The organism is Streptomyces sp. NPDC101234, assembly GCF_044767525.1.
Taxonomy (GTDB): domain Bacteria; phylum Actinomycetota; class Actinomycetes; order Streptomycetales; family Streptomycetaceae; genus Streptomyces; species Streptomyces sasae.
The window spans coordinates 1-55,895 of sequence record NZ_JBIWOA010000013.1; the positions used below are offsets into that span (position 1 = coordinate 1).

A 55,895-nucleotide genomic window follows, 5' to 3' on the forward strand; every position below is an offset into this window, starting at 1 on the left:
AAACGCCCGGTTACATTCCGAACCCGGAAGCTAAGCCTCACAGCGCCGATGGTACTGCAGGGGGGACCCTGTGGGAGAGTAGGACGCCGCCGAACAAATATTGGGAAAACCCCCGCATCGAAAGATGCGGGGGTTTTCTGCGTTCAGGGGTTATTGCCTCTTCAGAAGGCCACGTCCGCCGTGTCGGTCGTGCCGGCCTTTCGGCCCGGGGCCTCCTGCCAGCTCCAGTACATGTTGGTGTGCGAGATGACCAGCTCGGGGGCTGGCGCTCCGTACTCCGTGAGGTTCTCCGTCGTGTGGGCGTCCCCGACCAGTGTCGCGTCGTAGCCGCGGGCCACCGCGCCGTGCAGGGTGGAGCGGATACAGGCGTCGGTCTGGGCCCCCGTCACCACCACATGGCCCACACCGCGTTCGGCGAGGACGGACTCTAGCTCGGTGTCCTCGAAGGAGTCTCCGTAGCGCTTGTGGACGAGTGGCTCGGCGGTCTCGCGGATCAGCTCCGGGACCCACTGCCAGGGTGCGGAGTCCGGCTTCAGTTCGTCGCTGGAGTGCTGGATCCAGACCACCGGGACTGCCTCTGAACGGGCTTTGGCGAGCAGGGTGTTGATGTTGGCGATCACCTCGTCGCGGTTGTGGGAGCTGTCCACCACACCGTTCTGCACATCCACGATCAGCAAGGCGGTGTTCGGGCGGTTCTGAAGAGTCGTCATGACGTCCACCGTAGACGGGGGTACTGACAACGGGGCTCGGTGCGAGCGTCGTAAACGAGGTGAGAGGGGTGCTTGGCGAGGGCTACCGTGACCGCATGAGTGCTACGACCAGCGGTGATTACGTCATTCGTGCCATACGGGCCGACGAGTGGGAGGTCGTCAAGCGGCTGCGGCTCGTCGCCCTGCGGGACCCGCTGGCGGGCATCGCGTTCCTGGAGACCTACGAGGACGCCTTGACCCGGCCGGACTCGTTCTATCAGGAGCGGGCCGCCAGGTCGGCGGACGAGCCCAGTGATGCACGGCAGTTCATCGCCGAGGCGACGGACGGGGAGTGGGTCGGGACGGTGACCGTGCTGATCGAGGAGGCCGGGACGACGGACTGGGCCGGGCTCCCGGTCGAGCGGCGGCAGGGGCATGTCGTGGGGGTGTTCGTACGGCCTGAGCACCGCGGGAGCGGGCTGATCAAGGCGTTGTTCGACGCCGGTGTGGCATGGGCGCGGGAACAGTGTGCGGAGCGGGTGCGGTTGCTGGTGCACGAGGAGAATCCGCGGGCCCAGGGCGCGTACCGCAAGGCGGGGTTCGTGCCGAGCGGCGTACTCGTGCCGTTCATCAATGACGAGGCGGAGAACGAGGTGGAGTTCGTGCTGGAGTGGCCGTCCTAGACCGGCAGTTCCCGGTGCGGCCAGCGGGAGCGGGCCTGTTCGCGGGAGCGGAGCAGGGCGAGTGTGGGCAGGCCCTGGTCGGTGCCCGCGGTGAGCAGGTCGGGCAGCTGGGGGAGCGGGGCCACGGCCGCCACGTCGTCCAGGACCAGGGTCAGTGGTGGGTCGAGCCGACCGGAGGATGACCGTTCGGCCATGCGCCGGCCGCGCTCGACCACGCTGGAGACGAGGGCCGTCAGGAGGGGCATCGCGCCGGGGTTGGTCCTGGGGTCCTCGATGGATTCACCGACCACATAAAGCGTGCCCCCTTCGTCCACGAAGGAATCCAGGGCGAGGGCATCGGATCGGTTGGGTGTGCAGGCCTCGCGGATGTTGACCGTGAACAGGGCGGCGAGCGCTCGGGCCGTCAACTCCTGCGCGATGTCCCGGCGTTCGGGGTGGGAGGTGAGGGCGGCTTCGAGTTCGCCGGCCGCGCCGGGGGCCGCCTTCGGGTGGGTGCGGAGGGTGCGTACGGCGTCCTGGACGCCCGTGCCCTGGGCCCAGCGGTGGACATGGCGGATCGTGCGGTTCTCCAGCGCGGCGGCGTGCAGGTAGCTGCGGAGGAGCGTCTCGGCCGTGTCGGTGACCGCCTGGTCGATCTTCGCGGTGGGTTTGACGGGGGCGAGCAGGGCCCGGGCGCGGTGGACCGCCGTCTGCTTGTCCTCGCAGCCGGCGGTGGGTGACCAGTGGAAGCGGGCCGGGGTGTCGCAGAGGTGGTTCGGGTCGTAGAGGAGGACCGGGCCGAGTTTGGCTCTGGCATCCTTGGTCTCCGACCAGAGCGCCGGGTTCGAGGTGACGACGAGGGCGGGGCCGGGCGCGTCGCGGATGGTCTGGACGGCGGTTGTCCGGCGGCTTTCCGCGGGTGCGATGTGGATTCTCGCCCACCCGCCCACCGGTTCCCCGTCAGGGGAGTAGCGGGTGTAGAAGCCGGTGGGGTGGGCGGAGTGCTCGATGGCCGGCCCGGTCGGTTCGCCGTCGGGGGTGGAGGACAGGAGGCCGTCCGGCTGGTTCGGCTGGGTCGGTTCGTTCGGCTGGGTGTGGCCGGTGTCCGGGACGGCCGTGCGGGGCTCCGGTACCCCGGTGGCCGTGGCCGTGCTGCCCTTCCCGGCCGCCCGCCGTCTCCTTCGCCCCGCCCGCCACCGCGCCACCGTCCCCAGCACGAACACGCTGAGGACGACCAGAATCATCAACTGCCCGATGAACAGGCCCCAGAACAGCCCCCACCCCGACAACTGCGCCGCCGGCGTGTCCGGCCAGGCGCCCGCGATGTCGTGCGGTTCGCCGATGAGATGGCGCATCGCCGGCGGGGTGTGGGAGAGGCTGACGGTCGACGGCCAGCTGCCGTGGGCGAACCAGGCCGCCAGTCCCGTCGCCGTCCACACCAGGGCGGTGATGCCGAGCAGGAACCCGAGTATGCCGATGAGCAGGCCGTCGGGAATCCCGCCGCCGCCCTGATGCTCGCGTTCCTGCCGAGGGTCCGGTCTCACGAACGGTCCTCCCTACGCCACCGTCGATTCGGAGTCGCCGAGATGCTGCTCCACGAAGGCCGCCGCCCGCTGTTCCGCCTCCAGCTCGGCGGCGCGCAGGGCGTCGTCGGCGTCGGACACGTCCCTGGACGACTCGGTCATCGCGCGGTCCGTGAAGACGAGGGGGCGTTCCGTCTCGGTGACCAGGTGTTTGACCACCTGGACATTGCCGTTGACGTCCCAGACCGCGATACCCGGGGTGAGGGTGGGGATGATCTCCACGGCCCACCTGGGCAGGCCCAGCACCCGGCCGGTCGCCCTCGCCTCGTCCGCCTTCTGGGCGTAGATCGTCCTGGTCGACGCCATCTTCAGGATCGCCGCCGCCTCCTTCGCGGCCGCGCCGTCCACGACGTCGGACAGATGGTGGACGACCGCCACGAACGACAGACCGAGCCGGCGGCCGAACTTCAGCAGACGCTGGAACAGCTGGGCCACGAAGGGGCTGGCGATGATGTGCCAGGCCTCCTCCACCAGGAAGATGCGCTTCTTGCGGTCCGGGCGGATCCAGGTGTGCTCCAGCCACACGCCGACGATCGCCATCAGGATGGGCATGGCGATGGAGTTGCGGTCGATGTGGGACAGGTCGAAGACGATGAGGGGGGCGTCCAGGTCGATGCCGACCGTCGTCGGGCCGTCGAACATGCCGCGCAGGTCACCGTCGACCAGGCGGTCGATGACCAGGGCCACGTCCAGGCCCCACGCCCGTACGTCGTCTATGGCGACGTTCATCGCCTCGGCCGACTCCGGCTCGGGGTGCCGTAGCTGCTCGACGATGTCCGTCAGAACGGGTTGCCGGTCGAGGATCGTCTCATTGACGTACGAGTGCGCGACCTTGAGGGCGAAGCCGGAGCGTTCGTCGAGGCCGTGGCCCATCGCCACTTCGATGATGGTGCGGAGCAGCGCCAGCTGGCCGGTGGTGGTGATCGCGGGGTCCAGCGGGTTCAGCCGGATCCCGTGGTCCAGGGCCGCCATCGGGTCCAGGCGGATCGGCGTTATCCCCAGCTCTTCCGCGATGAGGTTCCACTCGCCGACGCCGTCCTCGCCCTGCGCGTCCAGGACGACGACCTGGCGGTCGCGGAAGCGGAGCTGGCGCAGGACGTAGGTCTTCTCCAGGGCCGACTTGCCGTTTCCGGACTCGCCGAGGACCAGCCAGTGCGGGGCCGGGAGCTGCTGGCCGTAGAGCTGGAACGGGTCGTAGATGTAGCCCTTGCCGGAGTACACCTCGCGGCCGATGATCACGCCGGAGTCGCCCAGGCCGGGGGCGGCCGTGGGGAGGTAGACCGCCTGGGCCTGGCCGGTGGAGGTGCGGACGGGTGAGCGGGTCGTCTCGACCTTCCCGAAGAGGAAGGACGTGAAGGCTTCGGTGAGGACGGACAGCGGGTCCCTCATCAGCGCATCAGCCTCTACCTTCGGATTCCGGTGGCGAAGGGCAGGGTGTTCACGAAGGCGCGGTGGTGCTCGCGGTCGCACCACTCCAGTTTCAGATACGACTTTCCGGCGGACGCCCTTATCGTGCGCTTGTCGCGGTTGAGGGCCTCGGGGGAGCGGGAGGAGACGGTGATGTAGCCGACCAGGTTGACGCCGGCGGCGCCGCTGGCCAGGTCCTCGCCGCGCTGGTCGAGGCGGTTGTGGGCGGCGATGTCGCGGGGGTCGACGGTCCGGTTCATCTTGGCGGCACGGGAGGCTTCGGCCTCGTCGTTCGTCTTCTCCGTGAGCATGCGCTCGATGGCGACCTCGGTGGGTTCGAGGTCCATCGTCACGGCGACCGTGCGGATGACGTCCGGGGTGTGGACCAGGAGCGGGGCCAGGAAGTTGACGCCCACCGGGGTCATCGGCCACTCCTTCACCCAGGCCGTGGCGTGGCACCAGGGCTCGCGGGTGGCGGACTCGCGGGTCTTCGCCTGGAGGAACGTCGGCTCCATGGCGTCGAGTTCGGCCGGCCAGGCGTTGCGCTGGGTCATCGCCTGGATGTGGTCGATGGGGTGGTCCGGGTCGTACATGGAGTGGATCAGGGAAGCGAGACGGCCCTGGCCGAGCGGCTGCCGTACCCGGATGTCCGCCTCCTGGAGGCGGGAGCAGATGTCGGTGAGCTCGCGGGCCATGACGACCGCGATACCGGCGTCGCGGTCCAGCTTGCGGCCGGACTGCGGGCGGGCCGCGCGGGCCATTGCCTGCGCCTCGGCGGCCAGTTCGCGGGAGTAGTGCATGCAGGCGACGAGGTACGCGCGGTGCTGCTCGCTGCTGGTGGAGACCATGGACTGCAGCTGGTCGTACGACTGCGCCAGCCAGCCCGGGGCCTTCTCGTCGCCGCGCTGGGAGACGTCCTTGGCGTGGGCGTCCGGGTCGGCGGGGAGGGTGCGGGCGAGCATCTGGAGGCGGGTGACGAAGCCGTCGCCGTTCGCCACGTGCTTGAGGAGGGTGCCGAAGCGGTCGACGAGGGCTTCCTGGTCCTCGGAGTCGCGCAGGCCGACGCCGGGTCCCTCGATCTCGATGGCCGCGGTCACCGTCTTGCGGTCGGCGTGCAGGAGCACGGCGATCTCGTCGGGGCCGAAGGGCGCGGCGAGCCAGCTGATCCGGCCGATGCCGGGCGGCGGGCCGATCTCGACCTCACGGCCGTCGATACGGGTGCCCGCCTCGGCGGCGGTGGAGCGGTAGACCGTGCCCACGCGCAGGGTGCGCTTGTAACTGCGGTTGATCTCGAACCACTTGTAGAACGTACGGCGCTTGTACGGCACGTAGACCGCGGCCAGCGCGAGCAGCGGGAAGCCCATCAGCAGCACGATGCGCAGGGAGAGGACGGGGACGAGGAGCCCGCACATCATGCCGAGGAACGCGCCGACGATGATCAGCCCGATCTCGCCGGACTCACGGTTCCTGCCGACGATCGCGTTCGGCCGGGCGCGGCCGATGAGATACGTACGGCGGGGCGTGATCGGATGGGACAGGTGGGACTCGGTCGTCAACGCCCTTCACCTCCCGAGCTGTTGTTGCGGGTGTTGCTGGCGTGCGGGGTGTTCGCCGGGCTGGGGGCCCGGGGTGCGGGTGCGGCGGAGGGGACAGATCCGCCGCCACCACCGTTCTGGGTGCGCGTGCTGTGCGCGGCGACGCCGCCCGAGACGGGGTTGGACGGGCGGGCACCGGAGGCGCCGGAACCGCCGCCCCCGCCGCCGTTGTTGTCGGCGCGGGCGCTGTGTGTCCTGATGCCCTGGGCGACGAGGTTGGCGGGGCTGCTGATGACGGCGGCGGCCTTGCCCTCGGCGCCCTGCATGATGCGGTTGTTGCGGCCGGCCGCGATCTCGTCGCCGAAGCCGGGCACGAAGCGGTAGATCATCGCGCTGGCGAAGATGGCGAGCAGGATGATGGCGAGGCCGGAGACGACGGCGGAGAAGGAGTCCGGGCCGCCGCCGGAGGACAGCGCGCCGGCGAGGCCGAGGACGATCACGATGACCGGTTTCACGAGGATGACGGCGATCATGATGCCGGCCCAGCGCCGCACGTGCCCCCACAGGTTCTTGTCGACGAGGCCGGCGTAGACGACGGTGCCGAGGAGGGCGCCGACGTAGAGCAGGGCGGCCCGGATGACGAGCTCCAGCCAGAGGACTCCGGCGGCGAGGATGCTCACCAGGGAGACGACGATCAGCATGATCGGGCCGCCGCCGATGTCGGTGCCCTTGCTGAGGGCGCCGGAGAAGGTGCCGAAGAACACGTTCGTCTGGTCGCCGGTGGTTTTGGCGAGGACCTCGCTGACGCCGTCCGTAGCCGAGACGACCGTGTAGAGGATCAAGGGGGTGAAGGCTGAGGCCATCACGGTCAGCCACAGGAACCCGATGGCTTCCGAGATGGCGGTGCCGAGGGGGACACCTCGCACCGCACGCTTGGCCACGGCCAGCAGCCACAGCAGCAGGGTCAGGATCGTCGACGCGGCGAAGACGACGGCGTACTGCTGGAGGAACTTCTCGTTGGTGAAGTCGACGTTGGCGGTCTCCTTGACGGCCCCACTGAGCTTGTCGATCGTCCAGGACGCGGCCTTGGCGCAGCCCTGAGCGAGGGAGGAGAGCGGGTCGAGGGTGGAGGTGAGCGGGTCGGTGGTGGTCCCGCCGGAGCTGCCGCTGCCTTTTTCGCAGTACTGCTTGGCGGGGCCGATGAGCAGGCTGCAGGAGTCGCTGCTGGGCGATGCACTGGGAGAAGGCGAGGACGAGGGGGCGGCGGACGGCGTCGGAGCCGCCACGGCGTGGGTGGCCAGCAGTACGACGGCTGTCTGCACGGCGGTCACCATGCCGGTGACCTTGAGTAGGCGGCGCGGGCTACCGGGCATAAGTGAACCCTCCGTACTGCTCGACGGCCTTGCTGATCTCGTCGGAGGTGGCGGCCTGGTCGTCACCGGGAACCGGCGCCGGTCCGTCCTTCTGCGTGTCCGCGCTGATCTTCCAGTCGCCGTCGGCCCACTGCAGGTCGAAGGTCCAGGTCTTCCAGGTGGTGGTGACGGGGTTGGTCGAGGACGTGCCGGACATACCGATGAGCCCCACGTACCAGACGGAGACCTTGGCGGTGCTGTCGCCGTACTGATCGGCCGTGGTGCCCGCCGGGACGGTGCGGGACACGAAGGTGCCGCCCTTCGGGGCGTTGCCGTTGGCGTCGAGACCCAGCTTGCTGAGGAAGGCTGCCGAGTAGGCCGCGTCCATGGCGTTCTGGAGCTTGTCGGCCGCGGCCGACGTGTAGAGGCCGTCGACGATTCTGTGCCGGCTGTCCTTGTTGAACATCCCTGTCGAGCCCAGCGTCACCGCGTAGTTCGCCGCCGCGCTCTGCGCCCCCTGGGTACTGTGTGCGAAGCCCGTGGGGATTCCTGCGCTCTTTGTCTCCACCGGCTTCGTTCCGGTTGCCGCTGTTGACGAAGTCTTCGGCTGGCTGCCGTTGGCGCTGCCGCCGTTGGCCGTCGTGGACGACGTCGACGAGTCGTTGCCGTCGCCTCTGTTCGCGAACGCGATCGCCGCGATGAGGAGGACGACCACGCCGACGACCGTGACCAGGCTCCGGGACGAGGAGCGGCCGCCGCGGCGGGACGCACCGCCGTACGGATCGTCGGGCAGGCGCGTGCGGGTGTGGCCCGTCTCCGGGTAACCGGGCTCGTCTCCGAGGCTCATGCCGCGTACTCCCCCTCCACGTCGTACCGGAACGCGTAGGAGTACGACGGTAGCCGTGCTGGTTCCCGCGCGGGCGCGGTGTTATGACTCGACATCAGGGAAACGCAACCTCGGAGCGGGGAGGGAAGAGGTCCAGGCGGCTAGACGGCCATGCCGTACACGATGGTGAACAGGGTGCCGAGTGAGCCGATGATGAAGACTCCGGTCAGTCCGGCGATGATGAGGCCCTTGCCCTGTTCGGCGCTGAAGGTGTCGCGGAGGGCCGTGGCGCCGATGCGCTGTTTGGCGGCACCCCATACGGCGATACCGAGGCAGATCAGGATGGCTACGGCCATGACCACCTGGATCATCGTCTTCGCCTCGTTGCCCAGGCTGCCGAAAGGCCCCCAGTCCGGAGCGATTCCGCCGATGATGGTGTTGATGTCTCCCTTGTCGGCCGCATAGAACACGTAAGTCACCGCCCCTGGTGGGTAGTTCTGTCCGCCTCTGCCGGGTGCAGAGGTCACGCATCATTGTCCCCGACAACGCTGCCGGAGTATGTCGACTTGACGTCATTGATTGGCGGGTTTCGTACGAAAGGCTCGTACGGTCACTCTGTGTATCACGGCAGGTCACGCCGGGCAATGAGGCCGGAGCGGAACCTGTCGTGTGGTTCCGTCGTTGACCCCTTCTATGACCTGGGCCGTTTCTGACGGTCGGTCGGGGGACCGGTGGGATGAGCGGTCGTGCCGATGTTCTGCAGGTGACGGAAGTTCTCCCGAGGGAAGAGTATCCCGGTACGGTGAAACGGCCGCAGCCGCTCACCGCGGCCCGCTCGGTGGCGGGGGGTCAGCCCGCCACAGCACGTTCGCCGCGTCGGCCTTTCGGTGTCCCGGCCGGCGACGCTCGCGGACTCAGCGGTTGACGGACTGGATCTCCTGTACGACAACGTTCTGCGGGGCCCCGAACGTGCCGTCCGGAAGCGACTGGTCGTCGGCCACGCCGGTGCCGGTCCAGGTGATCTTCCAGGTGACCGTGGCCTCCAGCTGGAACGAGCCGCTGCCGGAGGACCGCAGGTACTTCACTCCGCAGGGCGGAGTCTCGTCCGACTTGCCCTTCGCGTACGGTTCGCCGATCTGGTCGCCGTCGAGCCCGCACACGCCGGAGGCCGGGTACGTCACGGCATCCGAGGTTCCCGGGTCGATCTTCACGGAGACCGGCGTCGCTGTCGTCGTCGCGTAGATGCCCAGCATGGGCACCCGCGCCGTCACCGACACCGGCTTGAACTCCGTGGCGTCCAGCCATGCCCACGTCGGCAGGTTCACCTTCGTCGTACCCGCCGGGGCGAGCGTCACTTCTGTGCCCGGTACGCGGACCTGGGCATAGGCGAGTTGGGCGAGCTTCTCGGGCGTGACGGACTGGGGTTTGTCGGCCGGTGGCGGGTCGCCCTTGTCGACCCAGAACTCGTGCTCCTCGTTGCAGTCATCGGCCGCCGGGTCCGACTCCCGCCCCGGCGTGACGAACGAACTCCACCAATAGCCCTTGCCGGTCTTGTCCTTGTTGAAGTCCGTGTAGGGGTGGCCGTTCTTGTAGTAGTTCTGGGAGGACAGGATCCATTCAGCGCTGGGAGCAGTGCTTCCCCAGGCCTCCTCCATGTCCTTTTCCAGATCGTTCGGCGTCTGGAACGGCGCGTAGTAGCAGGCAGGAGGGGTCCAGGTCGTGGTCGACGTGACGGGACCGGCGGACGCGCCCTTGCCGTTCTTCGAGGTGTCGTAGACGACGCCGGCCTCGGCGGAGATTGTCTGGCCGTCGGTTCCGGCGGAGGTGGTGGGTTTTGGGTCGCCCCCGCCGCCGATCGACCCCAGACCACCGCCCGGTGTGGACGCGGCCATGGCAATGGGCGCTGACGAGAGGAGGACGACTCCTGCCGCCATGGCAACCGCCGCGCGTCTCACGGCTGGCATGCTGCGGCTCCACGCGTCGACGAGATCTTGACGAGCTGCCAGACACCGTCCTTGTTCAGAGTGAGCCCTGCGACATAGGCAACGTAGTTGTCCTTGGAAGCCACACTGCCTCCCTTGATCTCACCCGTCTTGATCACCTTGCTGAACCCCTTGGTCTCATCGCTGCAGTAGCCAATCGCCGCGGAGGTCTTGGATTTGACCTTTACGTTCCGGTCGAAATAGCGGAAGGTTCCGGTTGTGGTCCGACCGGCGTCCACGAACGCTTTGACCCACTGGTACGCGGCAACGGCACCTTCGCCTTCGGTGTAGAACTCAAGGGCCGGAAGCTTCGGATTCCCAGCAGCGATGGCGGCGTCCAGGGCGTTGATGAACGCGGCGTTGTCGCGCAGCACCGCGTCCTTCACCGGGTCGCCGGTCTCCTCAGGCGTAAAGGTGTTCTTCACATCCGACGGCAGCGTGATCTTCGGTCGTCCGGCCGAGCCCGGCGCGCTGGAACTCGTGCTCGGCGATGCTGTGGACCCCTTGCCCGCATCGGCGCCCTTGATCTTGGCGTTGTCGGTGGATCCGTCACCGCCGCCTCCGCAGGCGGACAGCAGCAGCGCTGCGGACAAGGTGAGCGCGGCTGCCGTGAGCCGGGCGGGGCGGTTCACTCTGGACTCCCGTTGAGGTGGAGGACAACTCAAGTGCATGGCAACGCTATCCGCGGGGCCAGGGGCGACACCAGTTTCGATTACGTCAAGAACGGCTCTGCAAAGAGGCGAACCCTGACAGAAGGCGGCACGGGCGCAGTGTTTGGCGGTCACGGTTCTGTACCGCAACGCAGACTGTGAACAGCGAAGGGGCTCCGGCGCATCGGCGCCGGAGCCCCTTCCCCCTGTCGGGTGATCAGTTGGCGAAGGCCGCGGTGCCTTCCGGTGTGCCCCAGCCGGTCGGACCGTCGTAGCCGGTCTCGGCGGTGCAGAAGTACGCGGTGGAGCAGGAGCCGTTGTAGCCGCTCGTCACGTCGTTGAGGGACGAGGTGCCCGCGTAGTCGTAGGGGTACTGCGCCGGGTAGGTGCCGCTCGCCGGGGTGCCCGCGAGGGCGTAGACGCCGGCGATGATCGGGGCGGAGACGCTGGTGCCGCCGAAGGTGTACCAGCCGGCGGTGACGCCGTAGGAGTCGTAGACGGAGACGCCGGTGGCCGGGTCGGCGACCGCGGAGACGTCGGACTCCATGCGCTTGGTGCAGCCCGTGTCGGTCTGCCAGCTCGGCTTGGCGTCGTAGGAGGAGCAGCCGGAGCCGGTGCCCTCGGAGCTGGAGGTGCGCCAGACGGACTCGGTCCAGCCGCGGGTGCTGGTGGCGGTGGAGAGCTTGGTGCCGCCGACGGCGGTCACGTACTGCGAGGTCGCCGGGTACTCGGCGCCGTAGCCGCTGTCACCGGCGGAGACGGTGATGGCCACGCCCGCGTGCTTGTAGTACGAGGTGTCGTACGACGTCTGGGAGGAGGACTCGGAGCCGCCGTAGCTGTTGGAGACGAACTTGGCGCCGAGGGCGACGGCCTCGTTCTCGGCGGTGCCGAGGTTGGCGTAGCTGGCGCTGGTGGCCTCGACGAGGGTGATGTTGCACAGCGGGCAGATCGCGGAGGCCATGTCGAGGTCGAGGGAGATCTCCTCGGACCAGCCGGCGTCGGAGGAGGGCAGCGAGGTGGTGGAGCCGGTCTGGCTGACCTTCTTGAAGCAGCCGTTGGCCGTGGTGCAGGCGGACAGGCCGTAGTACGAGCGGTAGGTCGCGAGGTCGGACTCGGCGTTCGGGTCGTTGTACGCGTCGACGATCGCGATCGTCTCGCCGGAGCCGTTGGAGGCGGCGGCGGAGGTCAGGCCGTAGGCGGACCGCAGGTTGGTCGGGCTGTAGCCGGACGGGGTGGAGGCGTCGGCGGCCTTGGGGGTGATGCCCGTCTTCGCGGCCTGCTGCTTCTGGAAGGCGGTGAGGCCTCCGGTGACGCGGTAGGACTTGCAGGTGAGGTCGCCCGTGTGCTTGGGGGTGGCACAGGGGGTGGCGACGTAGGTCACCTTGCCGGATGCGGTGGTGGCCGCGTCGGCCTGGACGGCGGTTCCGAAGCCGGCGAACACCAGCGCGGCGGTGGTGGCCACGGCGGCGCCCAGACGGCGCCAACCGCTGTGCCTGGACGATCTGTTGGGGGGAGTGGAACGCATGCGTGCAGCCTCCTGATGTTCCTGAATGGGGTGGAACAGTTCGAACAGGGGCGGTGCGGGTGCGATCTCTTGCGCTGTCGGTTGTCGCCCGGGGCATTGTCGCCTGGTGCGTTGCCGCCGGTCCGGGTTCCCCGGCGGCGTGGCGGCGACCCGCGAAGAGAATCCTTTGTTGAGTACGCGACAACAAGAGGTCCAGGGAATCCTGACTTCCGCATTGCCGAACGCGGCGTTCACGTGACCTGGCGATGGCCGCCCGTTGGCCGGCAGGTGACGGGTGCTTGACTCAACTCACAGGTAATTCAAGGGAGTTGCCAAGACATGAAAAACGGGCCACGGCCGGCTGCCGTGGCCCGTTCCTCTTTCCCTGCCGCCGAGGGGACCCCACGTCCCCCTCACGGTGGCGGCTCCCCGTGACCCGACGGGGAGGTCAATCTCCGAGGGACGGTCAGCCGGTGAAGGCGCTGGTTCCCTCGGGGGTGCCCCAGCCGGTCGGGCCGTCGTAGCCGGTCTCGGCGGTGCAGAAGTACGCGGTGGAGCAGGAGCCGTTGTTGCCGCTCGTCACGTCGTTGAGGGCCGAGGTGCCGGCCGCCGCGTACGGGTACTCGGCCGGGTAGTCGCTGCTGCCCGGGGTGCCGGCCAGGGCGTAGACCGAGGCGATCAGCGGCGAGGAGGCGCTGGTGCCGCCGTAGGTGTTCCAGCCGGTGCCGTCGGAACCGTAGGAGTCGTAGACGGAGACACCGGTGGCCGGGTCGGCGACCGCGGAGACGTCCGAGATCATGCGCTTCGAGCAGCCCGTGTCGGTCTGCCAGCTGGGCTTGGCGTCGTAGGAGGAGCAGCCGGAGCCGGTGCCCTCGGTGCTCGACGTCTTCCACACCGACTCCGTCCAGCCGCGGCTGTTGGAGGAGGCGGACAGCTTGGTGCCGCCGACGGCGGTCACGTACCGGGAGGCGGCCGGGTACTCGGCGCCGTAGGCCTCGTCACCGGCGCTGGCCGTGATGGCCACGCCCGCGTGCTTGTAGTACGAGGAGTCGTACGTGGTGTCGGAGGAGGACTCCGAGCCGCCGTAGCTGTTGGAGACGAACTTGGCGCCCAGCTTGACGGCCTCGTTCACCGCGGTGCCCAGGTTGGCGTCGGAGGCCGACTTCGCCTCGACCAGCAGGATGTTGCAGTTCGGGCAGGTCGCGCTGACCATGTCGAGGTCGAGGGACTCCTCACCGGCCCAGCCGCTGTCGGCGGACGGGAGCGAGGTGGTGGAGCCGGTCTGCGAGACCTTGGTGAAGCAGCCGTTGTCGGTGGTGCAGTCCGACAGCCCGTAGTACGACCGGTAGGTCGCGAGGTCCGCCTCGGCGTTCGGGTCGTCGTACGCGTCGACGATGGCGACGGTCTCGCCCGAGCCGTTGGAGGAGGCGGCGTCCGTCAGGCCGTAGGCCGACTGGATGTCCGAGGGGCCGTATCCGGTGGGGGAGTCGGATGCGGCGTTCGGCTTGATGGTCTTCGCCGCCACGCCCTTGAGCGCGGCCTGCTTCTCCATGAAGGCGGTGGTGCCACCGGTGACCCGCAGCGCGTTGCACGCGGCGAAGCCCTTCTTCGGGGTGGCGCCGCAGCCGGCCTTCTCGTACTGGACGTGGGCCTTGGCGACCTGGGTGGCGATGGCCTTGGTGCTGACCTTGTGGGTCGCGGTGGCCGCGCTCGCGTGGGCGGCGGTGCCCAGGCCGGCGACGGCGAGCGCCGCGGTGGCCGCGAAGGCGGTCCCGATCTGGCGCCATCTACCGCGTATGTGGGGGGTGTTGGGGGTGGTCGTACGCAACGTACAGCCTCCTGGAAGAGGGGACAGAGGCCTGCGGGTGGGGGGCCACCGGTGTGGTTGCCGGTGGGGGCGGCGGCCCGCGACGACCATCGCCTTGTTGGGTACGCGACAACAAGGTGGGTTTCGGAATCCTGACTTCCGCGTTACTGAAGCGCGGCAAGGGCTTACTGATCATTGGGGGCTGGATGGCCGGAAGTTGGGGTTCGATTGACCTGAGGGGCCGACGGCCGCACCTGCAATACGCGTTGATCGGGGCGTACCGAGGCGTTGCGTGGGCCGAACTCGGCTGGTTTCAGCGGGGCTTGAGGCCGTGCAGCAGAAGGTGGACGTAGCCGTCCAGGCCGGACAGGGCCTCGTCCGCGGAGAGCGCGCAGGCGGCGATCAGGGTGGCGAGGCCGTGGATACCGGCCGCGGCGGCGAGGGTGAGGTGCTCCGGGTCGCCCTCGACGATCTCGCCGCGCCGCTGCGCCTCGGCGGTCAGCCGGACGAACGAGCCCATGGACAGGTCGACGGCTTCGGCCAGCTGTGCGTCGATGTCCGGGTCGTGCTTGCGCGCGAACATCAGCTCCAGCAGCTCGGGGTTCTCGATGGCGAAGGTGAGATAGGCCCGGGCGAGCGAGGTGAGGCGCGGTTCGAGGGGGGCGTCGGGCAGGTCCGCGGCGGCCAGGGCCCGGTTCAGGCGGTCGTAGCCGCTGAGTGCGAGCGCGTCCAGCAGGGCCTGCTTGTCCTTGAAGTGCCGGCCGGGGGCGGCGTGGCTGACGCCGATGTCGCGGGCCAGTTCCCGCAGGGACAGGGCGGCGGAGCCCTTCTCCCGCAGGGTGCGCTCGGCGCTGGCGAGCAGGGCGGCGCGCAGGTCTCCGTGGTGGTAGGGGCGGCTTTGCGACATGGGGGGCATCGTATCCCGATGTAGCCGTTGCCAGCTTTGTAGGCACTGTCAGCTTTGTTGTCATCGTCATCTTTGTTGTCGTTGACATCATTGTTGTCGACGCCTACATTGGCGGCCATGGCTGAGAAGAACGACAAATGGAACGTGACCGAACTCCCCGACCTCTCCGGCCGTACGGCCGTGGTCACCGGGGCCAACAGCGGCCTGGGCCTGGCGGCCACGGACGCGCTGGCGCGGGCGGGCGCCCATGTGGTGCTCGCGGTACGGGACCCGGAGCGCGGCCGCGCCGCCGCCGCGAAGGTGCCCGGTAGCACGGAGGTCCGCCGCCTGGACCTGGCGGACCTGTCCTCGGTACGGGAGTTCGCCCGCGGCTGGGACCGCCCGCTGGACCTGCTGATCAACAACGCGGGCGTGATGATGCTGCCGGAGCAGCGCACCGCCGACGGCTTCGAGATGCAGTTCGGCACCAACCACCTGGGCCACTTCGCGCTGACGAACCTGCTGCTGCCGTATGTCACCGACCGCGTGGTCACCGTCTCCTCCGGTCTGCACCGCGGCGGCGACGGCGTGATCCACTTCGACAACCTCAATCTGCGCGGCACCTACAACCCCACCCGCGCCTACGCCCAGTCCAAGCTGGCGAACCTGCTCTTCACACTGGAGCTCCAGCGCCGCCTCACGGAGGCCGGCTCACCCGTCCGCGCTCTGGCGGCCCACCCCGGCTACGCGGCGACCAACCTGCAGAGCCACCACGCGAACCCGCTCGCCCGCCTGGGCATGGCCCTCGGCAACCGGCTCCTCGCCCAGGACGACCGCGCGGGCACCCTGCCCACGCTGTACGCGGCGACCCAGGATCTGCCGGGCGCGAGCTATGTCGGCCCCGACGGCTTGGGGGAGATGCGGGGCGGGCCGACGCTGGTCGGCCGCAGCCGGGCGGCGAGCGACCCGGCGGCCGCGCGTCGGCTGTGGACGCTGTCGGAGGAGATGACGGGGGTGGCGTGGGCGCTCGGGGTCGAAGCCGTGTGAACGCCGGGGCGTGAGCGCGACCGGCGGAGACGTCTGCACGTCAGGAGCCATGTGACCGCCCAGTTGCTGGACGTCCGGCGGGCCCGCCGCCGGGCCCGGATACGGTGACCCGACACGACGGACACGACGGCCTTCCGGGAGGTTGCCGCATGAGCGCCTGCGCCGTGGACTTCGCCCTCAGCGGGCGTACGGCCCTGGTGACCGGGTCCGTGCGGGGGCTGGGCCTGGAGATGGCACGGGGCCTGGCGGCAGCCGGTGCGAGGGTGATCCTCAACGGCCGGGACACGGAGGCGCTGGCGGCGGTGGCCGGGCGGTTGCGTGAGGGCGACGGGCTGGACGTGGTCGGCGCGGCCTTCGACGTCACGGACCGCGAGGCCGCCGAGGAGACGGTGACCGCCCTCGGCGCGATCGACATCCTCGTCAACAACGTGGGCCACCGCGACCGCAGAGGCGTCGACGAGATGACCCCTGACGAGCTGTCCGCGATGCTCGACACCCACCTGACCTCGGCATACGCGCTGAGCCAGACGGTCGCCCGCGGCCTGGCCGCCCGCTGCACCCCGGGCCGGATCATCAACGTCTCGTCGGTGGTCGGCCAGTTGGGCCGCACCGGGGACGTCGCCTACGCCACGGCGAAGGCGGGCCTCGACGGTCTGACCCGGGCGCTGGCAGCGGACCTGGGCCCCAGCGGTACGACGGTGAACTCGGTGGCCCCTGGCACGTTCGCGACGGAGGTCAACGCTGAGCTGTCGGAGGACCCGGAGTGGGGGCGGTGGCTACGGACCCGGACGGCACTGGGCCGGTGGGGTCGCCCGGCGGAGATCGCGGGGATCGTCGTCTTCCTGGCGAGCGACGCGGCGTCCTTCATCACGGGGCAGACGATCGCGGTGGACGGCGGAATGACGACGACGTTCTGAGCATGCATGGCCGACGTTCCGGGCGGGCGATGCAGGGGGACAGAGCGGGAGATCAACCGTTCGTCAGTTCCGCCGCGCTGCGTTCCACACAGAATTCGTTGCCCTCGGGGTCGTACAGCGTCACCCACCCGGTTCCGTCGGGCCGTCGGTGGTCTTCCTGAAGCGTGGCACCGAGCGAGAGCAGCCGTTCGACCTCCTCGTCCCGGGTGCGGTCCTGGGGCTGAAGATCCAGGTGTACGCGGTTCTTCACGGCCTTGCGGTCATCGACCCTGACGAACAGCAAGGTGGCAGCAGCCGTCGTGACCAAGGCCTGCGGGTCCCCGGGAAAGTCGTCATCGGCCAGCGAGCCGTCCAGGGCCTGGGCCCAGAAGCCCCCAAGGGCGTACGGGTCCGCAGCATCGATGGTGACATGACGTATCAGAGAACTCATGCCCCAAGCCGATCATGAATGCTTTCCACCGTCCGGAGGCGGCCGGCCTCGACGCCGACCGCCTCACGAGTCTCCAGGCATGATCGAAGGGACGCGCCCTGGTCGATTCTGTACGTGGTGCGGTCGTAGTCCTGTGAAATCAGTGCGAGACGGTGTGCCGTCCACAGTTCGGTGTCGTTGCTGAGGCTGGTCCGTCCCGCACGACGGACCAGCTTCGCGGTCTCGTATCCGAGGTGCAGCACGGCATCTCCCGGTACCTGTTCGAGCAGCCGGGATGTAAGCAGCACGACGTCGTCGTCCTGTTCCTCCGGGAAGACGTTCTTCTTGTGTCTGAAGATCACGATCGTCGATGCGGCGATGCCCGGACTCTTGACGAGTGGATCGTCGGGATCCGGTTCCTCGTCCTCCTCGATGACCCGAAGCCAGGTGCCGTGCAGGGTGACGATGCCCTCGCCGAGCAGCTCCGCCGGGGGAACGGCGGATCCCAGCAGATGTGTATCGAACGCCACGGCGGCGAGTCTCTCGGCCACGACCGAAGTCGGCGTCGATGTCGCGATGCCCAGGGTGTAGGAGAAGGCCATGGGGATCACTTGGCCTTATGCGTGAAGTGGTCGAACTCGCCTGCCTGCACGCCGAGTACGAAGGCGTTCCATTTGCGGCGGTCGGTGGTGACGACGGTGTCCGCGGAGCGGAGCCGGACAGGGGTGTTCGTTTCGCTGTCTTCGGGGACCGGCTGCTGCTTGAGGGCGGTCAGAAGGGTGGCGAACGCGGCGGGGGTGGTGGTGAGTACGGCACCGGTCGGGTCGGCGGATTCGGTGAGGTGGATGGCGGTGGGGGTGGCGGATATGTGGATGCAGGAATCGCCTTCACCGCAGTACGACGACTTCTGCCAGGTGGGCTGGCGCATCTGGGGCTCCCTCAGAGGTCTCGGGCGATGGCGTGGATGACGTCCCGCGTCTTCTCGGGGGCGAGCGTCCTGGCTTCCATTCGCTCCAGGAGGACGCGGTACTTGTGCAGCTGGGCCTCGGCATCGAGGAAGACGGGACCGTGTGACTGGTCCAGGTGCACCGTGTCGAGTTGAGGAACGGGACCACGCGAGTAGTAGATCGACTGCCCGGATCCCGGAAAGGCTCCGGCGTCGAAAGGAAGCGCCCTGATCGTGATGTGGTCTCGCTCGCTCATGTCCAGCAGATGCCGCAACTGGGCTCGTGCGATGGCGGGCCCGCCGAACTGCATGCGAAGGGCGGCCTCGTGGATGAAGACGACGTATGGCGTGGGCTGGTCCTGGTAGAGCACGGTCTGGCGTTTGATTCGGAACGAGATCCGGTGCTCGACGGCGGGTGGGGCGAGGTCGGGCACGACTTGGCGGAACGTCTCCCGGGCGTGGTCGACGGTTTGGAGCAGGCCCGGGATGTGCACGGTGATCGCAGTGTGGAGATGCGTTGCATGATGCTCGACCTCGGCCAGATCGAGCAGCGCGCTGGACATGATCTCGCGGTACTCCTCCCACCAGCCGCGCTTCCGCTCGCCGGTCATCCCGGCGAGCGCTTCGATGAGGGCGTTGTCGTCGCAGTCGTACTGGCAGGCGAGTGTGCGCACCCGTTCGGGGCTGACCCCGGCACGGCCGGCTTCGATGTTGCTGATCAGCGTCTGCTTGGACCCCAGTAGTTGACCGGCCTCGGTGGCTGTCAGCCCTGCGCGCTCCCGGAGTTTGCGCAGCTCGGTACCCAGTCGGAGTTGACGACCCGTTGGTTTCGTCCTCACGGGCTTGTCCTCCTCGCCGATCCGGCTGTCACTCACACGGATGGATGTGAAATGGATTCGCAGCAATCCGTGTAATGCATTACTCGATGGCCGCTACCTTACAACTGGGCCCCCTCCCAGAAGCGCACCGTCCGACGGGTCGGCAAGCCACTGGGGCGCTGACCAACTCCTCTCGGTGATCGGAGACTTCCATGCCCACCGTAGCCCCGCCCTGGTCCTACACCCTCCAGCTCCCGCACGATGCACGCGCACCGGGGATCGCCCGGGCCACCCTCCGTTCCGTACTGGCCGCGCACGACCTCACCGGCCTCACTCCGACCGCCGAACTCGTCGCCGCCGAGCTGCTCGCCAACGCCCACCTCCACACCGCCGGCCCCTATGCCCTCCGTCTCCTCGGCAGCGAGCCGGGGCGGTTGCGGGTTGCCGTATGGGACACGGATCCGCGGGTGCCGCCCGGCTTCGCCGCAGGGGGCGCCGCCCCTGTCGGCAGCGACGCCGAGAGTGGGCGTGGCCTGCACCTCGTGCAGGCCTGTGCCGCTGCGTGGGGCGTTTCGGTGCTGCGGGAGCTGGGCGCGTCGAAGGGCGGGAAGCTGCTGTGGGCCGAGTGTCAGACGGGTGACCTAGCGTAGTCATACGAGGTGTCCTCGATCGCCCTCCCCGACGACCGGGACGACTATGTGACGCCGGATCTGATCGTGCTCCCCACGGACTGGGAGGACGACGACTGGCTCGCCGCTCCCGAGGACGCCGCGCTCGCCGTCGAGGTCATCTCGCAGTCCGAGAAGTCACGAGAGATCCGCGACAAGGCCGACTGGTACGCGGTCGCCCGGGTTCCCGTTCTCCTCGTCGTCGATCCACGGAACGGGACCTGGGCGCTGCACACCCGTCCCGACAACGGCTCCTACCGGGACGTACTGCCCGGGAAGTACGGCGAGACCGTGCCCCTGCCCGAGCCGTTGGGGATCGATGTCGCCACCGATCGCCTCCCTGTCTACGACGAGAGCCGTCGGCCGCAAGGGCGGTTCACAGAAAAAACTCAGTGAAGTCGGGAACCGTTTCTCACCTTCGTGGGACACAGTGGGGGCTGATGAAGCGCACCTCACGCATCTACGTCACCTCGCGCCGCGTCGCGCTCTGTGCTGTGGTCGTCCTGGCCGCCACCTCGGCCTCCGTCGCGGCCGCCGATGAAGCGGCGGGGCCGTTCGGGGTGACCGCGGTGGTCGGGGACACCGCCGACAGCGCCCGAGTCGGGGCGCTGTTCAGCGCCGACAAGGCCGGCAGCCTGTCAGGCAACCACTACTGCACCGCCTCCGTCGTGCACAGCCCGAAGCGGGACCTGATCATCACCGCCGCGCACTGCATCGACGGCGATGACGGCGACGGCACCGGACTGGTGTTCGTGCCCGGGTACCGGGACGGCGCGGCGCCGTACGGGGTGTGGAAGGTGGGGAAGCGTTACCTGCCCGACGGGTGGGCCCATGGGCAGAGCGAGAACAGCGATGTCGCCTTCGCCGTCGTCGACACCCGCAACGGCAAGCGGGTCGAGAGCGTGACCGGAGCCAACCGGTTCGTCAGCGGTGCCGCCACCGGGTCCACCGCCGTGACCGTCACCGGATACCCGGACTCCCGTGAGGTGCCCATCAACTGCACCAACAAGCCCGTCGCCCGCGGCTCCACCCAACAGCGCATCGACTGCCCCGAGTTCACCGGCGGCACCAGCGGCAGCCCCTGGGTCAACGGGGACCACGAGGTGGTGGGGGTGCTGGGCGGGCACGAGCAGGGCGGGGCGACTCCCGACACGTCGTACAGCGTCGTACTCGGGCACGAGGCCGCGGAACTGTACAAGGACGCCACGGGACACTGAGCCGGCGGGCCGAAACCGCGTCATGTCCGCCGTCCTGCTGTGAAATAGCGCCACTCTCGGCCGAAATGGCGTTGAACAGCCCTGACATGGGGGAGGGTTGGGGCGTGCGGAAAGTATGGGTGGTCGGCGGCGCGGCGGTCGGGCTCGGGATGGGCTTCGTCATGCTCCTCGTCGTCGGTGTGTACGTCGTCGCCGGGAACCTCGTCAACGGGTTCGGCGGCGTCGGCAAGACCCTGGCCAAGGGAGCCGTACCGGCCGCCTACTCCACGCTCGTGCAGAAGTGGGGCAACCTGTGCTCCGCCATCAACCCCGCCCTGCTCGCCGCCCAGCTGTACCAGGAGAGCGGGTTCAACCCGCGGGCGCAGAGCGCGGCGGCCGCGCAGGGGATAGCTCAGTTCATCCCGGGGACCTGGGCCACCCACGGCATCGACGGGAACGGCGACGGGGTCCGTGACGTCTGGGACCCGAATGACGCGATTCCGTCGGCCGCCTCCTACGACTGCGAGCTCGCCTCGTACGTCAAGGACGTCCCCGGCAACGTCTCCGACAACATGCTCGCCGCCTACAACGCGGGCGCGTACGCGGTCATCAAGTACAAGGGTGTGCCGCCGTACAAGGAGACCCAGAACTACGTCAAGACGATCACCACCCTTGAGGACAGCTTCGCCGCGCCGGTCAGCCGGCTCTCCCCGACCAAGCAGGCCGCCGGTGCCATCACCTTCGCCCAGAACAAGCTCGGTACCCCGTATCTCTGGGGCGGCGAGGGCACAGCTCAGGATGGGGGACGGTTCGACTGCTCGGGGCTGACGGGGGCGGCCTACGCGAGCGTCGGGATCACGTTGCCGCGGGTCGCCAACGACCAGTACAACGCCGGACCGCATCCCTCGCGGAACGAACTGCTCCCGGGCGACCTCGTCTTCTTCTCCACCGACCTCACCAACTCCCGTGCCATCCACCACGTCGGGATCTACGTCGGCGGCGGGTACATGATCGACGCGCCGCACACCGGGGCCGTCATCCGCTTCGACCCCATCGATTCCGCCGACTACTTCGGCGCCACCCGTGTCACCGAGGATGGCGCGAAAGCGCTCCCCACGTCGGTGTGAACGGAGCGTATAACCCACCCCCTGAGCTGGGGCTTTGTGTCTCTCTTCGATAACGTCTGCGTGATCATTCGGTGGAACCTGGAACGTAGTGACGGAGGTCGTGCGTTCCTGTTGACGTAGCCGACCACGGGGGTGGCAGCGAGCGACGCACACGAGGTGCGTCCCGGAACGACGACGAAGGGGCCGCAGCACGATGGCTGTACTCGCCGAATCCGGATCCAATCCCGACGTCGAGCTGCTCTACGACATCAACGGCCTGGCCAAGGACGCTCCGCACTGGTTCGACCGGTGCATGGAGTTCGTCGGGGAGTACGGGCTGCTGGTCGCGATGGTGCTGTTGGTGGTCTGGTGCTGGTGGTCCGTGCGGCGCCGGGGCGACGAGGACGCGCCGGCCACGATCGCCGCGCTCGTGTGGGCGCCGCTCGCCGCCGCGATCGCAGTCCTGGTGAACGTCCCCATCCGCGGCTTCGTCGAACGCCCCCGGCCCTTCCTCACCCACCAGGGACTCGACGTCCTGATCTCCGGCAAGACCGACTACTCCTTCGTGAGCGACCACGCGACGATCACCATGGCCCTCGGGGTCGGGTTGTTCGTCGCGAACCGCCGCTTCGGGGCGGCGGGCATCGGCCTGGCGCTGCTTGAGGGCTTCTGCCGCGTCTACATGGGCGTGCACTACCCGACGGACGTGATCGGCGGCTTCGCCCTCGGCACGGCCGTCGTACTCCTCCTCTCCCCGCTGGCCACGGCCCTGCTGACCCCGGTGATGAAGGCGGTCGAGGGTTCGCCGAGGGCGGGGTGGATCGTACGGAGGCGGTCGGCGTCGGTGGGTCTGGTCCCGGGAAGCCGTACGACGCTGGAAGCGGAGGAGCGTGACCTCGCGGCGTAGCGGTTGTGGAGCGCCCCGTCAGGGGCGCTGGGGTACCCCCAGCCGAAGGCTGGGGGAGGAACTGCGCGACCAGCCCCCACCGCCCCGCAGCCGAACTACGACCCCCTACGCTCCCTACAACCCCTGCGGGGAAGAGAAGAAGCGGTTCGGGTCGTACTGCTTCTTCACCTTGTCCAGTTTCGTCACCGCGTCCCCGTAGTACGCCTTCTTCCAGCCGGTCAGCGTCGGGTCCGTGTAGTTCTGGTAGGCCGCGCCGGAGGCGTACGGCTTCATCGCGGTGTGCGCCCCGTTCAGCCAGGCCTGGCCCGTGCTGCCGGAGGCCCCCGCCCCCCACGACACTATGTACTGCGCCAGCATCCGCGACCGCCGGTGCACGAACGCCGTCGCCGTCGGCGAGACCCGGTTCACCGCTCCGCCGAGCGCCGTGAAGGCGATGCTGCCCGCGCCGCCCCGGACCGAGCTGATCTGGTTCAGGGCCGTCTGGATGCCGGCCGCCGAGAGCGAGCGGTCGAAGAAGTCGGAGCGGGCCGTGTACGTCTCGCGGCCCAGCTTGCCCTGCGGCGAGCGGCCGGGCGTGGAGCCGGGCAGGTGGCACTGGGGCTCGGTGGCGAAGGAGGAGCAGCCGGCGTAGATCTCCATCACCTCCTCGTAGGCGTGGCGCCGCAGGGAGACGGAGGTGGCGTTGGCGCCGGCCTTGTGGGCGAGGGCGTCCACCGCGTTCTGCAGCTCGCCGTACGTGCCCATCGAGAAGCAGGCGACCGAGACGCGCGGGCCGCTGCCCGAGTTCTCCAGGTGGAGGGAGGACCAGATCTCGTCCGGCTGGGACGGGCCCCACTCCTGCCAGGCCTTCAGGACCTGCGCCGCCTTCGACCACGGCCAGGTCATGTAGGCCGTCACCCCCTGCGGGGTCGGGTGGGTCTTGAACTGCAGCTCCGTCACGACGCCGAAGTTGCCGTTGCCCGCGCCGCGCAGTGCCCAGAAGAGGTCCTTGTTGGTGTTCGCGTTGGCGACCACCTGCGTGCCGTCCGCCGTGATCAGCGTCGCCTGCGTGAGGCTGTCGCAGGTCAGGCCGTACCCGCGGGACGCGACCCCGTGGCCGCCGCCGAGGACCAGGCCGGAGACGCCGACGGTGGGGCAGGAGCCCGCCGGGATGGTCACGCCCTTCGCCGCCAGGCCGCGGTAGACGTCGATCAGTTTGGAGCCGGCGCCGACGACGGCCGTACCGCCGCTGACGCGGATGCGGTTGAGCTTGGAGACGTCGAGGATCAGTCGGCCGTCGCCGGAGGAGTAGCCGGCGTAGGAGTGGCCGCCGTTGCGGATCGCGATCTTCAGGTTGTGGGCCTGGGCGTAGGAGAGGGTGGTGCGGATGTCGTCCGCGTGCGCCACGTACGCGACGGCCGACGGCTTCAGACCGTCGAAGCGGGTGTTGTAGAGCTGGTGGGCCGTCGTCCAGTTCGCGTCGCCGGGGCGGACCAGGGTGCCGTCCAGGGCGTGCGCCAGCGCGGTCCAGTTGGCCGCGGCCGCTTCACTGGTGGTCTTCAGCGCCGTACGAGAGGATGTGGACGCGAGTGGCGCGCCGGTCGTCCGCGAGGTGGCTGCGCCCCCTGAGCTGCACCCCGTCAGTGCGGTCGCCGCGACGGCGGCTGCCCCGCCCGATATGAAGGTACGCCGTTCCATTGCCCGTGCCTTTCGTCGGCTGTCCTGGGACGAGACGACGTCCGTCGCACAGAGGTTCCCCCACCCGGCGTAACGAACGCTGTGACGTCGTAACGGCTGTGATGGCGAACGGCGAAGAAATGTTCGCGTAACCCGTTGGTCGGAACCTGCGTGTGCCCTCACCGTGAGCGTTCCGTGACCTAACCAGGCCGATGGCAGGGGTTCACCCTCCGTTCACCTATGGCCATCGGCCACTTCACCTGATCTGCCTACTTTCGGCCTTACCGGATGCGGTGGGCGGTCTTGAATGCCCAGCCAGGAAGGGCTCTCGCCGCGTCTCTACTACCTCGCACGCCGCCGAAGGTGGCGCCTCTGGAAGGAACTCCCGAAAGTGAAGCTTCAGCGCAAGAACCGGCTGCGCGTTCTGTCTCTCGGTGCTGTCGCCGTCACCGGTGCCCTGACCCTTACGGCGTGCGGCTCGGACGACAACGGCAGCAGCAGCGGTTCGAGCAGCAACCCCTCGACCTCTGCCAACGCCAGCTCCATCAAGTGCGACAACGCCAAGGGTCAGCTGCTCGCCGACGGCTCCTCCGCGCAGAAGAACGCGATCGACGCCTGGGTCAAGAACTTCTCCCAGGCCTGTGGCGTCCAGATCAACTACAAGGGCTCCGGCTCCGGCGCCGGTGTGACCGCCTTCACGCAGGGTCAGGTCGCCTTCGCCGGTTCCGACTCCGCGCTCAAGCCGGAAGAGGTCACCGCCTCCAAGAAGGTCTGCTCCAGCGGCCAGGGCATCGACCTCCCGATGGTCGGCGGCGCGATCGCGATCGGTTACAACGTCCCGGGTGTCGACAACCTGGTTCTGGACGCGCCGACCCTCGCGAAGATCTTCGACAGCAAGATCACCAACTGGAACGACGCGGCGATCAAGAAGCTGAACCCGACCGCCAAGCTCCCGAACCTGAAGATCCAGGCGTTCCACCGCTCGGACGAGTCGGGTACGACGGACAACCTGACCAAGTACCTGATCGCCACCACCCCGGACAACTGGAAGTACTCCGGCGGCAAGGCCTGGCAGGCCAAGGGCGGTCAGTCCGCTCCGCAGTCCGCGGGTGTCGCCCAGCAGGTCAAGCAGACCTCCGGCGCCATCGGCTACTTCGAGCTCTCCTACGTCTCGGACGGCATCAAGGCCGCCTCCATCGACACGGGCGCCAGCAAGCCGGTCGCCCCGTCGACCGCGTCCGCCACCGCCGACATCGCGGCCGCCCAGGTCGTCGGCACCGGCTCGGACCTGTCGCTGAAGCTCGACTACAAGACCAAGGCCGAGGGTGCGTACCCGATCAGCCTGGTCACCTACGAGATCGCCTGCGACAAGGGCAACAAGGCCGACACCCTCCCGGCGACCAAGGCGTTCCTGACCTACATCGCCAGCGAGGACGGCCAGAAGCTGCTCTCCACGATCAACTACGCCCCGATCCCCGACGAGATCATCGCCAAGGTCCGCACCACCGTCGCGAGCCTCGGCTAAAGATCCCAGTGTGCGGCCGAGTTCCGGAAGGGGCCCGGCCGCACCGTCCGGTGCACCGCCGCCCGGAGCCGTACACCCCACAAAACCGGGGTGTACGGCTTCTCCGAGCCGCCCCTTCGGGGGCGACTCCGCAGACCGGAGAACCCGATGGACATATCGACACAGACAACAGACGCATCTCCCCCCACCCCCCAGCCTTCCGCGGCCCAGCACAAGCGCAACGCCCGCGGCGCCACCCGCGCCGGCGACCGGATCTTCCTCGGCCTCTCCCGGGGTTCCGGCATCCTGCTGCTGGTGGTCATGGCCGCCATCGCGGTCTTCCTCACCTACCGCGCGTCCCTCGCGATCAGCAAGGACCACGGCAACTTCCTGACCACCTTCGAGTGGAACACCAACCTCATCCCGCCGAGCTTCGGCATCGCGGTCCTGGCCTTCGGCACGGTCGTCTCCTCGGTCATCGCCATGGCCATCGCGGTCCCGATCGCGGTCGCGATCGCGCTGTTCATCACGCACTACGCGCCGCACCGGATCGGCGGCCTGGTCGCCTACGTGATCGACCTGCTCGCCGCCGTGCCGTCCATCGTGTACGGCCTCTGGGGCGGTCTGATCCTCGTACCGCACATGGTCGGCCTGTTCAGCTGGCTGAACGAATTCTTCGGCTGGACCGGGATCTTCTCCTGGGACCAGGGCGCGCCGCGCTCGATGCTCACCGTCGGCATCCTGCTCGCGATCATGATCCTGCCGGTCATCACCAACGTGAGCCGCGAGGTCTTCCGCCAGGTCCCGCAGATGCACGAGGAGGCCGCACTGGCCCTCGGCGCCACGCGCTGGGAGGTCATCCGCATGGCGGTGCTGCCCTTCGGGCGCTCCGGTGTGATCTCCGCCTCGATGCTCGGTCTCGGCCGCGCGCTCGGCGAGACGATGGCCGTCGCCACCGTGCTCTCCCCGGACTTCGACATCCACGCCAGCCTGCTCAATCCGGGCGGCGGCACCTTCGCCCAGAACATCGCCAGCAAGTTCAGCGAGGCGACCGCGGACGGCCGTGACGCGCTGATCGCGTCCGGTCTGGTCCTGTTCGTCATCACGCTGCTGGTCAACGGCGCGGCCCGGATCATCATCCAGCGCCGTGCGGAGTACTCGGGGGCCAACGCATGAGCACCGCAGCAGTCGCCGACCGGCGCCCCAGCAGCCTGCAGGGCGCGACCCTCCCCAAGTGGTCCCCCTACGCCATCATCGGCGGGGCCATCGTCCTCGGCGTGGTCATCGGTCTCGTCGGCGGCCTGGACAGCAAGATCCAGTGGGGTCTGATCGCCGGCCTCCTCTACGTCTTCGGCACCTACGGCATCGCCGCCAAGGTCGAGGGCCGTCGCCAGGCCAAGGACCGCATCGCGACCTCCCTGGTCTGGGTCGCCTTCGTCGTCGCCGTGATCCCGCTGGTCTCCCTCATCTGGGTGACCATCTCGCGCGGTGTGAAGGTCCTGGACGTCTACTTCCTCACCCACTCCATGGGTGTCGTCGCCGACTCCGAGCCGGGCGGTGGCGCCTACGCCGCCATCATCGGCTCCCTGGAGCAGGTCGGCCTCGCCACCCTGATCGGTGCCCCGATCGGCATCCTCACCGCCGTCTACCTCGTCGAGTACGGGCGTGGCCGCCTCGCCAAGGCCGTCACCTTCTTCGTCGACGTCATGACCGGTATCCCGTCGATCGTCGCGGGTCTGTTCATCCTCAGCCTCATGCTGATCTTCGACATGCAGCCCTTCGGCTTCGCCGGATCGCTGGCCCTGGCCATCCTGATGATGCCGGTGGTCGTGCGCTCCACCGAGGAGATGCTCAAGCTCGTCCCGAACGAGCTGCGTGAGGCGTCCCTGGCGCTCGGCGTGCCCAAGTGGCGCACGATCCTGAAGGTGGTCCTGCCGACCTCGATCGGCGGCATCACCACCGGTGTCATGCTGGCCATCGCCCGTATCGCGGGTGAGACCGCCCCGGTCCTGCTGCTGGTGTTCGGCAACCCGTTCATCAACAACAACCCCTTCGAGGGTGCGCAGTCGTCGCTGCCGCTGTTCATCTACCAGCAGTACGCGAACAGCGCCGGTGCCAACGCGGCGTACGACCGTGCCTGGGCGGCCTCGCTCACGCTGATCGCCTTCGTGATGATCCTGAACCTGGTGGCCCGCGGCATCGCCCGCTGGAAGGCCCCCAAGACCGGTCGCTGACGCGGCCCTCTCAGCGACCGACTGTCTGGAAGTGAAGAAGTAATGTCCAAGCGAATCGACGTAAGCGGGCTCTCCGCCTACTACGGCTCCCACAAGGCCATCGACGACATCTCGATGAACATCGAGCCGCGCACGGTCACGGCGTTCATCGGCCCCTCCGGCTGCGGCAAGTCGACGTTCCTGCGCACGCTCAACCGTATGCACGAGGTCACGCCCGGCGGCCGTGTCGAGGGCAAGGTCCTCCTCGACGACGAGAACCTGTACGCCGCCAACATCGACCCGGTGGCCGTGCGCCGCGAGGTCGGCATGGTGTTCCAGCGTCCGAACCCCTTCCCCACGATGTCGATCTTCGACAACGTGGCCGCGGGTCTGAAGCTGAACGGCAGCTACAAGAAGAGCGAGCTCACCGACGTCGTCGAGAAGTCGCTCAAGGGCGCGAACCTCTGGAACGAGGTCAAGGACCGCCTGAACAAGCCGGGCTCCGGTCTCTCCGGTGGCCAGCAGCAGCGGCTCTGCATCGCCCGTGCGATCGCGGTCGAGCCGAAGGTGCTGCTCATGGACGAGCCCTGCTCCGCCCTCGACCCGATCTCCACCCTCGCCATCGAGGACCTGATCGGTGAGCTGAAGGAGCGCTTCACGATCGTCATCGTGACGCACAACATGCAGCAGGCGGCGCGTGTCTCCGACCGTACGGCGTTCTTCAACCTCGCGGCCGTGGGCCAGCCCGGCAAACTGATCGAGATCGACGATACGGAGCGGATCTTCTCCAACCCGTCGGTCCAGGCCACGGAGGACTACATCTCCGGTCGCTTCGGCTGAGCCGAGGTTTCCACAAACCCCTCGCGGTGCTGCATGGCGGTGCCACCGCGAGGATGCAAAAGGGCCCGCCCCTGGCTCCCGGGGGCGGGCCCGTCCTTTTCCCTCCACCTTGCCCACCCACCCACCCGACTCGGTCCGTGGAGAGGCGAGGCCGAGGACGATGGGCGGCTGCCCGAAGCCGGCCGCGGGTGGGCCGCGCCGCGGCTGCAGAGGACGGGGAGCTGTCGTGTGGCGGCTGCGGGCGGGTTGTGGCTGGTCGCGCAGTTCCCCGTGCCCCCAGGGGGTTGTCGGGCCGTTGGGTGAGGCGCTTCGTGCTTGGGGATGTCGGGCGGCTGCGGGCGGGTTGTGGCTGGTCGCGCAGTTCCCCGTGCCCCCAGGGGGTTGTCCAGACGCTTGTCCGGGCGGTTCCGTGTTCCTGGGGTGCGCAGTGCCGTTGTGCCCGTTCTGCCCTTGACCTCGGCTCTCTGCTGACCGAGTCGGGTGGGTGGCTGGGCAGACGGGGCTAGAGGAGCGTTACGTCGATGATTCCGAAGGCCGCTGCTGCGACCAGTGCTGCTGCCGGCATCGTGATGAACCAGCCCAGGACGATGTTCTTGGCCACGCCCCAGCGGACCGCGTTCACGCGCTTCGTCGCGCCGACGCCCATGATGGCCGAGGTGATGACGTGGGTCGTGGAGATCGGCGCCTTGAAGAGGTACGCCGTGGTGAACATGATCGACGCGCCGGTGGCCTCCGCGGCGAAGCCCTGCGGCGGGTCGAGTTCGATGATCTTGCGGCCGAGCGTGCGCATGATGCGCCAGCCGCCGGCGTAGGTGCCGAGGGAGAGCATCAGGGCACAGACGATCTTGACCCAGGCGGGGATCGGATCGCCGTACGTCTCATGGCCGGAAATCACCAGTGCCATGACGACGACGCCCATCGTCTTCTGTGCGTCCTGGAGGCCGTGCCCGAGCGCCATGCCGGCCGCGGAGACGGTCTGGGCCATACGGAAGCCGCGCTTCGCCTTGTGCGGGTTGGAGCGGCGGAAGATCCACATGATGGCCGTCATGACCAGGTAGCCGAGGAGCAGACCGACGACCGGCGACAGGAACATCGGGATGATGATCTTGTCGACGACGCCGTTCCAGAGGACCTCCGTGCCGCCGGCCAGGGCCGCGCCCACCAGGCCGCCGAACAGTGCGTGGGAGGAGGACGAGGGCAGGCCGAAGTACCAGGTGACCAGGTTCCAGACGATCGCGCCGACCAGCGCCGCGAAGAGGATGCCCATGCCCTTGGAGCCCTGGGGCGTCTGGATCAGGCCCTCGCTGACGGTCTTGGCGACCCCGGTTCCGAAGAACGCGCCGGCCAGGTTCATCACCGCGGCCATGGCGAGAGCCGCCCGCGGGGTCAGCGCCCGCGTCGACACCGACGTCGCGATCGCGTTCGCCGAGTCGTGGAAACCGTTCGTATATGTGAAAAGGAGCGCGACCAGGATGGTCAGAATGAGCGCGAAGGTGTCCATCGACGGCTCAGGACTCCTTGACGGCGATGGTCTCCACCGTGTTCGCCACGTGCTCGAACGCGTCCGCCGCCTCTTCCAGGACGTCCACGATCTGCTTGAGCTTCAGCACCTCGATCGCGTCGTACTTGCCGTTGAAGAGGTGGGCGAGAAGCTTGCGGTGGATCTGGTCGGCCTGGTTCTCCAGCCGGTTGACCTCGATCCAGTACTCGGTGAGGTTGTCCATCGTGCGCAGGTTGGGCATCGCCTCGGCCGTCAGGTCGGCGGCACGGGCCAGCACCTCGATCTGCTGCTCGACGCCCTTCGGCAGTTCCTCGACGTTGTAGAGGACGACCAGGTCGACGGCCTCCTCCATGAAGTCCATGATGTCGTCGAGGGAGGACGCGAGGGAGTAGATGTCCTCGCGGTCGAAGGGCGTGATGAACGAGGAGTTCAGCTGGTGGAAGATCGCGTGCGTGGCGTCGTCACCTGCGTGTTCCGCTGCCCGCATACGCTCTGCGATCTCGGCCCGGGCAGACGCGTCCGCCCCGAGCAGTTCCATCAGGAGTTTCGAGCCCGTGACGATGTTGTCCGCGGACGCGGCGAACATGTCGTAGAAGCTCGTCTCCCTGGGGGTCAGACGAAAGCGCACTTGGGGTCCTCGGTATGCATGGGTTTCGGTCAGGCTGATGCTAAGCGCATCATCCGGCCACGGCTAATGGGCGGGCTTCCAGTTTCGCCCATCGTGCAAGTTGATCAGCACTGGGGCGTCCCGAGGGCCCTATACCCAGCAAAGTTCGTTACCATATACCCACTAGGGGTATATGTCTCGACGATGCGGAGGACGCGATGACGACCACCGAGGCCGGCGCCACGACGCCCTCCGGAAGCGGCGCTCCGGCGGCCACGCACGGCTATCACAAACAGAAGGACGAGCACCTCAAGCGGCTGCGCCGGATCGAGGGGCAGATCCGGGGCCTGCAGCGCATGGTCGACGAGGACACCTACTGCATCGACATACTCACCCAGGTCTCCGCCTCCACCAAGGCCCTGCAGTCCTTCGCTCTGCAGTTGCTGGAGGAGCACCTGCGGCACTGCGTCGCCGACGCGGCCGTCAAGGGCGGCGACGAGATCGACGCGAAGGTGGAAGAGGCCACCGCGGCCATCGCCCGTATGCTGCGGACCTGACCGGGGCCGCCGCCGTCAGAGGGCCTCGCGCTCCTCGGCCACTCTCAGCACCTCGTCGATGCTCTCCAGGCTCAGCCGGTCCTCGGCGGCCGACGCCGCGATGATCAGCTCACCGCACAGCTCGATCTCGGCGAGGGCCACGTGGTCCTGGACTGCCGTACCGCCGACCGGAGCCACGTGCATCACCTCTTCTCTGCCGTCACCGACTTCCTAGAGTAGGCAGCGGTCTACACAACGCGCATGGCACGGACGGGCTAGTTCACAGGTTGTACAGAGCCGATTCCGGACTAGTGCGCTGGCTGGTTTTCGGCGATCCGACCCGCGTAGATGTCCCGGGAACGCGGCAGCTTCACGTCCACGGGAGTCCCGAAGTCGTACAGCAGCGTCGTCGAGGCGACCGCCACGGTGTCCTTGCTGCTGTCGTTGACGAAGCTGAACCGCTCCCGCAGTTTGCGGATACGGCCCTGGTCGTCGAGGTACGCGTCGAACGGGACCTCGGCCGTGGCGAACCCTTTCGCCGCGGCGGCCAGCGAGGCCCTGTTGCCGGGAGAGGCCACGCGGGCCGCGGTGGCCAGGTCGGCGGTGCCCCGGTAGTGCCGCACCTCGGTCCCGGCGAGCTCGGTCTTCCCCAGGTACGTCGCGGTGCGGGTGCCGCGCAGCAGCTCGGCCGCGGCGAACGGGTCGGTCGCGCCGCCGGTGACCAGGTTGCCGTCGGAGAGGGTCGCGGTCTCCACGCGGACCCATTTGTCGGCGGGCACCCCGGCGCCCCGGTTCTTCATGAACAGCGCGCCCGGAGCGAGGAGTTCGGTGATCGGACGGTGTTCGGAGGCGCCGGCGGGGTCCTGCGGGAGCAAGACCGTGAGCCTGCCGAGCTGCCGGTCGTAGTCGTAGACGCCCCTGCCGCGGATGGTGACCCGGGTGCCGCCGGTCGCCATCTCCATCGACGTCGTCGCCCTGGACGTGCCGGTGCTCCGCAAGGTCTCCGCCGCGCGGACGAGGAAGGTGACCGTGTTGTCGCCGGTCGCGCCGCCGGCGCCTTCCGCCGTGGCGCCGCCGCAGCCGGTGGCGCAGGCGCCGAGGCCGACCACGAGTCCCACGGTGACGGCCGTCTTCCCGGTGCGCCTGTGCTGCCGCCGATCCATCGCCTGCCTACCCCCAGCCGGTACGTCCGTCACGGGCCCCCTGTCGTTCCGGTTAACGAGGGGTGGGAGGGGCCGTCACGCATACCGGCGCTTTACCGAGGGTGGGTAACGTTGTCAGCGTGGCGCAGGAGGATGGTTCCGGGCGGGCCCTGCAGGGGGCGGAACATGACGCGGGCACGGTGGAGCAGGGGCGGTTCTGTTTCGCCCGGTGCACATGTGGGTGGCGGGGGCCGGCCCGGCGGGCGCGAAGTCTCGCGCGTGCGGATGCGGAGGGGCACTTGGCCGGAGGGTGAGTTGAGGTCGTGTGTTCGGCTGTGGCGCCGTCGTGGTTGCTCGCGCCCACGCGGCGGTAGCCGCACATCAATACAGTCCCGCGCCCCGGAAGGGGCGCGTTTCCCTACGGCGTGTTGTGAAGTGAGGCCAGCAGTTCGTCCACCAACTCCGCGTCCCTCGGCTGCGTAAGGCGTTGCCGTGCCTCCGCCGGGCGCAGCCACAGGATGCGGTCCACCTCGTGGTTCGGGGTGAAGTGGCCCTCTTCCGCCTCCGCCGACCAGTAACGGACCTCCTTGGGGCGGCCGTTGGCGAAGTAGTGGGTCGTGGAGAGTTCGCCGCCGAGGCCGGCCGGGTAGCCGGTCTCCTCCGCCACCTCGCGCAACGCGGCCGTGACCGCGTCCTCGCCGCGCTTGAGCTTGCCCTTGGGGTGGGACCAGTCGTCGTACTTGGGGCGGTGGACCAGGCAGATCTCCAGGTCCCCGGTGACCGGCGAGCGGCGCCACAGGACGCAGCCCGCCGCCCGGACCGGGGTGTCGTTCACACCGCCTCCAGGGGCTGCTTCTGCCACGCCTGCTGGAAGGCGAAGCGGGCCGCCTCGACCTCGTGCCGCTGGTCGGCGTGGAGGACGCCGAGGGCGTAGGCCGTCGCCGGGGCGATACGCGGGGTGCGGGCCGCGGCGGCCGCCGCGGCGGCGGCTTCCGAGGCGTCGCGGTGCCGGTTCAGGGCCTGGCCGGCCGCGAGCAGCCGTACGTCCACGGGCGCGCCCTCGCCGCACAGCACCTCGCGGGCGTAGCGGTGCAGCCGCAGCAGGAGGCGGACCTGGTGCCAGGGGCCGTCCTGGGGGTGCGGGGACGGGTCCGGGGACAGGCCGTGGACGAGGGCCTCCGCGTTGTACGGGTGGCCCGCGGTGACCAGGGGGAGGGCCGCGATCGCGTCGGTGAGGCGCTCCTCGGCGGCCGCCGCCGGCGGGCGCAGGTCGGTGGTGGGCGCCGCGGCCGTGAGCGGGACCTCGCTGGCCAGGACCGCGACCTTGTCGGCGACCGCGTGGAAGCGGGAGGAGCCGAGCGCCTGGAGGGCCGTCGAGTGGGCCCGGGTGCGGGCCAGGGTGAGCTGGCGGTCCAGGAGGGCGCCCGCCTTGGCCGCACCCACGGTGAGGCTGCCGCGGTCGGCGGCCCCCTCCGAAGTGGCCTGGCCGGGAAGGCTGGTGGAGCCGGAGAGCCGGTGGAGCGCCAGCAACAGGCGCTCCAACCGGGCCTCGTACGCGTGCTCAAGCCCCAAGGTGCCCGACAGCCAGGCCAGTTCGGGGCGGATCTCCTCCGACCAGTCGGCGTCGAGGAGCGGTCGGAAGGTGTGCAGGCTGCCGCTGATGCGCCGGGCCGAGCGGCGCAGGGCGCGGGCCGCGTCGACGGACTCCACCGCCGCGCCGGCAACTGTCCCGGTCTCCCGGTGCTGGCGCAGCGCGCGGAGGAACTCCGTGGCCTGGGCGCGCAGGTAGCCCGCCAGGGCGTCCCCGGTGACGGCCCGGGCCGTGGGGTCCGTCGGTTCAAGGTGTTGCTGTGCCACGCCGGCGCCTCCGGGCGTCTATGAGCGTCTCCTGGATGTTGCGCAGCGGCTGTCCGTCGGCGTCGGTCGCGTGCCGGGTCCATTCGCCGTCCGGGCCCAGGTGCCAGGAGGAGGTGGAGTCGGACATGCCGGTTTCGAACAGCCGGGTCAGGGCTGCCCGGTGGGCCGGGTCGATGACCCGGACCAGGGCCTCTATCCGGCGGTCGAGGTTGCGGTGCATCATGTCGGCGCTGCCGATCCACACCTCGGGCTCGCCGCCGTTGCCGAAGGCGAAGACCCGGGAGTGTTCGAGGAAGCGGCCGAGGATCGAGCGGACCCGGATGTTCTCCGACAGGCCCGTGACACCGGGGCGGATCGCGCAGATGCCGCGTACCCAGATGTCGACCGGCACGCCGGCCATGGACGCTCGGTAGAGCGCGTCGATGAGCGCTTCGTCGACCATCGAGTTGGCCTTGATGCGGACGAAGGCAGGACGGCCCGCACGGTGGTGCTGGACCTCCTTGTCGATCCGCGCGATCAGTCCGTCGCGCAGTGACTTGGGTGCCACCAGCAGGCGGCGGTACGTCTCCCGGCGGGAGTAGCCGGAGAGGCGGTTGAACAGGTCGGACAGGTCGGCGCCCACCTGGGGGTCGGCGGTGAGCAGCCCGAGGTCCTCGTACAGGCGGGCGGTCTTCGGGTGGTAGTTGCCGGTGCCGACGTGGCTGTAGCGCCGCAGCGTGTCGCCTTCCTGGCGGACCACCAGGGACAGCTTGCAGTGCGTCTTCAGACCGACCAGGCCGTACACGACGTGGCAGCCGGCCTCTTCCAGGCGCTTGGCCCACTTGATGTTGGCGTGCTCGTCGAAGCGGGCCTTGATCTCGACCAGGACGAGGACCTGCTTGCCGGCCTCGGCGGCGTCGATGAGCGCGTTGACGATCGGGGAGTCGCCGGAGGTCCGGTACAGGGTCTGCTTGATCGCCAGGACGTCCGGGTCGTCGGCGGCCTGCTCGACGAAGGCCTGCACGGAGGTGGAGAAGCTGTCGTACGGGTGGTGCAGCAGCACGTCCCGCTCGCGCAGCGCCGCGAAGATGTCGGGCGCGGACGAGGACTCGACCTCGGCGAGGTCGCGGTGGGTGCCGGCGATGAACTTGCGGTACTTCAGCTCCGGCCGGTCCAGGCCGGCGATGCGGAACAGACCGGTCAGGTCGAGCGGGCCGGGCAGCGGGTAGACCTCCGCCTCGCCGATCTTCAGCTCGCGCACCAGCAGGTCGAGGACCTCGCGGTCGATGGACTCCTCGACCTCCAGGCGCACCGGCGGCCCGAAGCGGCGCCGCATGAGCTCCTTCTCCAGGGCCTTGAGGAGGTTCTCGGCGTCGTCCTCCTCGACCTCCAGGTCCTCGTTCCGGGTGAGCCGGAAGGCGTGGTGCTCCACGACCTCCATACCCGGGAACAGCTCCTCCAGGTGGGCGGCGATGACGTCCTCGATGGGGACGTAGCGGCCCGGGGAGCTCTCCAGGAAGCGGGACAGCGACGGCGGCACCTTGACCCGGGCGAAGTGCTTGTGGCCGCTGACCGGGTTGCGTACGACGACGGCCAGGTTCAGGGAGAGGCCGGAGATGTACGGGAAGGGGTGCGCCGGGTCGACCGCCAGCGGGGTCAGGACCGGGAAGATCTGGTGCCGGAAGAGCGTGAAGAGCCGCGCCTGCTCCTTCTCCGTCAGCTCGGCCCAGCGGACCAGGTGGATGCCCTCCTCCGCGAGTGCGGGGGCGACGTCCTCGTGGTAGCAGGCGGCGTGCCGGGCCATCAGCTCACGGGAGCGGGCCCAGATCATCTCCAGCACCTCGCGCGGCTGCAGCCCGGAGGCGGAGCGGGTGGCCACGCCGGTGGCTATCCGCCGCTTCAGTCCGGCGACCCGGACCATGAAGAACTCGTCCAGGTTGCTCGCGAAGATCGCCAGGAAGTTGGCCCGCTCCAGCAGGGGCGTGTTCGGGTCCTCGGCGAGCTCCAGCACCCGCTCGTTGAACGCGAGCCAGCTGCGCTCCCGGTCGAGGAAGCGCCCCTGGGGCAACTGGACCCCGTCGACCTGCGACTCCTCGTACGCGTCGAGGTCGGCGTCGATGTCGGGCTCCAGGTCGGAGACCGCGGCGGCCACGGTGTGCGGGCGGTGTGCTGCTATGGAGCCCACGGAGGGCTGTGTGTGCTGGACCTCGGCCGCCGCCTGGGCGTTCTGCTGGCTCATGCCCCCATTCTTCCGCGCCCGGGGCGTGACAGGCGCGTCGGAACGCGCGGGTGGGAGCTGTACGACCACGTTTCCCGCGAACCCCTCAGGGGGCGGCGAAGGCTCTGGCACGGCGGGCTTCATTGGCTGAGCGTCGCAAGTCCGTCTGAACCAATGGTTACGAAGACATGGCGTGCGGGATAGCGGGGAGCGGCTCGCGGACGTATCTGATCAGGCCCGGCACCCGTCGGGGATCACGAAAGCGACGATCCCGTACACCCCTCCGCCGATCTTCCTCCGACAGAGGGACGCACGGGACCGACGGTACCTCCAGCCGACCCAGGGGCGCGGGGCTGTATCGATATGCGGCTACCGCCACGCGGGCGCGACCAGCCACAGCGGACCCGCAGTCGCCGACGTACCCGCACCCCTACGGCGCCAAGGCGTCCGCGCACGCCACTCACACGCGGGACTCCAGGCCGTGCCTGAGCACCCGGAAGGAGGCCAGGACGGCGAGCGCGGCGACGGTCAGGACGATCGCGGTCTCGGTGAGGTGGAGCGGCCAGTAGTGCGAGGCCGGGTGATACGTGGCGAAGCGCCCGTGCGCGTTCGAGCCCTCGCTGACCAGCCAGACGTAGTCCGGCAGGTCGAAGGCGTGCGGCCCGGTACGGGTGACGGTGGGCCACAGGTGCACGCGGAAGGACGTCAGCACGGTGTAGAGCAGCAGCATCACCGCGGCGGCGGCACCGAGCGAGGCCAGCGCGCGGCGCAGCAGCAGCCCGGTGAGCGTGCCGACGGCGAGTGCGCACAGGGCGTACGCCACCACCAGCGGGCCACGATCGGTGAACATGGTGGCGGAGGTCGTCCAGTCCTGCGTCCGGTGGGCGGTGGAGGCCCAGCGGAAGACCAGGACGAGGACCGTCCCCCCGACGGTGAGCGCCACTGCGGGCAGTGCGAGCTTGGCGGCCAGCCAGCGGACCGGGCTGACGCCCTGTGTCCACGCCAACTGCGCGGTCCCCGACTCCAGTTCACGGCCGGTCAGGGCTCCGCCGGCGAAGGCGGCGATGCCCACGAAGCAGTAGCCGATCAGGGCGCAGACCCAGTTCATCTCGGTGGCGAAGTCGAGCAGGACGTACGGCTGTCCGCAGGCGTCGAAGCACAGCAGGCCCTGTGGCTCCGGGTGCTTCGCCGCGACCTCGGTCAGCCACACCAGCCAGCCGCTCATGCCCGCCACGAACACCGCCCAGGCCAGCAGCGCCGACCGGTGCAGCCGCAGCACGGTCCGGGGAAGCCCCGTCAGCATCGTCGCGCTCATCGCGGGGCCGCCTTACCGGTCAGGCGCCGCAGGACCAGGAAGCAGGCCAGGGTCAGCAGGGCCGTCATGGCGAGGACGAGGGCCGTGGTGGTGAGCTGGAGCGGCCAGTAGTGGGAGTAAGGGTGGTATGTGACATGGTACTGATCCGCGATCTCGCGGCCGCTCACCTGCCAGGAACCGGAGGGCGAGTTGAAGTACCCGGGCCCGGTACGGCCGAGCGTCGGCCACAGGTGGGGCAGCAGGGCCTGGGTGGTGACGTAGATCGCGCCCGTCAGCAGCAGGGCGACGAACAGCGCGGGCAGCGCGTGCCGCAGCAGCAGGCCCGCCAGGGCGCCCGCCGCCAGGCCGGCCAGGGTCAGGGCGACGATCGTGGGGCCGTTGGCGTGGAAGGTCCAGATGTCGTACCACGCCTTGGCGGTGTCGATACGGCCCCGGCCCGCGCTCCAGGCCAGCCGGTGCAGCCAGGCCAGCAGACCCGCCCCCGCGGTGACGGCGGCGGCCGGGACCGCCAGCCGGACGGTCAGCCAGCGGACCGGGGTGCTGGACTGCGCCCAGGCCAACCGGGCCGTCCCCGACTCCAGTTCCCTGCCGATGAGCGCGCCGCCCGCCCAGGCGGCCACCAGGAAGGGCAGCGCGCACACGGTCAGGGTGGCGTAGTTGTACCAGTCCTTGTAGCGCAGGATCGCTTTCTGGTCGTACGTACAGGAGGCGTTGAACGCGCAGTGGTTGTACTGGCGCCAGCCCTCGGCCGCCGCGTCGGTCAGCGGGCCGTGCAGGAGCAGCAGCAGGGCCGCGGCCGCGAGGACGAGCGCGGTCCAGACGTACAGCGCCGGGCGGTGCAGCCGCAGCAGCCAGCGGGTCAGCCGCGGCCGGGCGGGCGCGCCCAGGGCGCCGGCGGTCATGGCGGTGGTGGTCATACGGCGGCCTCGGCGGGGGTGAGGGCCGGTGCCTCGGGGTTGCGGAGGTGGGCGAGGACCAGCTCCTCCAGGGAGGGGCTGCCGGTGCGCCAGTCGTCGGGCAGCGGGCCGGACGGGCGGACCAGGGCGCTGAGCTGGCGGCCGGTGGTGCGGGACTCGACGACGGTGTGCGGGGCGAGGTCGGCGTCGGCGGTGGTGCTGACCCGGGTGTGCGCGGCCAGCAGGTCGTCGATCTCGCCGGCCAGCCGGACCCGGCCGCCGCCGATCAGCAGCAGGTGGTCGCAGGAGTCCTCCAGCTCGGCGACCACGTGCGAGGACATCGCGATGGTGGTGCCGTGCTGGGCGGCCTGCACCATCAGCGTGCCCATCAGCTCGTGCCGGGCCAGCGGGTCGAGGTCGGCCATCGGCTCGTCCAGGAGCAGCAGTTCGGGCCGCTTGCCGAGCGCGAGGGCGAGTGCGACACGGGTGCGCTGGCCGCCGGAGAGGGAGCGGACCTTGGACTTCGGGTTCAGCTCGCCCGCGGCGACGATCCCCTCGGCGGCGGCCGCGTCCCAGCGTTCGGGGTTGAGGTCGGCGCCCATCCGCAGCGTCTCGGCGACCGTGAGCTGCGGGTAGAGCGGCTTGTCCTGGGCGACGTAGCCGATCCGGGTGCGGGCCTCGGCCGGGGTGGTGCCGAGGACGGTGAGTTCGCCCTCGGTGGCGCCCAGCAGACCGGCGGCGAGGGCGAGGAGCGTGGACTTGCCCGCCCCGTTGGGGCCGACGACGGCACACACCCGCCCGGCGGGCAGCCGGAAGGTGCAGTCGCGCAGCGCCCAGCCGCCGCGGCCGAACTGTTTGCCGAGCGCGGACGCCGCTATCGCGGTGTCGGTCATGAACTCTCTCCCTGGTCGTCTTTCCGGAAGTGCTTCTCGAGTACGGCGGTGAAGAGCGCGGCCACGTCGTCGCGGTCCAGGCCGGCCGCACGGGCCCGGGCCGCCCAGTCCGCCAGCTCCCCGTGCAGGGGGGACTCGGCGGCCGGGGCGGTGCCGAGCGAGCGCTTCACGAAGGTGCCGAGGCCGCGCCGGGCCTCGACCAGGCCCTCGCGCTCCAGCTCCCGGTAGGCCTTGAGGACGGTGTTGGGGTTGATGGCGGTGGCCTCTACCACCTCGCGGGCGGTGGGCAGCTTGTCTCCCGGCTGAAGGTGACCGAGGCGCAGGGCCTGTTTGGTCTGCTGGACGATCTGGACGTAGGTGGCGACGCCGGAGCGCCGGTCGATGCGGTACTCGACCACCCGTACAACCACCCTTTCACTAATTGAGTAGTGAAAGGGTGGTGGAAGATCGTCCGGAAAGTCAAGCCCGCTATCCGTGAACCGATCGGCAGGGCTCGTGCGATGAGGGGACGTGAGCGGAACGAGAAGCGACGGGGAGCTGCTGCGGGCCATCGCGGCGGACGCGGACCGGCGCGCCTTCGAGGAGCTGTACCGGCGGTACGCGCCGTGGCTGACCGCGCGGCTGCGCGGCCGGTGCGCGGATCAGGCGGTCGTCGACGACGCGGCCCATGGCACCGGCACGGTCGGTACGCAGTGGGGCGGCAACCGGGTCCCAGAGTTCGCGGTCGGGGTCGCCCGGGTCCTGGTGGTGGGCAGCGAACGCACGGCGGAGTCCATGTGCGACGCCGGTGTGGTGACCACGATGTGGCTGGCGGTGGCCACGGACCCCACCCCGGAGGCCACGTTCCGCCACCTCCGCATCGACGACAGCCTCGTCGGCTCAGCCGTGGTGCTCACCCCGGACGGCGGCAGCATGGGCGGCACCGCCCAGCAGACCCAGGTCGTACGCGAACTGCTGCGGGAACCGCACGACACCGTCGCGGCCCGGGTGAAGTCCCACTGGCAGGAGCTGACCTCACCGGACACGACGACGGCGCAGGCGGCCCGCCTGCTGGGCGTGAAGGTGCCGAAGGGTGCGGACGACTGCCCGACGGACTGACGCGCGACACGCGCGACACCACGGCCGCCCGTCTGGTCAGCCGCGGCAGACGCACCGCCCGCCGAGAGCGGCTCTCAGGTCTCCGTCCGGTACATCAGGTCCGTCTCGTGGGTCACGAACCCCAGGCGTTCGTACACCGCCACCGCCGCCGTGTTGTCCGCGTCGACGTAGAGCATCGCCGTCGGCAGGCCGCGTCCGGCCAGATGGCGCAGGCCGACGGTGGTGAGGGACTTGCCGAGGCCGCCGCCCTGGGCGTTCGGGGAGACGCCGAGGACGTAGACCTCGCCCAGGCGCTCCTCCTCGTGGACCTTGGTCCAGTGGAAGCCGAGGAGTTCGTCCCCGCGCTCCGCCAGGAAGAAGCCGGTCGGGTCGAACCAGGGCTGGGACTTGCGGTCGTCGAGGTCGCGCTGGGTGAGCGAGCCCTGTTCGGGGTGGTGGGCGAAGGCGGCGGCGTTCACGGCGAGCCACGCCGTGTCGTCCTGGCCGGGGACGAACGTACGGATCGTCACGCCGTCCGGGAGCTTCGGGTCGGGCAGGTCCAGGTCGGTCAACGGGCGGCGCATCTGGCGGAGTTCGCGGAACAGGGTGAGGCCCAGGACCTGGGCGAGGTGGCGGGCCGCCGAGTGCCCGCCGTGCGCCCACACCCGCAGCCGCTTGCCGGACGCGCCCAGCAGGGCGCTGCCCAGCGCGCGGCCGTGGCCGTGGCCCCGGTGGGACGGGTGGACGACCAGTTCGGCGGCCGGCGCCTCCACCGGGTCCGTGTCCTCCAACTGGGCGTAGCCCACCAGTTCGTCGCCGACGCTGAGGAGGAGGTGGGAGACGCCGTCCCGGGCGCCGCCGCTGAGCTGGAGGCGCCCCTGCTCGGACACCGGTTGCTGGCCGTCGGCCCTGGCGGCCTCCGCCAGCAGCTCCAGTACGGCCCCGGCCTGGTCCGGGGTGAGCGCGGAGTAGGTGTCGATGGAGCGGGAGTACATGGGCGGCCGTGCGGTGTCGTCGCTGGTCATGCGTACGAGGGTACGGCGCCGGACGGACAAAGTGGGGGCAAGGGGAAAGGTAAAGGGCAGGGCAACGGGCAATCAGGAATTAACCATGAAACCCCTGTTGCGCTACGCGCGTTGACCCTAGGCTGCGCCGGATCGGCCACTTCTCGGCAGACCCACAGGGGGGTTCCATGCAAACGAAGCCCAGACCGTCCAGACGTCGTACCTACGCACTGCTCGCGTCCGCCGCCGGGCTCGCCACCGCCGCGGCCCTGGCGAGTGCCCTGCCCGCCGACGCGCACTCCGGCAAGGGGCACGGGCATCACCCGGGCCGCTACCAGGACGTCCAACTGCTCTCCTTCAACGACCTGCACGGCAACCTCGAACCGCCGTCCGGCTCCTCCGGCCGGGTCACCGAACTCCAGTCCGACGGGACGACCAGGACGGTCGACGCGGGCGGTGTGGAGTACCTCGCCACCCATCTCCGCCAGGCCCGCAAGGGGCATCCGTACTCCATCACCGCCGCCGGCGGTGACATGGTCGGCGCCTCCCCGCTCATCTCCGGGCTCTTCCACGACGAGCCCACCATCGAGGCGCTCAACAAGCTCGACCTGGACGTCACGACGGTCGGCAACCACGAGTTCGACGAGGGCGCCAGGGAACTCGCGCGCCTGCAGAACGGCGGCTGCCACCCCACCGACGGGTGTTACACGGACCAGGAGTTCGAGGGTGCGGACTTCCCCTACCTCGCGGCCAACGTCCTCGACGAGAAGACGAACAAGCCGATCCTCAAGCCGTACTGGGTCTGGAAGAAGAAGGACGTCAGGATCGGGTTCATCGGCGTCACCCTGGAGGGCACGCCGAACATCGTCTCCGCCGACGGTGTCAAGGGCCTGGTCTTCAAGGACGAGGTCGAGACCATCAACAAGTACGCCAGGGAACTGCAGCGCCAGGGCGTCCAGTCGATCGTTGCGCTGGTCCACGAGGGCGGCTTCCCGAGTTCGTCGTCGTACAACTACGACTGCGACTCGCCCGGCGCCGGTGACGGCATCTCCGGTCCGATCGTCGACATCGCGAAGAACGTGACCCCGGCCGTGGACGCGCTCGTCACCGGCCACACCCACACCGCGTACGTCTGCACCATCGACGACCCGGCCGGCCGGCCCCGTATGGTCACCTCGGCCGCCTCCTTCGGCCGCCTCTACACGGACACCACCCTCACGTACGACCGCCGTACCGGCGACATCGCGCGTACGGCTGTGCAGTCCGCGAACCGCGTGGTCACCCGGGACGTCGCCAAGGCGCCCGACCTGACGCAGCTGATCAGCAAGTGGAACACCCTCGCCGCCCCGATCGGCAACCGCGCCATCGGCTACATCTCCGCCGACGTCAACAACACCGGCACCGAGTCCCCGATGGGCGACCTGATCGCCGACGCCCAGTTCGCGTACGGCAAAGAGCTGGACCCGGAGACCGACCTGGCGCTGATGAACCCGGGCGGTGTGCGGGCCGGCCTCACCTATGCGGCCAAGGGCGCCGAGGGTGACGGGGTCGTCACCTACGCCGAGGGCTTCACGGTCCAGCCGTTCGCCAACACCGTGAACCTCCAGGACTTCACCGGCGCCCAGCTGGTCCAGGTGCTCAAGGAGCAGGTGAGCGGCAGCAACGCGGCCGCCCCGAAGATCCTGCAGCCGTCGAAGAACCTGACCTACACCCTGGACCTGACGAAGTCCGGCGCGGACCGGGTCGTCACCGACTCCATCCGCCTGAACGGCGCGGCCGTCGACCCGGCCGCCACCTACCGCGTCGCCACCAACTCCTTCCTCGCGGGCGGCGGCGACGGCTTCACCACCCTCGGCCAGGGGACGAACGACCTGGTCGGCACCGACGACCTGGCGGCCCTGGCCCAGTACCTGACGGCCAACTCCTCGGCCACGAGCCCGCTCGCGCCTCCGGCGGCGAACCGGATCACGCTCGTGCAGTAGCCCCCACCTCGCCTTACGGGCCCGGTGCGCGCAGCCGCGTGCACCGGGCCCGTCCTGTTTTATAAAACCTGTGTGAAGTGGTGTTTGGTTCCGCGTTGCTTCTGAAAATATGTCTCAGCTGTAATTCATCCATGTCTTAGTGAAAATGGCTTTCTTCGGCTCGCGGATCACGTAATGTTTTCCATGTCGAAAGCGAACGGCGCGGACGGCAGAACGAAACGGATCGAAGGAGAAGATCATGAGCTTCCACAAGATCGTCCCGGTCAAGAAGGCCGACAAGCCCGCTCCGAAGCCGGCGGCCAAGAAGAAGGACTGCAAGAAGTCCCAGGTCAAGCGCCCCGTGGGTCACCGGTAAGTCGCCAGCACCAAGGAGGGAATTTCCATGAGCTTCCGCAAGATCGCCCCCGTCAAGAAGCACCACAAGCCCGCCCCGGCCCCCAAGAAGCCCGCCCCGAAGAAGCCGGTCGTGACGCGTCGCCCGGTCGGCGACCAGGGCTGACAAAGAATTCACAGAAGTAATTCAAATCAATTCACAGGTGATTGCAGCAGGGCGGTAGGGAAACTGTTGCAGGATCACGACAGAACGAAACGGATCGAAGGAGAAGATCATGAGCTTCCACAAGATCGTCCCGGTCAAGAAGCACCGCAAGCCCGCCCCGGCCCCGAAGAAGCCCGCGCCGAAGAAGCCGGTCGCGGAGCGCCGCCCCGTGGACAACGGCTGACGCACACAGTGAGGCGGGGTCACCGGTCAAGCGTGGTCGCACCGGTGGCCCCGCCTCGGCCATGTCCACCCCACCGATACCTCTGAAGGGAGTTGTCGACCATGAGAGAAGCCCGCACGGCCTTCCGCCGCTTCTGGCCGCTGACCCGCGGCGACCGCAGATGGCTCGGCGCGATCATCGCGTGCGTCGTGGTGTCCGCGCTCGCCGAGACCGCCGCGATCCTGCTCTTCGCCGACCTCACCGACAACGCCCTGGAGGCCGGTTCGCTGTCCGCCTTCTGGGGCCCGGCCGGCGCCTGGCTGCTGGTCGCCGCGGTGGGCGCGCTCGTCGGCTACTTCGGCAACTCACTGGCCACCTGGACCGCCGAGAGATTCGTACTGCGCCTGCGCGCCAAGGTCTTCCGGCACGTCCAGGACCTGCCCCCGCACTTCTTCCAGCAGCACCGCCAGGGCGACCTGGTGGAACGCCTCACCGGTGACGTCGAGGCCATCGAGCAGATGGTCGTGTCGGGTGTCGTCGGCACCGTCGCCGCCGCCTTCTCCGCCGTCTTCTACGCGGCCGCCGCCTTCTGGCTGCGCTGGGACCTGGCCCTGGCCACCTTCGTCCTCGCGCCCCTGTTCCTGTTCGCGGCCCGCCGCTTCTCCGGCCGGATCAGGACGGCCTCCCAGGACGAACGCGTCGCCGACGGCGCGATCACCTCCGTGGTCGAGGAGTCCCTCGGCAACGTCGTCCTCACCCAGGCCTACAACCGCCGCCGGGACGAGGAGAAGCGCCTCGACGTCGAGGCCCGCGCCTGGATGCGGGCGAGCGTGCGCGGCGCCCGCCTCAGCGAGATGTACGCGCAGTTCGTCGAGGTCGTAGAGACCGTGTGCGTACTTGCCGTCATCGGCCTGGGGGTGTGGGAGATCTCCGCCGACCGTATGACCCTCGGCCAGCTCCTCGCCTTCGCCGCCTTCCTCGGCTACCTCTACCCGCCGGTCCGCAACCTCGGCCAGCTCGGCCTCACCCTCACCGCGGCCACCGCGGGCGCGGAGCGCATCGGCGAGATCCTGGACGCCGAACCCGCGGTCACCGACCCCGCCCAGCCGGTCGGCCCCTGGCCGGTCCGAGGCTGGGTCAGCTTCCACAACGTCTCCTTCCGCTACCCGGAGTCCCCCCGCGCCTCCCTCCGCGACGTCGACTTCGCCGCGGGCCCCGGCGAACTGGTCCTGGTCACCGGCAAGAGCGGCGCCGGCAAGTCCACCCTCTCCAAGCTCCTCACCCGCTTCTACGACCCCTCGGCCGGCGTGATCTGCCTGGACGGCGTCCCGCTGAACGACGTACCCCTGGAGTTCCTCCGCGAGAACGTCGCCCTGCTCCCGCAGCAGACGCTGATCCTCAACGGCACGGTCCGCGAGAACATCGAGTGCGGCCGCCCCGGCGCGACGGACGAGGAGATCGAGCAGGCGGCCCGCGACGCCGCCGCCCACCACTTCATCACCACCCTCCCCCAGGGCTACGACACCCACATCGCCCCCGGCACGGCCGCCCTCTCCGGCGGCCAGCTGCAACGCATCGCCATCGCCCGCGCGATGCTGCGCGCCGCCCCGGTCCTCGTCCTCGACGAGCCCACGGCGGGCCTGGACGCGATCGCCGCCCGCCAGGTGGTGGCCCCGCTGCGCAAGCTGATGGCGGGCCGTACGACCATCATGATCACGCACGACCTCACCCTCGCCCCGGACGCCGACCGCATCCTGGTCGTCGACCGCGGCCGGCTGGTGGAGGCGGGCACGCACCCCGAACTCCTCGCCCGTGGCGGCGCGTACGCCGGCCTCGCCCACCCCCTCCCGGAGGCGATCACGGCGGAGCCGGCTCCGGCCCCGGACGAGACGATGATCCTCAGGTGGTAGTTCAGGCGGCAGGAGCCGTCCGCAGGGTGTAGCCCATCCCGCGCACGGTGTGGATGAGCCGCGGTTCGCCGCGGCTCTCCAGTTTCCGCCGCAGGTACATGATGTAGACGTCCAGCGTGTTGGACGCGGGCTCGAACTCGAACCCCCACACGTCCCGCAGGATCCGTTCCCGGCTGAGCACCCGCCCCGGGTGCCGCAGCAGGAACTCCAGCAGCGCGTACTCGGTCTTGGTCAGATCCAGCGTCCGGCCCCCGCGGTGCACGGTCCGGGTCCGCAGATCCATCGCGACGTCCTCGATGCCGAGACACCGGTTCGCCCGCGCCGGCGCCTCGTGCTCTGGCTCCCGCCGCGGACTGCGCCGCAGCAACGCCCTTACCCGGGCGAGCAGTTCCTCGTTGGCGAAGGGCTTGGCCAGATAGCCGTCGGCGCCGTTGTCGAGGGCGACGATGCGGTCCCCCACCGCGTTCCGCCCGGTGATCATGAGAATGGGCACGGTGGACCCGGAGGCCCGGATCCGCCGGGTCGCCGCCAGGCCGTCGAGCCCCGGCATCTCCACATCCATCAGCACCAGGTCGGGTGTGCTCTCCGGAGCCCCGAGGAGATCGAGGGCCACTCTGCCGTCCCCGGCGAGGACCGTCTCGTACCCCTCGAACCTGAGCAGCCGGCCGACCCCGTCCCTCACGGCCGCGTCGTCGTCGGCCAGCAGAATCTTCCTCGCCATCTGACAAAAGTGTGACGACGTGCTGTGAGGGGGCTGGGGCGGGGATGTGCGTGGGCTACGGCTGCCGGGCGGGGGAGTGCGGCGGCCGGGCGCCCCAGTACCACTGGAGTACGGCGCCCAGGGCGGCACCCGAGGCCACCGGCACGCACACGATCAGCAGGAAGGGCTGGTCCATCCGTCCCGTGATCACCAGGGCCATGGAGACCATGATCATCACGCCGACCATCGCCAGCCCGCCGTAGATCCCCCATGTCCACCCCTTGCGGCGCCCGGCCCCGCGCAGGATCCGCTCCTCCACGTCCGGGCGCCGCTCCCAGGTGAGGCTGCGGTGCGGCGCGGCGGCCAGGCACAGCTCCGCGACCTCGGCGTAGGGGTCGTCCAGCTGCCAGTCGTTGAGGTGCGGGAGCAGGAAGCGGCGGCCCTGGTAGTCGTACAGGTAGGTGAGCCACTGGGGCGTCCCCCGGCCGGAACCGCGCGGGGCCTGCTCGACCCGGATGTCGTACACGTCGGACCACGCCCAGGTACGGGCCCGCAGTGGGCCCCGCGCGGTGATCCCGGCCGACGTGACCCGCGTGTAGGCCCGGTACTGCTCCAGTACGACCCGCACCAGGACCAGGAGGATCAGCATGCCGAAGAACGGCGGCCCCCACCGGTCCTCGTGCCCGCCGGCCCCGCCACCGGAGACCCGGGCGGTCTGGACGAACGCGTTCACCAACACCAGCCCCAGCAGCCCGAAATACGCCCGCGGCAGCTTCCGCCGCTTCCGGTACTCGCGCTCCACGCCACCCTCGTCCACGATCCGAAGCCCTCCCCAGACGCACCGAACGGGTGCGCGACTGGGGAGAGGATATGGCGGCCCTCTGTGGCCTCGGGAAGCGGTTCGGGCTGGGCTTCGGCGGACCGTTCCGCCATCGCTCGAACGGGTGATCTGGAGTCATATCACCAGGTCACCGACGCCGCCGTACCTACCGTGATCGCGTTGCTTGTGCCGCGGGCACGCCCAGCCCACACTTGAGGAGGAGGTGTCACCTTGACCGCTCTCGCACATGAGAGGCCCAGGACCATGTCTGAGGCTCAGGCCGAACTCTTCGACGGACCCGACCTGGACGAGGTCCTGTGGCAGGCGTGGAAGGCCATGGAACTCCCCGAGGGCTACCGCGCTGAGATCATCGAGGGAGCCATCGAGGTGTCGCCCACCGGTCGTTACTCGCACAGCCAGATCGTCTTCATGCTGAGGGAGGCGTTGGCGGAGTTCCTGAAGGGAGGAGACTTCGCGCCCCGGAACGACACGAACGTCATCCATGAGAACCGGGCTTGGGTACCCGACCTGTTCGTCATCGCCAGGGATCCTGAGCGGTACGTGACAGACGACGGGCTCGGTCTGACGGCTGCGGGCGTTCGAGTCGTCTTCGAAGTCACCTCTCCCGGGAAGCGCAGCCGCGACCGCGACCGCATCCGCAAGCGCCGCGAGTACGCCCGCGCCGGAATCCCCGTGCACGTGATCATCGATGACCACGACGACCAGGGCGCCGTCACCCTCTTCACCGGGCCTCGCCCCGACAAGGCCGACTGGGAAGACATCCACCGTGTCCCCTACGGCACCGAGATCACCATCCCCGAGGGCCCCGCCAAGGGCTTCGTGATCGGGGAGGCGATCACGGGGCCGAAGCGAGGGTGACGGAGCCGAACCCCTTACATGGTCTCCGGTGGAGCCGTAAGGGCCCCTGGCAGTCGTACCGTCGCCACTGTGCCGCCGCCCTCTGCGCGGGCCAGGGTGACCTCGCCGCCGGCCTGCTGGACCGTGCGGGCCACGATGGAGAGGCCGAGGCCGGAGCCGGGGAGGGCACGGGCGCTCGGGGAGCGCCAGAAGCGGTCGAAGACGTGGGGGAGTTCGTCCTCGGGGATGCCGGGGCCGTGGTCGCGGACCGTGAGGACGCCGCGCGCCAGGGCGACGTCGATCGTGCCGCCCTCGGGGCTGAACTTCACCGCGTTGTCGAGGATGTTGACGATCGCCCGCTCCAGGGCGGAGGGCTCGGCGCGTACGAACCACGGCCGGACGTCCGCCGTGATCTTCAGCTCCGGGCCGCGCAGCCGGGCGCGGTTCAGGGCCGCTTCGACCGTGTCCTGCAGGGCCACGACCTGCACGCGCTCACCTCGCTGCCCCTCCGAGCGGGACAGCTCCTGCAGGTCGCCGATCAGCGACGCCAGCTCCGTCATCTGCGCCTTCACCGAGGCGAGCAGTGCCTTGCGGTCGGCAGGGGGGATGGGGCGGCCGGTCTCCTCGCTGCGGGTGAGGAGTTCGATGTTCGTGCGGAGTGAGGTGAGGGGGGTGCGCAGTTCGTGGCCGGCGTCCGCGATGAGCTGCTGCTGCAGCTCGCGGGAGCTGGCGAGTGACGTCGTCATGGAGTTGAAGGAGCGGGACAGCCGGGCCACCTCGTCGTCCGCCTCCTCCTCCACCGGGATACGCACGCTCAGGTCCTCGGTGCGGGCGACGTGTTCGACGGCCTCGGTGAGTTCGTCGACGGGGCGCAGACCGGCCCGGGCAACCGCGAGGCCCGCGGCTCCGGCGCCGATGACTCCTACGCCGGAGACGAGAAGGAGAAGCAGTGCGAGGTCGTTGAGGGTGTTCTGGGTGCTCTTGAGGGGCACGGCGACCATGAACCCGACGTTCGGGCCGAGCGCACCGGTGACTTGGTTGCGGGTGGAGCCCAGCGGATGGATCATCACGCGGACCGCGTTGCCGTCGCTGTCAGTACCATCGCGGAGGTAGAGCTTCCCGGTGTTCCCGCTCTTGATCACATCTTTGTCGCCCTGGGTGACTTTGACGGAGCCCGAGGAGTCATCGGTGACGCAGACCTTCCCGGCATCGGTGACAACCTGGGAGTAGTTGTTCCGGAAGACCCCGTTGCCCTGTGGGGTCGTGGAGCAGTTGCTGAGGGCGAACGAGGCGATGTTGGCCTGCTGGGGTCCCTTCATGCCTCGTTGCAGATCCTGGTCCAACTGCGCGTACAGCTTCCCCTGCACGATGAACCAGCACGTCACCGACACCGCCGCCACCGCGAACGCCACCGCCGCCGCGACCAGCATCGACAGACGGGCCCGGATCGGGAGGGTGCGGAAACGGCGGGCGAGCCTGTTCACTCCGCGCCGCCCTGGCGCAGGACGTACCCGACGCCGCGCACGGTGTGGACGAGGCGGGGTTCGCCGCCCGCCTCGGTCTTGCGGCGGAGGTACATGACGTACACGTCGAGAGAGTTGGAGGAGGGCTCGAAGTCGAAGCCCCAGACGGCCTTCAGGATCTGTTCGCGGGTGAGGACCTGGCGCGGGTGTGCCATGAACATCTCCAGGAGGGTGAACTCGGTACGGGTGAGTTCCACCTGGCGGCCGGCCCGGGTCACCTCGCGGGTCGCGAGGTCCATGCGCAGGTCGGCGAAGGTGAGGGCCTCGTCCTCGTCGGCCCCTTCGATCACGGACGCCGCGTAGGAGCTGCGGCGCAGGAGGGCTCGGATGCGGGCGAAGAGTTCGTCGAGTTCGAAGGGCTTGACCAGGTAGTCGTCCGCCCCCGCGTCGAGTCCGGTGACCCGGTCGCCGACCGTGTCGCGGGCCGTCAGCATCAGGATCGGGGTGGTGTCGCCCGCCCCGCGGATGCGGCGGGCCGCGGTCATGCCGTCCATCCGCGGCATCTGGATGTCGAGGACGATCAGGTCCGGCTTGTAGGCCGTGGCCTTCTCCAGTGCGTCCGCGCCGTCCACGGCCTCCTCGGTCTCGTACCCCTCGAAGGCGAGGCTGCGCTGGAGTGCTTCGCGTACGGCAGGCTCGTCGTCGACGATCAGGATGCGCTGGGGGTCACGGTCGCCATCGGCGGGGCTCATCGCTCGCGTTTCCTCGGGGTGCGGTGGTTCGTGGTCGGGACGCCTCTCAGCCTCGCATGTTTCCGGGCTGTCGGGTATGCACGCTGGTGGGGCGGAACGCCCCCAAGGGGGCCTAGCCGCGGACCAGGGTCATGCGGCTGAGCTGCACCTTGCGCTGGTGCGGCCGGGCCGCCGAGGTGCGCAGGCCCATCAGCTGCGGGGCCGGTGCGACCTCCGGGGCGCGTGAGGCCGGGGTGGCCTTCGGGGTGCGCGGGGCCTGGGCGGCCTCCGGGGCGCGCGGGGCCGGGGGCGTCACCGTCGGCACCGCCGCCTCCGTCGGTGCGTGGAGTTCGTACGCCACCGCAAGGGCCAGGGTGGTGCCGGCCGGGCCGTCGGCGGCCGTCGTGTGCGCAACCTGCGTGACCTGCGAAACCTGCGAAACCCGGGTTGCCTGCGAGATCTGCGTGGTCATGACGTACTCCCTACGTGCTCGTGCTGGTGGTTCAGCTGGTGGAGCCCGCCCGCAGCTTGGCCAGGTCGGACTTGACGGTGTTGATCGGGATGGCGAAGCCGAGGCCGACGCTGCCCGCGTCCGAGGAGGACGAGGAGGAGCTCGAACTGGCCGAGTACATCGCCGAGTTGATGCCGATGATGTTGCCGCCGGCGTCGATCAGCGCGCCGCCGGAGTTGCCGGGGTTCAGCGAGGCGTCCGTCTGGATCGCCTTGTAGGTCGTGGTCGACGAACCCGTGTCGCCGTTGAACTGCTGGCCGCCGAAGGAGAACGGCCACTGGCCGTCGCTGCCGCTGCCCTGGCTCTGCTGGTCCTGGCTCTCGTCGGTGGAGACGGTGACGTCCCGGTTGAGCGCGGAGACGATGCCGCTGGTCACGGTGCCGCTGAGGCCCTCGGGGGAGCCGATCGCCACGACCGTGTCGCCGACCTGGACGCCGTCGGAGTTGCCGAGGGTGGCGGGGCTGAGGCCGGAGGCGCCCTGGAGCTTGATGAGGGCGAGGTCCTTGGCGCTGTCGGTGCCGACGACCTTGGCGGTGTACGACTTGCCGGTGCTCGTCGTCACCTTGACCGACTGGGCGCCGGAGATCACGTGGTTGTTGGTGACGATCTCGCCGTTGCTGGTGATGATCACGCCGGAGCCGGTCGAGGTGCCGTTGCTGAGGGTCGCGGTGATCTCGACGACGCTCGGGCTGACGGCCGCGGCGATCGTGGCGACGTCGCCCTTCTTGCTGGAGGGCACCACGCTGGTGGTGGTGCTGCTGGAGACGACCTGGGTCTTGCCGGTCAGCTCCTGGAAGGCGTACGCGGTGCCGCCGCCCACCGCCGCCGCGACGATCGCGACCGCGGCGAGCAGGGCTATCGGGCCGCGGGTGCGCTTCTGCTTCGCGTGAGCCGAGTGCGGGGTCTCTTCGGGGAGCGCCGAGAACTCCGGGAGCTGCGTGGTCTCCGGCTCCACGGTGACCGGCTGCGCGGCCGGCTGCTGTGCCGCCTGCTGCATCGGCTGGTGCGTGGGCGGGGGCGGCCACTCCGGGTTGACGGGAGAGGAGGCGTGCTGCTGCTGGGGGTACGCGCCCTGGTAGGCGTCACCCTGGGGACCCTGCGGGTTCTCGTACTCGCCGCTGCGGCGGAAGCTCTCGGTCATGACAAGTAGCTTGTCCCGCGACCATGAGAGCTTCCTGAGTGCCCGCTGAGAACGGAGAGAGAAGCTCGTTTGCCCGAAATAAAGGCGCTTCTCGCAGGTCGGGCCGGGTTCTCAGAAGCCGTTCATGAAGGCTTTGCTGTGGGTCCTGTGGGGGTGGTGTGGGTGCGGGCCGGTGGGGGCGCTCGCTGCAGTGCCCTTCTTTCAGGGGCGTGGGGAACTGCGTGAGCAACCCCCACGCACCCGCAGTCGACGAACTACACGCACCCGCAGGACCCACGCACCCGCAGTCGACGAACTACACGCACCCGCAGGACCCACGCACCACCAGCCGCGAAGGAAACGTCTTCAGGCGCTCCCTCCGCGAACCGGCCACCCGCAGTCCGTCGTCCAGCACCAGGTCCACCGCCGCCCGCGCCATCGCCGGGCGGTCCGAGGCGATCGTCGTCAGCGGGGGATCCGCCAGCGCCGCCTCCTTGATGTCGTCGAAGCCGGCCACCGCCAGCTCCCCCGGCACGTCGATACGCAGCTCCCGCGCCGCCCGCAGCACGCCGAGCGCCTGGTCGTCGGTGGAGCAGAAGATCGCCGGCGGGCGGTCGGGGCCGGAAAGGATCTCCAGGGCGACCCGGTACGCGTCGTACCTGTTGTACGGCGCCTCGAACAGCCGGTCCTCCGTGGGCAGCCCCGCCTCGTCCATGGCCCGCCGCCAGCCCTCGACGTGGTCGGAGACCGGGTCGCCGACCGACGGGGTCTCTGCGGTGCCGCCCATACAGGCCACGTACTCGTAGCCGTGCTCCAGCAGATGCCGTACGGCGAGCTGGGCGCCGCCGAGGTCGTCGGTCACCACCGCGACGTCGTCGATCGCCTCCGGCCGCTCGTGCAGCAGCACCACCCGGGCGTCCCAGGCCTCGATCTCGGCCGCGGCCTGGTCGTTCAGCGCGTGGGAGACGAGGATGAGGCCCGAGACCCGCATCCCGAGGAACGCGCGCAGATAGTGGACCTCGCGCTCGGCGACGTAGTCGGTGTTCCCGACCAGCACCATCTTTCCGCGCTCGGACGCCGCCTGCTCCACCGCGTGCGCCATCTCGCCGAAGAACGGCTGGCGGGCGTCCGGGATGATCAGGCCTATGAGGTCGGTGCGCCGCGAGGCCATCGCCTGGGCGACCCGGTCGGGCCGGTACCCCAGTTCCTTGATCGCGGCGAGGACACGCTCGCGCGTGGCCGGGGCGACCGGCCGGGGTCCGTTGTTGATGACATAGCTGACAACGGCGGTCGAAGTTCCCGCCAGCCGCGCCACATCGTCCCGAGTCACCTTGGCCACGCGCGGAGTCTACGCGGATGGACCCGCTCTGGGCAGGGCAAATCGAAGCTTCGCTTGCGGAAGCAATGCCCCTCCGGGCGGTGGCGACGCCCCGCCCGGACGACGACTACCTCTCGGCCGGTACCTCGACCCCGTCCAGGGCGGTCGATGCGTCCACATCGTCCGTCTTTGCACGGTCCGCCTTGGCCTTGGCCTCGTCACTGACCCGCTCGCCCTTCTCGGGCGTAACGAATCGATAACCGACGTTCCGGACGGTGCCGATCAAGGACTCGTGCTCCACGCCGAGCTTGGCGCGCAGCCGTCGTACGTGCACGTCGACGGTCCGGGTGCCGCCGAAGTAGTCGTACCCCCAGACCTCCTGGAGCAGCTGTGCACGAGTGAACACCCGGCCGGGGTGCTGGGCCAGGTACTTCAGCAGCTCGAACTCCTTGAAGGTGAGGTCGAGGACCCGGCCCTTGAGTTTCGCGCTGTACGTCGCCTCGTCGACCGACAGGTCGCCGTTGCGGATCTCCATGGGGGAGTCGTCGGCGACGATCTGCTGGCGGCCCATGGCGAGGCGCAGCCGCGCCTCCACCTCGGCCGGTCCCGCGGTGTCGAGGAGTACGTCGTCGATGCCCCAGTCGGCGGTGACGGCGGCGAGCCCGCCCTCGGTGACGACCAGGATCAGCGGACAGCCCGGACCGGTGGACCGCAGCAGCTGGCAGAGGCTGCGTACCTGCGGAAGGTCGCGGCGGCCGTCGATCAGGATGACGTCCGCGCCCGGGGTGTCGACGAGGGCGGGGCCTTCGGCCGGGGCGACCCGCACGTTGTGCAGGAGCAGGCCGAGGGCCGGCAGCACCTCTGTCGACGGCTGGAGGGCGTTGGTCAGGAGCAGCAGAGAACTCATACGTCTGGTTCCTCCTCGGTCCCTGCGAGGACTGTGTGCAATGACACTGCGCTGCGCTCCCGAGCCTCCGTACATCCGCGGTCACCAGGAGTTTCCCGCTTCGTATACAAAGCTTCCGAAAGCACAAAAGGACCCGGTGGCGGCGCTGCCCGAGTCCTCTGCCCAGCAGAATAGCCCACATGAGCAACGGTCCGGCAGGTCATGTGGCACGTTCCATCGTTCGTCCGAACTCTGAGACAGGCAGATACGCCCCTATCCGGACGTTTCTGCGTACTGCCGACAGGGTTTCCGTCGATTCCGTATACGACCCGGCCGCAGTCGTATACGACGGCTTCCCGCCACCTTCCCGTGACCTCGTGTTCGTCCTTGCCCACGGTTTCACGGGGGACGTGGACCGGCCACATGTACGACGGGTGGTGGCCGCTCTGACCGATTACGGCCCGGTCGTCAGCTTCTCCTTCCGGGGCCACGGCCACTCGGGCGGCCGCACCACCGTCGGCGACCGTGAGGTCCTCGACCTGGCGGCGGCGGTGGAGTGGGCCCGCGGCTTCGGGCACACGCGGGTGGTGACCGTCGGCTTCTCGATGGGCGGCTCGGTGGTGCTGCGGCACGCGGCGCTGCATCCGGGGGTGGACGCCGTGGTCTCCGTGTCGTCGCCGGCCCGCTGGTACTACCGGGGTACGGCCCCCATGCGCCGTGTCCACTGGCTGGTCACCCGGCCCGAGGGCCGGCTGGTCGG

The 55,895-nt window shown here is 69.5% G+C and carries 55 protein-coding genes and 1 rRNA gene (1 of these 56 running past the window's edge); 19 read left to right on the plus strand and 37 right to left on the minus strand.

The window, feature by feature from the left end; all coding sequences use genetic code 11:
* Positions 1-95, plus strand: a 5S ribosomal RNA gene (rrf, locus tag ACIRR9_RS23645); the annotation flags it as partial.
* Between the two features lie 66 nt (positions 96-161).
* Here the strand turns inward: rrf and ACIRR9_RS23650 are convergent.
* On the minus strand, positions 162-710 hold the full coding sequence (locus ACIRR9_RS23650) for an isochorismatase family protein (protein ID WP_403755059.1): 549 nt from the start codon (positions 708-710) through the stop codon (positions 162-164).
* Between the two features lie 95 nt (positions 711-805).
* Here ACIRR9_RS23650 and ACIRR9_RS23655 point away from each other — a divergent pair, with 95 nt between their 5' ends.
* Positions 806-1,372 carry a GNAT family N-acetyltransferase gene (locus ACIRR9_RS23655; protein ID WP_403755062.1) on the plus strand — a complete coding sequence of 189 codons (567 nt, stop codon included), beginning with the start codon at positions 806-808 and terminating at the stop codon, positions 1,370-1,372.
* On the opposite strand, the gene ACIRR9_RS23660 is transcribed toward ACIRR9_RS23655, so the two are convergent.
* The 11 genes from ACIRR9_RS23660 to ACIRR9_RS23710 all read right to left on the minus strand — a co-directional run bounded on the left by ACIRR9_RS23660 (position 1,369) and on the right by ACIRR9_RS23710 (position 14,913).
* Entirely contained in the window at positions 1,369-2,895 is a 1,527-nt protein-coding gene (locus ACIRR9_RS23660) for a type IV secretory system conjugative DNA transfer family protein (RefSeq protein ID WP_403755065.1), read from the minus strand. The two genes, ACIRR9_RS23655 and ACIRR9_RS23660, sit on opposite strands and share 4 nt — an antisense overlap.
* Positions 2,896-2,907: 12 nt before the next feature.
* A complete protein-coding gene (locus ACIRR9_RS23665) occupies positions 2,908-4,323 on the minus strand; it encodes an ATP-binding protein (protein ID WP_365346103.1) in 1,416 nt (471 codons plus the stop codon).
* Positions 4,324-4,337: 14 nt separating this feature from the next.
* Entirely contained in the window at positions 4,338-5,897 is a 1,560-nt protein-coding gene (locus ACIRR9_RS23670) for an SCO6880 family protein (protein WP_403755069.1), read from the minus strand.
* Positions 5,894-7,249: a hypothetical protein gene (locus tag ACIRR9_RS23675; protein ID WP_403755072.1), complete on the minus strand. Its 1,356-nt coding sequence runs from the start codon at positions 7,247-7,249 to the stop codon at positions 5,894-5,896. The genes ACIRR9_RS23670 and ACIRR9_RS23675 overlap by 4 nt, the downstream gene beginning before the upstream one ends.
* A complete protein-coding gene (locus ACIRR9_RS23680; RefSeq protein WP_403755075.1) occupies positions 7,239-8,075 on the minus strand; it encodes a hypothetical protein in 837 nt (278 codons plus the stop codon). The genes ACIRR9_RS23675 and ACIRR9_RS23680 overlap by 11 nt, the downstream gene beginning before the upstream one ends.
* 140 nt (positions 8,076-8,215) lie before the next feature.
* Positions 8,216-8,524, minus strand: a complete 309-nt coding sequence (locus ACIRR9_RS23685; RefSeq protein WP_046732870.1) for a hypothetical protein — start codon at positions 8,522-8,524, stop codon at positions 8,216-8,218.
* Between the two features lie 444 nt (positions 8,525-8,968).
* Entirely contained in the window at positions 8,969-10,018 is a 1,050-nt protein-coding gene (locus ACIRR9_RS23690; RefSeq protein WP_403755078.1) for a hypothetical protein, read from the minus strand.
* The gene (locus ACIRR9_RS23695; RefSeq protein ID WP_403755081.1) at positions 10,006-10,668 is read right to left on the minus strand and encodes a hypothetical protein; all 663 of its coding nucleotides are present in this window, start codon (positions 10,666-10,668) and stop codon (positions 10,006-10,008) included. The genes ACIRR9_RS23690 and ACIRR9_RS23695 overlap by 13 nt, the downstream gene beginning before the upstream one ends.
* A 235-nt stretch (positions 10,669-10,903) precedes the next feature.
* A complete protein-coding gene (locus ACIRR9_RS23700) occupies positions 10,904-12,211 on the minus strand; it encodes a peptidase S8 (protein WP_403755084.1) in 1,308 nt (435 codons plus the stop codon).
* Between the two features lie 445 nt (positions 12,212-12,656).
* Positions 12,657-14,018 (minus strand): peptidase S8, encoded by a 1,362-nt coding sequence (locus ACIRR9_RS23705; RefSeq protein ID WP_403755087.1) that lies wholly within the window; start codon positions 14,016-14,018, stop codon positions 12,657-12,659.
* Positions 14,019-14,310: 292 nt separating this feature from the next.
* Entirely contained in the window at positions 14,311-14,913 is a 603-nt protein-coding gene (locus ACIRR9_RS23710) for a TetR/AcrR family transcriptional regulator (RefSeq protein ID WP_403755090.1), read from the minus strand.
* Positions 14,914-15,021: 108 nt separating this feature from the next.
* Between ACIRR9_RS23710 and ACIRR9_RS23715 the strand changes: the two genes are divergently transcribed.
* Both ACIRR9_RS23715 and ACIRR9_RS23720 read left to right on the plus strand, forming a co-directional pair.
* The gene (locus ACIRR9_RS23715; RefSeq protein ID WP_403755093.1) at positions 15,022-15,930 is read left to right on the plus strand and encodes an oxidoreductase; all 909 of its coding nucleotides are present in this window, start codon (positions 15,022-15,024) and stop codon (positions 15,928-15,930) included.
* Positions 15,931-16,079: 149 nt separating this feature from the next.
* Positions 16,080-16,847 carry an SDR family oxidoreductase gene (locus ACIRR9_RS23720; protein ID WP_403755096.1) on the plus strand — a complete coding sequence of 256 codons (768 nt, stop codon included), beginning with the start codon at positions 16,080-16,082 and terminating at the stop codon, positions 16,845-16,847.
* Positions 16,848-16,899: 52 nt separating this feature from the next.
* Here the strand turns inward: ACIRR9_RS23720 and ACIRR9_RS23725 are convergent, their stop codons facing one another.
* From ACIRR9_RS23725 to ACIRR9_RS23740, 4 genes are read right to left on the minus strand one after another with little or no spacing between them, the layout of a single operon-like run.
* Entirely contained in the window at positions 16,900-17,277 is a 378-nt protein-coding gene (locus ACIRR9_RS23725) for a VOC family protein (protein WP_403755099.1), read from the minus strand.
* Positions 17,274-17,858, minus strand: coding sequence for a SitI3 family protein (locus ACIRR9_RS23730; RefSeq protein WP_403755102.1), 585 nt, complete (start codon positions 17,856-17,858; stop codon positions 17,274-17,276). Before ACIRR9_RS23730 ends, ACIRR9_RS23725 begins: the two co-directional genes overlap by 4 nt.
* A 5-nt stretch (positions 17,859-17,863) precedes the next feature.
* A complete protein-coding gene (locus ACIRR9_RS23735; protein ID WP_403755105.1) occupies positions 17,864-18,184 on the minus strand; it encodes a DUF397 domain-containing protein in 321 nt (106 codons plus the stop codon).
* Between the two features lie 11 nt (positions 18,185-18,195).
* On the minus strand, positions 18,196-19,041 hold the full coding sequence (locus ACIRR9_RS23740; RefSeq protein WP_403755108.1) for a helix-turn-helix domain-containing protein: 846 nt from the start codon (positions 19,039-19,041) through the stop codon (positions 18,196-18,198).
* Between the two features lie 191 nt (positions 19,042-19,232).
* On the opposite strand from ACIRR9_RS23740, the gene ACIRR9_RS23745 reads away from it, so the two are divergent.
* The 5 genes from ACIRR9_RS23745 (at position 19,233) to ACIRR9_RS23765 (ending at position 22,897) form a co-directional block, all read left to right on the plus strand.
* Positions 19,233-19,670 (plus strand): ATP-binding protein, encoded by a 438-nt coding sequence (locus tag ACIRR9_RS23745; RefSeq protein ID WP_403755111.1) that lies wholly within the window; start codon positions 19,233-19,235, stop codon positions 19,668-19,670.
* A 9-nt stretch (positions 19,671-19,679) separates the two neighbouring features.
* Positions 19,680-20,084 carry a Uma2 family endonuclease gene (locus ACIRR9_RS23750; RefSeq protein ID WP_403755114.1) on the plus strand — a complete coding sequence of 135 codons (405 nt, stop codon included), beginning with the start codon at positions 19,680-19,682 and terminating at the stop codon, positions 20,082-20,084.
* 44 nt (positions 20,085-20,128) lie between these two features.
* Positions 20,129-20,905 carry a trypsin-like serine peptidase gene (locus tag ACIRR9_RS23755; protein WP_403755117.1) on the plus strand — a complete coding sequence of 259 codons (777 nt, stop codon included), beginning with the start codon at positions 20,129-20,131 and terminating at the stop codon, positions 20,903-20,905.
* Positions 20,906-20,991: 86 nt separating this feature from the next.
* The gene (locus tag ACIRR9_RS23760) at positions 20,992-22,011 is read left to right on the plus strand and encodes an NlpC/P60 family protein (RefSeq protein ID WP_403755716.1); all 1,020 of its coding nucleotides are present in this window, start codon (positions 20,992-20,994) and stop codon (positions 22,009-22,011) included.
* A gap of 193 nt (positions 22,012-22,204) precedes the next feature.
* A complete protein-coding gene (locus ACIRR9_RS23765) occupies positions 22,205-22,897 on the plus strand; it encodes a phosphatase PAP2 family protein (protein WP_403755120.1) in 693 nt (230 codons plus the stop codon).
* Between the two features lie 114 nt (positions 22,898-23,011).
* Here the strand turns inward: ACIRR9_RS23765 and ACIRR9_RS23770 are convergent, their stop codons facing one another.
* Positions 23,012-24,574, minus strand: a complete 1,563-nt coding sequence (locus ACIRR9_RS23770; protein ID WP_403755123.1) for an FAD-binding oxidoreductase — start codon at positions 24,572-24,574, stop codon at positions 23,012-23,014.
* A 370-nt stretch (positions 24,575-24,944) separates the two neighbouring features.
* Between ACIRR9_RS23770 and pstS the strand changes: the two genes are divergently transcribed.
* From pstS to pstB, 4 genes are all read left to right on the plus strand, one after another.
* Positions 24,945-26,078, plus strand: a complete 1,134-nt coding sequence (gene pstS / locus ACIRR9_RS23775; RefSeq protein ID WP_403755126.1) for a phosphate ABC transporter substrate-binding protein PstS — start codon at positions 24,945-24,947, stop codon at positions 26,076-26,078.
* Positions 26,079-26,225: 147 nt separating this feature from the next.
* Positions 26,226-27,233, plus strand: a complete 1,008-nt coding sequence (gene pstC, locus ACIRR9_RS23780) for a phosphate ABC transporter permease subunit PstC (RefSeq protein WP_403755129.1) — start codon at positions 26,226-26,228, stop codon at positions 27,231-27,233.
* Positions 27,230-28,291: a phosphate ABC transporter permease PstA gene (gene pstA / locus ACIRR9_RS23785; RefSeq protein ID WP_403755132.1), complete on the plus strand. Its 1,062-nt coding sequence runs from the start codon at positions 27,230-27,232 to the stop codon at positions 28,289-28,291. The genes pstC and pstA overlap by 4 nt, the downstream gene beginning before the upstream one ends.
* A gap of 42 nt (positions 28,292-28,333) precedes the next feature.
* On the plus strand, positions 28,334-29,110 hold the full coding sequence (gene pstB, locus ACIRR9_RS23790; RefSeq protein WP_365346058.1) for a phosphate ABC transporter ATP-binding protein PstB: 777 nt from the start codon (positions 28,334-28,336) through the stop codon (positions 29,108-29,110).
* A 502-nt stretch (positions 29,111-29,612) separates the two neighbouring features.
* Here the strand turns inward: pstB and ACIRR9_RS23795 are convergent.
* Both ACIRR9_RS23795 and ACIRR9_RS23800 read right to left on the minus strand, forming a co-directional pair.
* Positions 29,613-30,611 carry an anion permease gene (locus tag ACIRR9_RS23795; RefSeq protein ID WP_403755135.1) on the minus strand — a complete coding sequence of 333 codons (999 nt, stop codon included), beginning with the start codon at positions 30,609-30,611 and terminating at the stop codon, positions 29,613-29,615.
* 7 nt (positions 30,612-30,618) lie between these two features.
* Positions 30,619-31,239 (minus strand): DUF47 domain-containing protein, encoded by a 621-nt coding sequence (locus ACIRR9_RS23800; protein ID WP_123975966.1) that lies wholly within the window; start codon positions 31,237-31,239, stop codon positions 30,619-30,621.
* Between the two features lie 197 nt (positions 31,240-31,436).
* Between ACIRR9_RS23800 and ACIRR9_RS23805 the strand changes: the two genes are divergently transcribed.
* Positions 31,437-31,775 carry a metal-sensitive transcriptional regulator gene (locus tag ACIRR9_RS23805; RefSeq protein ID WP_365346054.1) on the plus strand — a complete coding sequence of 113 codons (339 nt, stop codon included), beginning with the start codon at positions 31,437-31,439 and terminating at the stop codon, positions 31,773-31,775.
* A 15-nt stretch (positions 31,776-31,790) separates the two neighbouring features.
* Here ACIRR9_RS23805 and ACIRR9_RS23810 read toward each other — a convergent pair whose 3' ends face one another.
* The 9 genes from ACIRR9_RS23810 to ACIRR9_RS23850 form a co-directional block, all read right to left on the minus strand.
* Positions 31,791-31,958 (minus strand): hypothetical protein, encoded by a 168-nt coding sequence (locus ACIRR9_RS23810; protein WP_185149262.1) that lies wholly within the window; start codon positions 31,956-31,958, stop codon positions 31,791-31,793.
* 104 nt (positions 31,959-32,062) lie between these two features.
* Positions 32,063-32,917: a hypothetical protein gene (locus ACIRR9_RS23815; RefSeq protein WP_403755140.1), complete on the minus strand. Its 855-nt coding sequence runs from the start codon at positions 32,915-32,917 to the stop codon at positions 32,063-32,065.
* Positions 32,918-33,314: 397 nt separating this feature from the next.
* Positions 33,315-33,731, minus strand: coding sequence for an NUDIX hydrolase (locus tag ACIRR9_RS23820; RefSeq protein ID WP_403755142.1), 417 nt, complete (start codon positions 33,729-33,731; stop codon positions 33,315-33,317).
* Positions 33,728-34,753: a CHAD domain-containing protein gene (locus ACIRR9_RS23825; protein WP_403755145.1), complete on the minus strand. Its 1,026-nt coding sequence runs from the start codon at positions 34,751-34,753 to the stop codon at positions 33,728-33,730. Before ACIRR9_RS23825 ends, ACIRR9_RS23820 begins: the two co-directional genes overlap by 4 nt.
* Complete coding sequence (locus tag ACIRR9_RS23830; protein ID WP_403755148.1) at positions 34,734-37,094, minus strand: RNA degradosome polyphosphate kinase; 2,361 nt, start codon at positions 37,092-37,094, stop codon at positions 34,734-34,736. The genes ACIRR9_RS23825 and ACIRR9_RS23830 overlap by 20 nt, the downstream gene beginning before the upstream one ends.
* Positions 37,095-37,410: 316 nt before the next feature.
* Positions 37,411-38,265 (minus strand): hypothetical protein, encoded by an 855-nt coding sequence (locus ACIRR9_RS23835; RefSeq protein ID WP_403755151.1) that lies wholly within the window; start codon positions 38,263-38,265, stop codon positions 37,411-37,413.
* Entirely contained in the window at positions 38,262-39,182 is a 921-nt protein-coding gene (locus ACIRR9_RS23840) for an ABC transporter permease (protein WP_403755154.1), read from the minus strand. Before ACIRR9_RS23840 ends, ACIRR9_RS23835 begins: the two co-directional genes overlap by 4 nt.
* The gene (locus ACIRR9_RS23845; RefSeq protein ID WP_403755157.1) at positions 39,179-40,054 is read right to left on the minus strand and encodes an ABC transporter ATP-binding protein; all 876 of its coding nucleotides are present in this window, start codon (positions 40,052-40,054) and stop codon (positions 39,179-39,181) included. The genes ACIRR9_RS23840 and ACIRR9_RS23845 overlap by 4 nt, the downstream gene beginning before the upstream one ends.
* On the minus strand, positions 40,051-40,452 hold the full coding sequence (locus ACIRR9_RS23850; protein WP_403755160.1) for a GntR family transcriptional regulator: 402 nt from the start codon (positions 40,450-40,452) through the stop codon (positions 40,051-40,053). The genes ACIRR9_RS23845 and ACIRR9_RS23850 overlap by 4 nt, the downstream gene beginning before the upstream one ends.
* Positions 40,453-40,564: 112 nt before the next feature.
* Between ACIRR9_RS23850 and ACIRR9_RS23855 the strand changes: the two genes are divergently transcribed.
* Positions 40,565-41,152 carry a hypothetical protein gene (locus ACIRR9_RS23855; protein WP_403755163.1) on the plus strand — a complete coding sequence of 196 codons (588 nt, stop codon included), beginning with the start codon at positions 40,565-40,567 and terminating at the stop codon, positions 41,150-41,152.
* A gap of 74 nt (positions 41,153-41,226) precedes the next feature.
* Here the strand turns inward: ACIRR9_RS23855 and mshD are convergent, their stop codons facing one another.
* Positions 41,227-42,156: a mycothiol synthase gene (mshD, locus tag ACIRR9_RS23860; protein ID WP_403755166.1), complete on the minus strand. Its 930-nt coding sequence runs from the start codon at positions 42,154-42,156 to the stop codon at positions 41,227-41,229.
* A gap of 167 nt (positions 42,157-42,323) precedes the next feature.
* Between mshD and ACIRR9_RS23865 the strand changes: the two genes are divergently transcribed.
* Together ACIRR9_RS23865 and ACIRR9_RS23870 are read left to right on the plus strand one after the other, a co-directional pair.
* A complete protein-coding gene (locus ACIRR9_RS23865; protein ID WP_403755169.1) occupies positions 42,324-44,117 on the plus strand; it encodes a bifunctional metallophosphatase/5'-nucleotidase in 1,794 nt (597 codons plus the stop codon).
* Between the two features lie 823 nt (positions 44,118-44,940).
* Entirely contained in the window at positions 44,941-46,728 is a 1,788-nt protein-coding gene (locus tag ACIRR9_RS23870; protein ID WP_403755172.1) for an ABC transporter ATP-binding protein, read from the plus strand.
* A gap of 1 nt (position 46,729) precedes the next feature.
* Here the strand turns inward: ACIRR9_RS23870 and ACIRR9_RS23875 are convergent, their stop codons facing one another.
* Together ACIRR9_RS23875 and ACIRR9_RS23880 are read right to left on the minus strand one after the other, a co-directional pair.
* Entirely contained in the window at positions 46,730-47,449 is a 720-nt protein-coding gene (locus tag ACIRR9_RS23875; RefSeq protein ID WP_403755175.1) for a response regulator transcription factor, read from the minus strand.
* A gap of 55 nt (positions 47,450-47,504) precedes the next feature.
* Entirely contained in the window at positions 47,505-48,245 is a 741-nt protein-coding gene (locus ACIRR9_RS23880) for a PH domain-containing protein (RefSeq protein WP_403755178.1), read from the minus strand.
* Between the two features lie 267 nt (positions 48,246-48,512).
* Here ACIRR9_RS23880 and ACIRR9_RS23885 point away from each other — a divergent pair, with 267 nt between their 5' ends.
* A complete protein-coding gene (locus tag ACIRR9_RS23885) occupies positions 48,513-49,127 on the plus strand; it encodes a Uma2 family endonuclease (RefSeq protein WP_403755181.1) in 615 nt (204 codons plus the stop codon).
* A 14-nt stretch (positions 49,128-49,141) separates the two neighbouring features.
* Here the strand turns inward: ACIRR9_RS23885 and ACIRR9_RS23890 are convergent, their stop codons facing one another.
* The 6 genes from ACIRR9_RS23890 to ACIRR9_RS23915 form a co-directional block, all read right to left on the minus strand.
* Positions 49,142-50,590: a sensor histidine kinase gene (locus tag ACIRR9_RS23890; protein ID WP_403755184.1), complete on the minus strand. Its 1,449-nt coding sequence runs from the start codon at positions 50,588-50,590 to the stop codon at positions 49,142-49,144.
* Entirely contained in the window at positions 50,587-51,321 is a 735-nt protein-coding gene (locus ACIRR9_RS23895; RefSeq protein WP_365345998.1) for a response regulator transcription factor, read from the minus strand. Before ACIRR9_RS23895 ends, ACIRR9_RS23890 begins: the two co-directional genes overlap by 4 nt.
* 112 nt (positions 51,322-51,433) lie before the next feature.
* Entirely contained in the window at positions 51,434-51,772 is a 339-nt protein-coding gene (locus tag ACIRR9_RS23900) for a hypothetical protein (RefSeq protein ID WP_403755187.1), read from the minus strand.
* A 31-nt stretch (positions 51,773-51,803) separates the two neighbouring features.
* On the minus strand, positions 51,804-52,952 hold the full coding sequence (locus ACIRR9_RS23905) for a S1C family serine protease (protein ID WP_403755190.1): 1,149 nt from the start codon (positions 52,950-52,952) through the stop codon (positions 51,804-51,806).
* A gap of 295 nt (positions 52,953-53,247) precedes the next feature.
* Complete coding sequence (locus ACIRR9_RS23910; RefSeq protein ID WP_403755193.1) at positions 53,248-54,270, minus strand: LacI family DNA-binding transcriptional regulator; 1,023 nt, start codon at positions 54,268-54,270, stop codon at positions 53,248-53,250.
* Between the two features lie 106 nt (positions 54,271-54,376).
* Entirely contained in the window at positions 54,377-55,156 is a 780-nt protein-coding gene (locus ACIRR9_RS23915) for a response regulator transcription factor (protein WP_403755196.1), read from the minus strand.
* 179 nt (positions 55,157-55,335) lie between these two features.
* Here ACIRR9_RS23915 and ACIRR9_RS23920 point away from each other — a divergent pair, with 179 nt between their 5' ends.
* A protein-coding gene (locus tag ACIRR9_RS23920; RefSeq protein WP_403755199.1) for an alpha/beta hydrolase crosses the window boundary here: on the plus strand, positions 55,336-55,895 show its 5' portion. 277 nt of this gene lie beyond the right edge of the window; the window shows 560 of its 837 coding nt (coding positions 1-560); its start codon is at positions 55,336-55,338; the stop codon falls past the right edge of the window.

Coding starts and splice junctions, on each gene's coding strand:
- ACIRR9_RS23650 (WP_403755059.1), bottom strand. CDS start 710: ATGACGACTCTTCAGAACCGCCCGAACACCGCCTTGCTGATCGTGGAT.
- ACIRR9_RS23715 (WP_403755093.1), top strand. CDS start 15,022: ATGGCTGAGAAGAACGACAAATGGAACGTGACCGAACTCCCCGACCTC.
- ACIRR9_RS23770 (WP_403755123.1), bottom strand. CDS start 24,574: ATGGAACGGCGTACCTTCATATCGGGCGGGGCAGCCGCCGTCGCGGCG.
- ACIRR9_RS23795 (WP_403755135.1), bottom strand. CDS start 30,611: ATGGACACCTTCGCGCTCATTCTGACCATCCTGGTCGCGCTCCTTTTC.
- pstC (WP_403755129.1), top strand. CDS start 26,226: ATGGACATATCGACACAGACAACAGACGCATCTCCCCCCACCCCCCAG.
- ACIRR9_RS23885 (WP_403755181.1), top strand. CDS start 48,513: ATGTCTGAGGCTCAGGCCGAACTCTTCGACGGACCCGACCTGGACGAG.
- ACIRR9_RS23905 (WP_403755190.1), bottom strand. CDS start 52,952: ATGACCGAGAGCTTCCGCCGCAGCGGCGAGTACGAGAACCCGCAGGGT.
- ACIRR9_RS23665 (WP_365346103.1), bottom strand. CDS start 4,323: ATGAGGGACCCGCTGTCCGTCCTCACCGAAGCCTTCACGTCCTTCCTC.
- pstA (WP_403755132.1), top strand. CDS start 27,230: ATGAGCACCGCAGCAGTCGCCGACCGGCGCCCCAGCAGCCTGCAGGGC.
- ACIRR9_RS23830 (WP_403755148.1), bottom strand. CDS start 37,094: ATGAAGCCCGCCGTGCCAGAGCCTTCGCCGCCCCCTGAGGGGTTCGCG.
- ACIRR9_RS23690 (WP_403755078.1), bottom strand. CDS start 10,018: ATGCCAGCCGTGAGACGCGCGGCGGTTGCCATGGCGGCAGGAGTCGTC.
- ACIRR9_RS23760 (WP_403755716.1), top strand. CDS start 20,992: ATGGGGGAGGGTTGGGGCGTGCGGAAAGTATGGGTGGTCGGCGGCGCG.
- ACIRR9_RS23745 (WP_403755111.1), top strand. CDS start 19,233: ATGCCCACCGTAGCCCCGCCCTGGTCCTACACCCTCCAGCTCCCGCAC.
- ACIRR9_RS23865 (WP_403755169.1), top strand. CDS start 42,324: ATGCAAACGAAGCCCAGACCGTCCAGACGTCGTACCTACGCACTGCTC.
- ACIRR9_RS23815 (WP_403755140.1), bottom strand. CDS start 32,917: ATGGATCGGCGGCAGCACAGGCGCACCGGGAAGACGGCCGTCACCGTG.
- ACIRR9_RS23810 (WP_185149262.1), bottom strand. CDS start 31,958: ATGCACGTGGCTCCGGTCGGCGGTACGGCAGTCCAGGACCACGTGGCC.
- ACIRR9_RS23895 (WP_365345998.1), bottom strand. CDS start 51,321: ATGAGCCCCGCCGATGGCGACCGTGACCCCCAGCGCATCCTGATCGTC.
- pstB (WP_365346058.1), top strand. CDS start 28,334: ATGTCCAAGCGAATCGACGTAAGCGGGCTCTCCGCCTACTACGGCTCC.
- ACIRR9_RS23900 (WP_403755187.1), bottom strand. CDS start 51,772: ATGACCACGCAGATCTCGCAGGCAACCCGGGTTTCGCAGGTTTCGCAG.
- ACIRR9_RS23675 (WP_403755072.1), bottom strand. CDS start 7,249: ATGCCCGGTAGCCCGCGCCGCCTACTCAAGGTCACCGGCATGGTGACC.
- ACIRR9_RS23720 (WP_403755096.1), top strand. CDS start 16,080: ATGAGCGCCTGCGCCGTGGACTTCGCCCTCAGCGGGCGTACGGCCCTG.
- ACIRR9_RS23725 (WP_403755099.1), bottom strand. CDS start 17,277: ATGAGTTCTCTGATACGTCATGTCACCATCGATGCTGCGGACCCGTAC.
- ACIRR9_RS23805 (WP_365346054.1), top strand. CDS start 31,437: ATGACGACCACCGAGGCCGGCGCCACGACGCCCTCCGGAAGCGGCGCT.
- ACIRR9_RS23765 (WP_403755120.1), top strand. CDS start 22,205: ATGGCTGTACTCGCCGAATCCGGATCCAATCCCGACGTCGAGCTGCTC.
- ACIRR9_RS23680 (WP_403755075.1), bottom strand. CDS start 8,075: ATGAGCCTCGGAGACGAGCCCGGTTACCCGGAGACGGGCCACACCCGC.
- ACIRR9_RS23870 (WP_403755172.1), top strand. CDS start 44,941: ATGAGAGAAGCCCGCACGGCCTTCCGCCGCTTCTGGCCGCTGACCCGC.
- ACIRR9_RS23730 (WP_403755102.1), bottom strand. CDS start 17,858: ATGGCCTTCTCCTACACCCTGGGCATCGCGACATCGACGCCGACTTCG.
- ACIRR9_RS23840 (WP_403755154.1), bottom strand. CDS start 39,182: ATGACCACCACCGCCATGACCGCCGGCGCCCTGGGCGCGCCCGCCCGG.
- ACIRR9_RS23875 (WP_403755175.1), bottom strand. CDS start 47,449: ATGGCGAGGAAGATTCTGCTGGCCGACGACGACGCGGCCGTGAGGGAC.
- ACIRR9_RS23835 (WP_403755151.1), bottom strand. CDS start 38,265: ATGAGCGCGACGATGCTGACGGGGCTTCCCCGGACCGTGCTGCGGCTG.
- ACIRR9_RS23755 (WP_403755117.1), top strand. CDS start 20,129: ATGAAGCGCACCTCACGCATCTACGTCACCTCGCGCCGCGTCGCGCTC.
- ACIRR9_RS23710 (WP_403755090.1), bottom strand. CDS start 14,913: ATGCCCCCCATGTCGCAAAGCCGCCCCTACCACCACGGAGACCTGCGC.
- ACIRR9_RS23845 (WP_403755157.1), bottom strand. CDS start 40,054: ATGACCGACACCGCGATAGCGGCGTCCGCGCTCGGCAAACAGTTCGGC.
- mshD (WP_403755166.1), bottom strand. CDS start 42,156: ATGACCAGCGACGACACCGCACGGCCGCCCATGTACTCCCGCTCCATC.
- ACIRR9_RS23655 (WP_403755062.1), top strand. CDS start 806: ATGAGTGCTACGACCAGCGGTGATTACGTCATTCGTGCCATACGGGCC.
- ACIRR9_RS23700 (WP_403755084.1), bottom strand. CDS start 12,211: ATGCGTTCCACTCCCCCCAACAGATCGTCCAGGCACAGCGGTTGGCGC.
- ACIRR9_RS23735 (WP_403755105.1), bottom strand. CDS start 18,184: ATGCGCCAGCCCACCTGGCAGAAGTCGTCGTACTGCGGTGAAGGCGAT.
- ACIRR9_RS23915 (WP_403755196.1), bottom strand. CDS start 55,156: ATGAGTTCTCTGCTGCTCCTGACCAACGCCCTCCAGCCGTCGACAGAG.